Below are 44,370 nucleotides of genomic sequence, written 5' to 3'. Positions count from 1 at the left end.
TTCACGCGCCTGCGAGCTTGCCCCCGGCCCGCAAACGGCCTGATGGTGTGATCTGAGGCCTGATCGACCGAAAACCGTAGAATCGTGAGCGACACCTCATCGCCTGGGCGGGAGAACAAAAAAATAAACCCCAGGGCGCAAAACCAGGGGTTTATCAGCAGTCTGAGCACCCGTTAGTAACGGGTGCTTTTTTTTGGTCTGACCAAACAAAGACTTATTCGTGGTCGCCCATCTGCGATTGCAGGTAGTTTTGCAGACCCACTTTTTCGATCAGCTCCAGCTGTGTACCCAGCCAATCGATGTGCTCTTCGGTATCGTCCAGAATCTTCAAGAACAAATCACGCGACACGTAGTCGCGGGTGGACTCACAGTACTCGATAGCCTCTACCACGGTCTGACGGGCAGCCTGTTCCAGCTTCAGGTCACAGCCCAGCAGTTCAGGCACGTTCTCACCGATCATGATCTTGTGCATGTCCTGCAGGTTGGGCAGGCCGTCCAGCATGAAGATACGTTCGATCAGCATATCGGCGTGCTTCATCTCGCCGATGGACTCGTCATACTCGTGTTTGCCCAGCTTGTTAAAGCCCCAATGGTTCAACATGCGAGCGTGCAAGAAGTATTGATTGATTGCTGTTAGTTCGTTCTTTAGCTGCTTGTTCAGATGCTGAATTACCACTTTATCGCCAAACATGCTGTTCTCCTGTAAATCTGACGGCGCTCCCCCCAAGGAGCCGCCGAGCCCCCACAAATGCTGCTCACGCCACAGATCGCACGCAGGCGCGATGCAGGCAAAAACACAGTGGGGGATGAATGTGACAGGCTACCATGCACGCATGTGCCATGGCTTAAAAAAACAGCTAAACACCCAGAAAGCGTTGCACTTTTGGGTTAGTAACAGGAACAATAACAATCATTCCCACTAGCAATAGCGGAAATGGAAAATCCTGATCAAAAACACGCGCTTAGGCGCGGCAAACAAGACGGCCGAACTCAGGGGCAGGAATCAGGCTGTCGTTGGCAGCGTAATCCACCCGGGCGGTTTCAAGACTGGCAATCATGGTCTGATTGGCATAGCGTCCGCCGGGCAAATAGTCCTGAGCCGTCTCCGCGCAGCAGCCACAGCAAGACGCCACGCCAAGCTGACCTTGCAGGTCTGCCAGGCTGGAAGCGCCGCCACGTACTGCTTCTTGTACTTGACGCTCGGTGATCGCGTTACATATGCAGATAAACATGAGAACTATTATTATCAAGAAACCTGAAAATATCAAGAGTCATTCTCATTAAGAACTACGTTACACCGATATAAGGTCGAGAACGGCTTGCAGCCTGCCTTTGCAGGCTTTGCCGGGAAACGACAGGCGCATCAATTTTGCAACAGGTGGTCCATCAGCAGGCGGGCGGCGGGCGACAAGCTATAGCGGCTGCGCACACACAGCGCCACGCGACGCGACGTCCAGGGCTCCTTGATCACACACATCGCCAGGCCCAGGCTTTGCACATAGGACTGGGCCACAGAGCGCGGCAGCACACCAATTCCCAGGCCCGCTTCAATCATGCGGCATTGAGCGTCGTAGCTGGTTACCTGCACACGGCAACGCCAGGTACGTTCCAGCTCGCTGGCGGCACGTAACAGCAAAAGATTGGGGTGACTGCCGGTGTGCATGCCTACATAGTCAAAATCCAGGGTATCGGCAAAAGGCAGTTCCTTCCGTCCCGCCAAAGGGTGATACGCAGGCACCAGCAGAACCAGCTCGTCCTGACGATAGTCGTAATACTCCACCTCGGCACTGCCTACGCCTCGGATCAGCACACCCAGATCAGCATTATTGTCAGCCACCGCCTGAGCCACTCCGGCGCTGATCCGCTCTTCCAGCGACACGCGCACTTTGGGATGACGCGCCATAAAAGAACTTAAGGCCTGCGGCAAAAACTGCGTGATGGACGACAGGTTGGCCGCAATCCGCACGTGCCCAGTGGCCCCGCCGGCAAAGTCGCGCATCAGCGCGCCCATGGCATCCATATCGTCCAGCAGGCGCTGGGACATGGCCGCCAATGATTTGCCCGCTGCCGTCGGATACACACCCTTGTTGCTGCGCTCGATCAGGGCTGCGCCCAGTTGCTGCTCCAGATCGCTCAGGCGCTTGCTGACCGCGGCAGGCGCAATATGAAACTGCTCGGCCGCCCCCGAGATGGTGCCGCGTTCCAGCACCAATAAAAACAGCCGTAAAGATTTGGGATCGATGTTCATAAGCCAGTATTCCATCCTAGGAAGGGCGGGTCGACAAGCACTCTGCCATCATCAATTGCGATAGCACCATCGCAATTTGACGCTGTACTCACGTCATTAGCGATGACAGACTACGCACATAATACGGAACCTGATTATTTAAGTCAGGAATAGAGAGTGAGGGGAGAAACAAGATGCGCGACAGCGACAATCTGAAAGGGGGCTTTGACGGCACCCTGCCCATGGGGCAACAACCGGCTTTGGTCGTTATCGATTTTCAACGCGGCTTTACCGAGCCTGGCTTGACGCCACTGGCCTCGAACTGCGACAGCCAGATCGAACAAACCAACACCCTGATTCGCGCCATGCGTGGCAAGGGTCGCGTTATTTTCACCATCATCGGCTACGAAGCCCATCTGGCCGACGCCAATCTGTGGCTGACCAAGGCCTCGTCCTTGCGCTGCCTGCTGCGTGGTTCGCCTGCCTGTGAGCTGGACCCGCGGCTGGACTACGACCCCGAACAAGACATCATCCTGTACAAGACCCAGGCTTCCGCCTTTTACGGCACGCCGCTACCCGCCTTGCTGGCCCATCAGGGCTGCGACATGCTGATTGTGGCCGGTGCCACCACCAGCGGTTGCGTGCGTGCCAGCGTGGTGGACAGCCTGCAGTCGGGATTTGCCCCGTTCGTGGCTGAAGATGCGGTGGCTGACCGCTCGGCAGCCCAACACCGCAGCAATCTGATCGATATGGCCAGCAAGTACGCCGAAGTCCTGCCCTCGGCCGACTTGATCGCTCATTTACATACGCTTTAACAGCACACAAAAAAAGAAACCACAGGAGACATCCATGAAAAAAGCCCTGACAGCGGCGCTGACCGCCTGCACCCTGGCGCTGGGCATCTCGCCTGCGCACGCCCAAGAAGTCGAACTGACCTTTTCAACCTACTTGCCACCCGCATACGAATACGCCTGGAAACCCATCGAGAACTTCGTCCAGACCGTAGAAAAAGAAAGCCAGGGCCGTATCAAGATCAATGTGTTCCATTCCGGCCAGCTGTTTGACGGCTACGAGGAACTGCCAGCCCTGTCCCGTGGTGACGTGGACATCGTCAACATGACCAGCACCTACCCCAGCGGTACCGTGCCGGCGCTGAACATCTTTACCCTGCCATTTCTGTTTGACAGCACGGCTCACCTGAAGCGTGCCCTGGATCAAGGTCTGTTCAAGCTGGGTGCCGAGCAGGAACTGCGTGACACCCACGATGCCGTGGTGCTGGGCCTGGCCCCTTGGGACCCGTACGAGTTCTACAGCCGCAAGGCACCGATCAATTCGGCCGCGGACATCAAGGGCAAAGTCTGGGCATCGACCAGCTCCATGGACGCACGCGCCCTGCAACTGCTGGGGGGCTCGCCTACCGGCATGCCATCTTCCGAGCTGTACCTGGCCTTTGACCGTGGCGTGATCGACGCCACCCCACGTCCCTTGCTGACCGGCATTGGCCGCAACCTGTATGAAGTGGCCAAGTACCTGTCCATCGCCAACTTCGGTATCGATGTGTCCGTGCTGACCATCAACCGCAAGAAGTGGGAATCCCTGCCACCTGATCTGCAAGAGATCATCAGCAAGGCCGCCCACCAGCGCGACGAAGAACAGTTTGAGCGCGTGAACGCCTTTGTAGGCCAGGCCCTGCAACGCTACGAGCAAGCCGGTGTGACCATCAACCGTGTTGAGCCCGCTCAACTGGCCGAAATGCGTCAGCAAACCCAAGCCGCCATTGATGAATGGAGCAAGCAGGTTGAGAACGGTCCCGCTTATCTGGAACTGATCGAAAAAACCCGCCAGCCCTGATCACGCGTGACTGCGCGCCGGACCACAAACCGGCGCGCATCCCTCGTGTGGAGACACCATGAATCCACTTATTCATTTTCTGGGCGCATTTGCGCGCGGTAGCAATCGGCTCGCCATTCTGGTGGCCGAAGTTGCACTGGCCGCTCTGATGATTGCCTGCACCTACGGCGTCATTGCACGCTACGTCTTTAATAGCCCCAGCATCTACATCACCGAAGTGTGCGTGTACTTGCTGCTGGTCTGCTCCTGGCTGTCCATCGGCTGGGTTCACCTGGAAAACCGCCACGTCAGTGTTGAAGCCTTCCACATGCGCTTCTCGCCACGCGGCCAGCGCCTGGCCACCTGCATTTCGCAGCTGTGCATCTTGTTCTTCTGCCTGGTGCTGCTGTGGGCCGGTATTTCCGTGGTGGAAACAGCGATTGCCCGTAACTACCGCTCGGCCTCCATGCTGCGTTTCCCCCTGTGGATTGCCTACGGCATGATCCCATTGGGCGGCACCTTGCTGGGCCTGGCTACTCTGCGCCAGCTGTTCATCCCGAACAGTGTGGAATCCAACGACAGCATCAAGGAGTTCTGACATGGATTCCATGCTCATTTTCAGCCTGATGATGGCCTGCTTTGCCATCCTGATGGTTATCGGCACCCCCATTTTTGCCGCACTGGGTGTCGCCAGTATTTCCGGCATTCTGATGAAATCCGGCCTGGGCGGCCTGGACGTCATTCCCGCCACTTTGCACCGAGGCATGGCCAGCTATTCCCTGATCGCCATTCCGCTGTTCATTCTGATGGGTGAGGTCATTGCCCGCACCAGTATTGGCGGCAAGCTGTATCAGCTGTTCTATCTGTGGCTGAACCGCCTGCCCGGTGGTTTAGCTGTAGCCAGTGTGGGCAGCTCGGCCGTTTTCGGTGCCATGAGCGGGGTCAGCGTGGCGGGTGCCGCCACGATTGGTCGCTTTGCCATCCCAGAAATGCTCAAGCGTGGTTACTCGCCCAGCCTGTCTGGCGGCACGATTGCTGCGGCCGGTGCCCTGGCTTTGCTGATTCCACCCAGCATTGGCTTTGTGCTGTATGGCGAAATGGCTGACCAATCCATCGGCAAGCTGTTCATTGGTGCCTTGCTACCCGCCTTAATGGTCACCGTCATGATGGTGATCTATGTCGCTCTGGTTGCGATATTCAAGCCAGAGTCCGCACCGCGCAATTCGGAAGTCGTTACCTGGGCACAGAAACTGGCCGCCCTGAAAGACATCTGGGCCGCTTCCTTGCTGATTTTGCTGGTGCTGGGCACGATCTATCTGGGCATTGCTACTCCAACAGAAGCTGCCGGTATTGGTGCTGCAGGCGCGTTCCTCATTGCCATTGCCTACAAGGAAATGAACTGGCGCACGGCCCTGCAGATTCTGCGTTCCACCGCCGTCACCAGTGGCATGATTTTGCTGATTCTGGCCGCAGCGCTGCTGTTTGGCTACATCATGACCCGCTTGATGATTCCGCAAAAACTGGTGGCCATGATTACGGCATCGTCTCAGCCAGCCTGGGTCATTCTTCTGTTCGTGCTGCTATTTTTGATGGTCTTGGGCATGTTTCTGGATATTGTTTCCCTTATCCTGATCACGACCCCTGTTTTACTGCCAGTCATTGTCACACTGGGCTACGATCCACTATGGTTTGGCATTGTGATGATTATTGCCTGCGAAATGGCCGTCATTACGCCGCCGGTGGGTTTGAACCTGTATGTGATCAAGGGCATTGCTCCGCAAATATCGCTACAGCAGATTACACGGGGTGCTCTGCCATTTGTAGCATTGGAAATTTTGGCAATTGTCATTTTGACCATCTTCCCCGAAATTATTCTTTGGCTACCCAGAACGCTTTAAAAAAACAAAACCCGCTTCATGCGGGTTTTTATTTATTTTCCACCCACGTTTTTTACGATGGCAGCATAATATTTGATTGCTTTTCCACTTCTTTTTTCTATACCAGAATCCATATCTGGAGGAAACAGAAATGGATAAGAACAGCTTTACCGCCCCCCCGCTCAAAGGCATCAAAGTCCTGGAGCTGGGATCACTGATTGCCGGCCCCTATGCCGGTAGCCTGCTGGCCCAATTCGGGGCCGATGTCATCAAGATCGAACCGCCCGGCAAGGGCGACCCGCTGCGCCGCTGGCGGCAGCTGCACAAGGACACTTCCCTGTGGTGGCGCGTGCAAAGCCGCAACAAGCGCTCCATTGCGCTGGATCTGCGCCAGCCCGAAGGCCAGGAAATTGCCCGTGAGCTGGCCCTGCAAAGCGATATCGTCATTGAAAATTTCCGCCCCGGCGTGCTGGAACGCTGGGGCTTGGGCTGGGAAACGCTGCACGCACTGAACCCGCGCCTGATCATGGTGCGCGTCTCCGGCTACGGGCAGGACGGCCCCTATCACCGTCGCCCCGGCTTTGCGGCCATCGCGGAATGTATGGGTGGCCTGCGTTACGGCACCGGCTATCCAGATCGCCCCCCTGTACGAGCCGGTGTCAGCCTGGGCGATACGCTGGCTTCGCTGTACGGCACCATAGGCGCGCTGCTGGCCATGCATCATCTACGCCAGGAAGGCGGACAGGGCCAAATGATTGATGTGGCCTTGTACGAATCTGTCTTCGCCATCATGGAAAGCCTGATTCCCGACTATCAACTGAACGGTCATCAACGCGAACGCACTGGCGCCAGCTTGCCCGGTATCGCCCCCTCCAACACCTATCCCACCGGCGACGGCAAATGGGTGGTGATTGCGGCTAATAGCGATGCCATTTTCATTCGTCTGATGCAGGCCGTGAGCCGGCCCGATCTGGCCAACGATCCGCGCCTGTCCGACAACGCCGGACGCGTGGAACACAGCGCCATGCTGGACCAAACCATTGGCGACTGGACCGGCGCGCGCAGCCTGGAAGATGTGCTGACTGCCCTGGATCAGGCTGAAGTCCCCAGCGGCAGCATCTACACCGCCGCCGACATTCTGGATGACCCGCACTACCAGGCGCGCGGCATGCTGGAGAAACACACACTGGAAGACGGCCAGGAACTGACCATACCCGGCATCGTGCCCAAGCTAAGCCGCAGCCCTGGTGCCACCCAATGGTTGGGGCCAGAGTTGGGCGAACACACAGACAGCATCCTGCAAGAACTGGGCATGAGCCCGGAGCGCTGCCAAGCCCTGCGCGAACAAGGAATCGTCGAATGAGTACCGTATTGATCACCGACGTCACCTTGCGTGACGGCCTGCAAATCGTGCCACGCTGGGTGCCTACGCCGGACAAGCTGCGTATCGCGCAAGCACTGCCTCGATGCGGCGTGCGCAAGATAGAGCTGACGTCCTTTACCTCGCCCAAAGCCATCCCATCCCTGGCGGATGCCGACGAGCTGGCTCGCCTGACCGCGCGCGCCCCCCAAGTCTGCTACACCGCCCTGGTTCCCAATCTGCGCGGTGCACAGCGTGCTTTAGCGGCCAATATGGACGAGCTGAACTTTGTATTTTCGGCCTCTGAAGCGCATAACCAGGCCAATCTGCGCATGAACATTGCGCAGTCGCTGGCCCAACTGGAGCAAGTGCTGGAAGCGGCGGGCAAAACGCCAGTCAACGTGTCCCTGTCCACCGCTTTTGGCTGCCCCTTTACCGGCGCCGTCGCCCCCGCGCACGTGATTGCACTGATGCAGCAAGTGCAACGCATGGGAGCCAGCTCCGTCAGCCTGTGCGATACCACCGGCATGGGTTCGCCCGTGGATGTAGAACGCCTGACTCAGGCTGCCTTGAGCTTATATGGTGAACAAGGCGTCACCGGCCATTTCCATGACACCCGCGGGCTGGCTCTGGCCAATGCCTGGGCCGCATATCGCGAAGGAGGGCGTCGGTTCGACGCAGCCTTGGCCGGTTTGGGCGGTTGCCCTTACGCCCCCGGTGCCAGCGGTAATGCCAGCCTGGAAGATCTGGCCCATATGTTCCAGATCAGCGGTGTGGAAACAGGCTTGAATCTGGAAGCACTCCAGCCCTTAGCCGAAGAAATCGCAGCCCTGACGCAAGAGCCCATTCAAAGTCGCCTGCACAAAGCGGGACCCGCCTACGCCTTGAAGGTATGCCAACCATGAGCACGGCCCGCACCCTTTTTCAAAAGCTCTGGGATGCACATCGCGTTGCGACGGTAGACGATGAGCATGATCTGATCTACATAGACCGCCAGTTGTTGTACGAAGTCACCAGTCCACAAGCCTTCGAGAGCTTGCGCTTGGCCGGACGCCAAGTGCGTCGCCCGGAAACCGCACTGACCACGGTGGACCACAACGTGCCTACTCGCCGCCGCAATCAGCGTCTGGAAGATCCTTTGGCCCAAGCGCAGATCGACCAGATGGAGATCAATAGCCGGGAATTTGGCCTGCGCTATTTTGGGCTGGATGACGAGCGCCAGGGCATCATCCACGTGATCGGACCCGAACAGGGCATGACCTTGCCCGGCTCCAGCATCGTGGCCGGAGATTCCCATACCAGCACGCATGGTGCGTTTGCGGCTTTGGCCTTTGGCATTGGCACCTCCGAGGTGGAGCATGTTCTGGCCACACAATGTCTGGCCGCAAAACGCATGCGCAGCCTGCAAGTAGATGTGCAAGGCGAACTGCCCGCCACCAGCACCGCCAAGGACCTGATCCTGCACATCATTGCCCGCCTGGGCGCGGATGGCGGGCGGGACTGTGCCATCGAATTTACCGGCCCCGCCATCCGCGCCTTGTCCATGGAAGGGCGCATGACCTTGTGCAATATGGCGATCGAAGCGGGGGCCCGTATTGGTCTGGTCGCTGTGGACGACAAGACCCTGGACTATGTGCGCGGCCGCCCCTTGGCACCGAAAGGAGAGGCCTGGGACAAGGCAGAGCAGTACTGGCGCACGCTGATCAGCGATGAGGGCTGCCAATACGATCAGCACTTGCAGATTGACGCCACGCAGGTCGCCCCCACGGTTACCTGGGGCACGTCCCCCGATATGGCGGCAGCCATCGACCAGCTTGTACCTGATCCATTAGCCGCTGCCACGGGCAAACAGGCTGATGCCCAACGCGCCTTGAACTATATGGCTTTGCAGGCCGGCCAGCCGCTGGCAGGCATCACCATAGACCGGGTTTTCATCGGTTCCTGTACCAATGCCCGTATTGAAGACCTGCGCAGCGCCGCTGCCATGATCAAAGGCAAACGTGTAGCCAGCACGGTACTGCAGGCCCTGGTCGTCCCCGGCTCGGGTCTGGTACGTCGTCAGGCCGAGCAGGAAGGCTTGGACCAGATTTTCACGCAAGCCGGTTTTGAATGGCGCGAACCGGGCTGCTCCATGTGTCTGGGCATGAACGAAGACCGTCTGAATCCGGGAGAGCGCTGCGCCTCCACCTCCAACCGCAATTTTGAAGGCAGGCAGGGCGCCTTGGGACGTACACACCTGATGAGCCCCGCCATGGCGGCTGCCGCCGCAATTGCAGGCCATCTTGTCGATATCCGCCACTGGGACGCTGCATGAACACACCTTTTACTTCCGTGCGCTCGCGCCTGATTGCGCTGGACCGCGCCAATGTGGATACCGACGCGATCTTGCCCAAGCAGTACATGACTTCCTTGTCACGCACCGGCTTTGGGCAATATGCCTTCGACAACTGGCGGTACGCGGATATTGGCTACCCCGGCAAGCCACTGGCCGAGCGTAAGCCAATCAACAGTTTCTGCCTGCATCAGCCTCACGCACAAGGCGCCCGCATTCTGCTGGGGCGCGAGAATTTTGGCTGTGGGTCCAGCCGTGAACACGCGGTCTGGGCGCTGAAGGACTTAGGCATTGCGGTGCTGATCGCCCCTTCTTTTGCCGACATCTTCCGCAATAACTGCTTTAAAAACGGCATGTTGCCGATACAGCTGGCTACGGAGCAAATTGATGGCTTATTCACCACCGCCGAGCAAAATCCGTGGGATGAATGGGCGGTCGATCTGGAAGCCTGCATGTTGATCGGTCCCGATCAACACATCCGTTTCCAAGTGGAGCCTGAACGCCGCCACCGCCTGCTGCTGGCGCTGGACGACATCAGCGTGACAGAGCAGAAAATGGATCAGATCCAGGCTTACGAACAGCAACGCCGGGAACAGGAACCCTGGTTATTTAGCTAAGGACGATAGATAAGGGGGGCAGTCGCGGAAGGGAAGTTCCGCCGCTGCTTACCTGCCTCCCGCCCTGGCAGTCGCAGTCGCAGTCGCAGTCGCAGTCGCAGTCGCAGTCGCAGTCGCAGTCGCAGTCGCAGTCGCAGTCGCAGTCGCAGTCGCAGTCGACAAGTATCGAAACACAGCTCAAGCCTGTTCAGGCCACAAATAGAACAATTTCTTGAGCCGCTGCTTTATTAGCCGGGAGCCATCACCGCTCCTTTGCCTACCCCTTGCCAAGCAAACATCGCCTGTTTTGCCAAAACCGCTCCATGGGACGCACTCCCACCGTGGAGTCAGACGCGCTCCAAATTTGCTCAAAAATCCCCCTGAAACCCTGATTCCGGCGCGATTTCGGAGCGAAATCGACTGCATCGTCTCCTTATGCCCTTAAGTTTTTTAAGGTCGTTTTTATATCACAAAGCCACCTAACTGCTTGAACCACCTACAAGCAAATGCTACAAATGAAATATTAATGAGAATCATTTTTATTTCTATTTAATTTATAGATTCATGCGAATTTCTTATCTTGTTGGCCTGAGCCTGCTCAGTGCAGGTAGCAGTTGGGCACAATCCTCCGATGCTCCCCCGGTTACGTCTTTGTCCACCATTGAAGTCAAAGCCAGCGAATACATTGACCTGCCTCCCGCCTATGAAGGCAATCATGTCGCTACCGGCGGCAATCTGGGTTTGCTGGGCAACCGGGATGTCATGAATACTCCCTTTAGCACCATCAACTACACCAGCGACTACATCGAAGATCTGCAAGGTCAGGAACTGCGCATTCTGATCAGCAAGAACGATCCTTCCGTACAGACCCCCGGTGCAGGTGGAACGGGCGGCAAAGACACCATGTATATACGGGGTTTCCGTGCCGGTGACGTGTCTCTAAATGGTTTGCAAGGTTTGACCAGTGGCCGCCGCGTGATGGCCATCGCAGAGCGTTTAGAAATTCTCAAAGGCCCCTCTGCCGTTCTGAACGGCATGAATGCCAGCAATGATGTGGGTGGCTCGATCAACCTGGTGACCAAGCGTGCCACGGACGATCCCATCACCAACGTCACCATGTCCTATATCCAGCCTTCCCAATTCGGGACGCATCTGGATCTGGGCCGTCGTTTCGGGGAATCCAATGAGCTGGGCCTGCGTTTGAACGGCGTGTTCAAGGACGGCGAGGGCGTGGTGGACCACCGTACCAATCGCGACAAGCTGATCTCTCTGGGAGCTGACTATCGTCTGGGTTCCGTCAAACTGTCTGCAGACCTGTACCACCTGGAAGAATACCTTTCGGGCCTGAACCGGGGTGTGCGCCTGGCCAAGGGTCTGGACAAGAACCCCTTGCCCACACCACCCAAAGGCAATGTCTTGCTGGGAGTCCCTTGGGCTGCCGGTCTGACACGTGAAACCACAGCGCTGGTACGGGCAGACTGGGCTGCCAGCGACAAGCTGGCCGTCTACGGCTCGGCAGGTTACAGCAAGTCCGAGATGAGCAACTACAACACCAAGGGCAGCACCTTGCTGAACGAGCAAGGAGACCTGAAACTGGCTGCGACTCGTCGCAACAATACCGGCTACAACCTGGCCGCCAATAGTGGCTTGTTCTACAACTTCGACACCGGCTCCGTGCACCACACCATCAGCGCCGGAGTGGACTGGAACCGCAAGAGCTCGCGCAGCGACAACACCTCCATCAAGGGGTGGTCCGAGACCATCAATATCTACGACCCGGACTACCCGGCTCGCCCTTATGTCCCCATGAATGGGCTAAGTGCGCCTAACGTCAGCTATCTGTACAGTGCCGCGCTGGCCGATACCCTGTCCTTTGCAGACGGCAAATATCAGTTGACACTGGGCCTGCGCCAGCAATGGGTCAGCACCAAGGATAAAAGCGGCAAGAGCGACAACTACAGCAAGAACGCGCTAACCCCCACCATTGCCGGTGTCTGGCAATTGCGTGACGACTGGATGCTGTATGCCAACTACGCCGAGGGTCTGACCCAGGGCATGATTGTGGGCGACGACTACGCTAACGAAGGCCAGATCTTCGCGCCCCAGAAAACACGTCAATACGAAATCGGGATGAAGTACGACAGCGGGGATTACGCGCTGACGGCAGCCCTGTTCGACATCACCCAACCCAACAGCTACGAAAGCAATGAGCGTTTCAACGGCAAACCCAACCTGAGCTACGACGGTCGCCAGCGCAACCGGGGTGTGGAAGTGCAGGTGTTCGGCCAGATTGCCGAGAACTGGCGTCTGACCGGCGGCATCGCGTATCTGGACCCGAAAATCCGCAAGGCCAGCAACCCGGATACTGAAGGGCGCAGCGCCGTAGGCCTGTCCCGCTGGGTCGCCAAGGCCGGGATTGAATGGGATACGCCTTTTGTTCAGGGCCTGACCTTGAATGCCAACCTGCACACCCAGTCCAAGCAATATGCCGACGCCAGCAACAGCTACTACATGCCAGGGGTGACCACTTATGACCTGGGCATGCGCTACAAGACGCGCTTTGCCGGCAAGGAGGTGACCTTGCGCGCCAGCCTGGAAAACGTGGGCAATAAAGCGTATTGGGTCGTGCCTTTGAGCAATGGCCAAGGCTCACCACGTACCTTCCTGGCTTCGGCCACCATGAAATTCTAAGCAGACCAGCGACACCTCTGTCATCCAGTTCTCCGTCTGGCTGGCAGAGTCTAACTCCGCTTTTGCAGGGCCTGTTCATGCGTGTATGCAGGCCCTGTTTTTTTATTGTTTTAAAGCTCTGGCCAGCCAGGACGGTGGGCCGCCGGGCCCACCAAGCATCTTTGAGCTGCTATGACATGTAGTTCCTAAACCCCGGCCGCCGCCCGCATCTTGCGTTGTGAAGCCGGTGCCAAACCTTCCGCCTCCCGGTACTTCGCCACCGTACGGCGCGCCAAGGTCAGGCCCTGGGCCTGCAGGAGATCGGTAATCTGCTGATCCGACAAAGGTTTGGTCGGCGACTCGTCACGAATCATTTGCGCGATCTGCGCCCGTACCGAAGCCGCCGACATATCGGCTTTCCCATCGGCACTGGCCAAGGCTACGGTAAAGAACTGCTTAAGCTCCATCACCCCATGCGGCGTCTGCATGTACTTTTGCCGCGTGGCGCGGGAAATCGTAGACTCATGCAAGTCCAGCTCGGCCGCCAAATCGGCCAATTGCATGGGTTTCAGCGCCGACACACCCTGCGTAAAGAAGTCCTGCTGCATCTGCACAATGGCTTGGGCCACCCGCAAAATCGTCACGAAACGGCTGTTAACGCTGCGCAGCAAGCCAGTGGCTTTTTGGCGCTCTGCCAGCAAGGCGGGGTGCGCTTCAATTTCATAATCATGCAGGTTGACCAGTTGCAGGCGCGGCACAGCCAAGGGATTCAAGGCCGCCTGCCAGCTATCCTTGCCACGGATCAACAACACGTCCGGCACCACATAGGCCGAGACGTTCTGTGTCCAGGCACGCCCCGGTTTGGGGTCCAGTTTCAAGACCAGATGATGGGCCCGTTCCACCAGTTCAGCCGGATAATGGCCCGCACAGCGCTGACGCAGCTGACTGGGCGAGGCCAGAATGCCGACATGCTCGCGCACCAGATAGCGGGCGCAATCGAGCAAAGCAGGTTCCAAGTGCTGGGCCTGTTGCATCAGCTGCAAGCCCAGGCACTCGGCCAGGTCCCGCGCACCGACACCGGCCGGGTCCAGAGACTGCACCTGTGCAAGGGCGCAGCGCAAATCACTTTCATCAATATCCAGCTCGTCGGGCAGGCAGTCCAGCACCTCTTCCAGCGAGACGGGCAGGTAGCCGTTATCGTCCAGCTCATCGATCAATAACTGGGCCAAAGCGCGGTCACGGTCGCTCAAACGCAACAGTCCCAGCTGCTCGCTTAAATAAGCAGCCAGGTCCTGGGCAACGGCCGATTCGGGAGTCCAGTCAGGGTCGTCCGAATCCCCCTGATGCTTGGGAAACTCCAGGCTCGCCCACGAGGATTCCGCCTCGCCCGAAGCGGCTTCGGGCAATGGCTCGGCGGCGACATCCGTCTGCACGTCCAGACGTTCCAGCAAGGGGTTATCCAGCAAAGCCTGAGCCAATTCCTGCTCCAGCTCGGCCCCCGATAGCTGCAACACTTTAATAGACTGTTGCAATTGCGGCGTCAAAACCAGCGTTTGCTGCTGGCGTAAATCTAGTGACTGACGCGTAAGCATAGGTACAATCGTTTCCATGAAAACTGACAACGCCCAGACACCCACCGCCAACGATAGTCAGGCTCTGCGCAGCACACTGTTCAAGCTGTGCGCCACGGCCACTATTATCTGCACCGTAGTCACTATCGTGGTAGCCATTATCTGGTGGGACCTGCTCAACCGTCTTATCAGCTTTGGGCGTGGCCTGGATTACTCCGGCCTGCAGGCCTTGAGCATTCAAAACCTGGCGCTGATCAAACAATACAACCCGTTTTTCTGGTGGACGGTAGTGGGCGTCATAACCCTCATTATTGCCTATCTTTTGTATGGCTTCGTACAAGGGGTCATGCGACGCAACCAGCAACGCATTATCGACGAGTCCACCGTGGCTCAACTGGCCCGATCGCTCAGTCGTCCGGCCCGTGAAGTAATTCTGTGGTGCTGGCCCGACCAGCGCAGCCCGTTGACTGTGGGCGATTTACAACGAGCCCATAGCGAGTTGCGCGCCGGACGCTTTGGCAAAATGGAACTGGCCGAGCAACAAAGCCGCCTGCTGCGAGCCGACTACGAACGCCACGAACCACAAGCGTAAAGCTTGCCTTCCTGTTTTTTTTGTGTTTGACTAACGGTCATGACTCACGCACGCCAATCCTCCTACGCCTGCCAAGGTTTCAGCCCCGCCGCTGAAGCAGCCTTGTCGCGTTCCGTGCGTGAAGGCCGTTCTTCGGCCCCTGCCTCCAGCCTATCCCAGCTGCTACTACTAGCGTCCGGTTGCCGGGCCTAGTGTCCCGTGGCAGTTCGGCAGCCAATACTCAGCCACATCTACGTCATTTGTGCCGCCACCGGCCTACGTAAATGCTGCAATCGCTGGTGACGGCAAGAAGTAATCAACACTTTTTGTCCGACAGGTATCCCCATGGCAATGCTGAAAAACCCCTCTCAAAAGTATCGTCCTTTTGTCGCCTTTGATCGCGACTTCGCTGAACGCACCTGGCCTTCCAAGCGCATTACCAAAGCGCCCATCTGGATGAGCACGGACTTGCGTGACGGCAATCAGTCCCTGATCGAGCCCATGAACGTGGCTCGCAAACTGCGCTTTTTCGAGCAACTCGTCAAAATCGGTTTCAAGGAAATCGAGGTCGGTTTCCCATCCGCATCGCAGACCGACTTCGATTTCGTTCGCAAGCTGATCGACGAAAACCGCATTCCTGAAGACGTCACCATCATCGTCCTGACACAGTCGCGTGAAGACCTGATCAAGCGCACGGCTGAAGCGGCTGCCGGTGCCAAACGCGCCATCATTCACTTGTACAACGCTTGTGCCCCCGCCTTTCGCAAGATTGTTTTCAACTTGAGCAAGGACGAGATCAAGGAAATTGCCTTGACCGGTACACGCCTGGTCAAGAACGAAGTGGCCAAGTATCCGCAAACCCAATGGGGTTACGAATACTCGCCCGAAGTGTTCAGCACTACCGAGCCCGAATTTGCTCTGGAGGTGTGCAACGCCGTCGTGAAAGCCTGGGGTCCAGCCGCTGACGAACGTGTCATCCTGAACTTGCCCGCCACCATTGAGGCCACCACGCCCAATATGTACGCCGACCAGATCGAATGGATGCACAACAATCTGGAACAGCGCAACAACGTCACCTTGAGCGTGCACCCGCACAACGACCGTGGCACTGCGGTCGCTGCCGCTGAACTGGCTGTGATGGCTGGCGCGGACCGCATCGAAGGCTGCTTGTTCGGTAGCGGCGAGCGCACCGGCAACGTTTGCCTGGTGACCTTGGCCCTGAACTTGTACACCCAAGGCGTGGACCCTGAACTGGACTTCTCGGACATCGACGAAGTGCGTCGCACCGCCGAGTACTGCAACCAGTTGCCCGTGCATCCCCGTCACCCTTACGCGGGCGATCTGGTCTTTACCGCCTTCTCCGGCTCCCACCAGGACGCCATCAAGAAAGGCCTGGCTCAGCAAAAATCCGACGAACTGTGGGAAGTCCCTTACTTGCCTATCGACCCGGCCGACCTGGGCCGCAGCTACGATGCGGTGATCCGCGTCAACAGCCAGTCGGGCAAGGGCGGTGTGTCCTACTTGCTGGAACAAGAGCACGGCCTGGTCTTGCCACGCCGCATGCAAATCGAATTCAGCCGCGCCATTCAGCGCGTGACCGATTCTTCCGGCAAGGAAGTGACGCCTGCAGACGTATACGGTATTTTCGAATCCGAGTACCTGAACTGCAAAAAGCACTACAAGCTGCTCAAGCACAACATCATCAGCCAGCCTCACGCCGACAGCGGCCAGCAATTCACGATTGAAGTGGATGTGGAGCACGACGGCCAGGTTCGCACCTTGAAGGGTTCGGGCGAAGGCGCGATCTCTGCCTTTGTGAATGCCCTGGATCTGTCCATCAAGATCATGGACTACAACGAGCACGCCATTGGTTCCGGTGCTGAAACCCGCGCTGCCGCTTACGTGGAAATGCGTATCGGTGACAGCCCATCGGGCTTTGGTGTGGGCATCCACGCTGACATCGTGACTTCTTCCTTCCTGGCGATCTTGAGCGCGGTCAACCGCCACACCATCGCTCAGCAAGAAGCTGAAACCACAACGGCTTAATACCGTCTTCATACCGCGACTTGGGTGGTGATCCCACCCAAGCGCCCGCCCGGCTCACCCTAGCCGCGCCTGACCCGCTTTCGCAGCCCGGCTTATCGTCGTTCTGCCTGCAACCCGCCCACAAGGCGGGTTTTTCGTGGGCACAACATGGCGGCTCGTATCAAAACGCTGTAAGCCCTTGAGGGCTGAACCTGCGTATTGTGTAACCGGGTACAGGCCTGACCGACAGCCCTGCAAGCCCTAAATATTCAAAAAGACCTAAAAAAACCGGCCCCACAGAGCCGGTTTTCTATTGCCTTGTACCTGATCAGTACGTAACAGCCAGGCCTGGCAAATCCACGGTGACCTGCATGGAGCCCACCGCTTGCAAGCAGTGGCGTGCAAATTCCTGGGCGCGCTCATCATCTTGCGACAGCATCGTGTAACCCAGGGCATCGGCCACGCCCATAATCTTGTCCAGCAACAGCACTTTGCCGCTGGCCCGCAGGGGTTCACAGCCCAGCTCTTGCCAGGTGCGATCAAACCAGTCACGCGATTGCTTGCCGCTGTCCGGATCAATGGTTTGTATAGGAGTGACCAGCTCTATGTGCTGGCGAGGACTAAAGATCACAAGCACCATAGCGCTCATAGACGATCTCCGAAAAAAAATAGATCAACTTTGGAGCTTAAGCAAAGATGGCCTGCCAAATTGTCGGCAGGCCGACATTCCAGGGACTACCAGGAGCTATCTGCCGGTTCCCACATCACCGGCACGCCGGTGTTATTCGCCTGGCGCAACATATCCAGCAACGGGTAGGCGCGTTGGCTGAAGCTCACGGCCTGCGACATCGGGTGTTCCTTTTCATCGTCTTCGTCCTCGTGGGGCGAATGCTTGTTTTCCCGGTCCTGCCCGATCGCTCGCTCAATATTGCCAATAGCTTCGGACAGTTGCTCTGCCGTGAACACGCCACGCTCGGGCAAACCATCAGGATAGGAACGCCCCGCGGCCCGGAGAATAGGCATGGCATGTTCAGAGAACATCAGAACATCGGCGGCGGCTTTGCTTTTAAAGACGACTAGCATACGGTTTCTCCTTATGGATCTTTGTGTTTCCGATTCGACTTTCAGGATACACACCCCTGCAAGATAGCAGGATTTTCCCCGTCTTGGAGAGTCCTTCATGCCTGCCGCGTTTCTACCATGGTTAATCTTGCTCTTGACCACCTTGCCGTCCCTGGTCTGGTCACAAAGCTCGCTTGAATGCCCATTGCCTCCATCTTCCACCCGCTGCGCACCAGCGGCCGCCTTGGGAGAACAGGCCGAGCCCGCAACGGATATGGCTTTGCTCAATCCAGTGGATTTGCTCAGCGGACAAAAATACCAAAGCGATACAGACCTGCCGCTAAGCCAGGCCTGGCCTTTGCTGCAATTGCAGCGCCATTGGAATGGGCAGGGGCGAAACCCCACACCGACACTTGGGCAAACTGGCTGGGCCTTGAATTACGACCTGCAATTGCGGCAGCAAGGCCATGCCTTGTTCATGCCGGATGGAAGGCAAACGCGCTTGTACCCACCTGCACAGCGGCAAAGTTCGGGCTGGTTCTGGCAAGGGCCGAATGGTTTGATTCTGCGGTTTGATGAGCAGGGCTGGTTAATCCATGTGCGTATATCTACTCAGCAGTGGCTGGATATAGAACGTTTTGCAGGTACGCATCCACAGGCGTATGCGGTTAACACTGTCCGTAATCATTTGGGCCAAGCGCTGGTGTTTGACTGGAAAAGCCAAACGCAAAAGACGGTGTCGCTACCAGGGCTGGAACAGAGCAAAGAACCAGGACAAAACCAAACTCAAATTCAGGCTTCAGGACAGGTTCTATCCCAAACTAAAACCAGTTCCCTGACCCATGTCACAAGGGCGGTAAGGGCAGCGGGAACGGCCGCAGTAGCAGTAGCAGCAGCGACGACGGAGGCAACTACGGCTACGGCTACGGCTACGGCTACGGCTACGGCTACGGCTACGGCTACGGCTACGGCTACGGCTACGGCTACGGCTACGGCTACGGCTACGGCTATCAATATTAAAACCCCGGCCGGGCCGTTTCGCTTGCTTCTGGAACAGCAGGATCAACAAATCTGGCTGGCCAGCGTCAGCCGTCCGGACGGCATGCAACGCCTCTATCATCCAGCCCCCGCAGCTTGGTCGCACCGTTTGGGTGGCAGCAGCCTGCAAGCACCGGGGCAAGCCCCTCAGCCAGTCCAACAATGGGAGTACGACGCCCAAGGCCGAGTCAATAGGTTGATCTCCCACGCCTTCAAGCAAGACTGGACAGCACGCTATGAGCCAGGTCTGAGCGAATGGTCCATAGGTACGGAGCGACATCGCTTCCATTACCGAGACTATCAAGGCCTGCAGCGGCTACAAAAACTGGAAAGCCGCTTGTGTAGGGACTGCCCGGTCCACAGCACGGAATGGCAATATGACCCGCAAGGGCGCTGGTTGCAGGCCGGACCTTGGACAGCGCAACGCCGGGCAAATGGAACGCTCTCTCGACTGGAGAAAAGGCAGGGCGGCTGGGGAGCATTACGTTTGGAGCTGGATGAAAAAGGGCGCTTGCAAAGCTGGGCAACCAGCCAGCATGGAAGCGAAACACGGCGCTGGAACCCGAATGGCAAACTGACGTACCTCGAATATGCCGAAGGAGGCGCGCTCCAAATTCAATACGACCAACAGGGACGCCTGAGCAGTCTTGAACATCAGCAAGGTCAGGACACTGAACGCAGTGAGCTGGACTGGCTCGGGCCTGGCGCGCTGCGTATTCGTCATCCCACAGAAACGCAATGGCTCAAATTGCGGGCCGGTTTACTACAAGAGCGCCGCTTGGAACGCCGCCATAGTCCCGGCCAACGCTGGACCGAGCGCTTTGAGTACGACGAGCAGCGCAAGCTGACGCGGCACACCCTGCCGGAAGGTGGCCAGCTACGCTATCACTGGGACAAAAGCGGACGATTGCTGTCTCTGGAGTGGATCAAGAAAACCGGGCAAAGCCAGACCGTGATCCACGCACAAGAGGTGGGCTATGCCTGGGGCAATGGCCTTCAACTGATCAGCCATGCGAACAGCACCGGGCAAGCGGTGGATTTGATGCTTTTGCAGCCGGATGGCAAACCTGCCTGGACACAAGCCCGCCGTCTGGATGCCCAAGGCAGGGTGCTGGAGGATCGTCATGAATACCCGCTACTACAGCAAACCCGTCATTGGCTCTTGCACTACGACGCCCAAAGCCGGCTCATCGCTTTCCGCCAGGACCAGACAGAACCCGAACAGTGGCTGGCCTGGAGCCACAACGGTGGCCTTGCTGCACGCCACCCGAAGCCAGCCGCCTCCATTCAGCGTTCTCCCTACGGCACGGCGAAAGCCGTCGGAAACCTGAATCTGGACTACGGCCCCAACCGTCGCTTGAAGCGTGTGCAAACAGCAAGCTCCACATTGGTCGAATACCGGCACGATGCCTTTGGCCAACGCATCTGGCGCAAGCAAGGCAATCAGGAGCGTGCCTTCTTCTTTCACGGCCAGCAATTAATGGCTGAACTGGATTTACCAGCCACACCCGGCCAGCTCATCTCCCGGCGCTATCTATATGCCGGGCTGACACCAATAGGCATGATTGTTTATCAGCCAGACGGACAAGGGCAGTTGTACTACCTTCATAGTGATTTGATGGGTGCTGTGCGGCTGATTAGCGATCAGCAAACCCAGCCGGTTTGGGCCGCCGATCTGAACCCTTTCGGACAGGCCGAGCCTCTGCTTGAAACCCTGGAGTTCAATCTACGCCTGCCGGGCCAGTATGCAGAGTCCGCTACCGGCTGGCACGACAATCTCTTGCGTACCTATCTACCCGATCACGGGCAGTATCTGGAAGCGGACCCGCTGGGGCCCTGGCCACAAACCCAGGCGGTGGGTTACGCGCAGCAACAGCCTCTGCGCCATATTGATCCCACCGGCCTGCTCCTGTTCGCCTTTGATGGCACACGACAGGCTCCTATTACCAATAGCAATGTGTGGAAACTGTCGCAGTTGTATCAGGATGGAGCGGTGCATTACGCCGCAGGGCCGGGGGATCCAGTCACCCTGAACTGGGATGCACTAACTGCTTGGCGAGCGGGGCAGATTCTGGAGTCGCAATGGAACAATTTTCTGAATCGCATGCAGGAACAAGGCCCGGCTCCTAGCGCTGTACCCGTGGACTTGCTGGGTTTTTCTCGGGGAGCGGCACTGGCACGAGACTTTTCCAATCGAATTCTGGACCACGTGCAGCAGGGCTGGTTTGTGCTGAATGATCCGCAGCGCGGCGCCATCCGTGCCTGCATCACGCCCCGCTTTTTAGGGCTGTTCGACACCGTGGCCCAGTTCGGGCTGGGAGGCGGCAGCAACTCCCAATACCGCCTGGGTGTGTCTGACGCCTGGAGCTGGGTTGCTCATGCCGTCGCCATGCATGAACACCGCGCCTACTTCCCTTTAAGCGCCCTGGCAGAGGCCATGAACACCGTGGAAATGCCTTTTATCGGCGCGCACAGCCAAATTGGCGGCGGTGTGCTGCCGGATGAAAACGAAGAAACCATCAGCGATCTGGATAAGGTAGCGCTGGCCTGGATGCATTGGCAGGCCAGGGCGACGGGCCTGACGCTGGCGGAACTGGCGCACACAGACCTTAGCGTCCTTCACCCTGTATTACTGGACATGCGCCTGCCTGGGCTGCGACTGACGAAAGGCAGTTTGCGGGGTGTGGACTATCACGGAGCGGGTCGAAACCTGATGTATCAGGACCTGCATCCACGTCTGGGGCAGGCTACCCAACAATCCATTGAAACCGTGATCAAACGCCATAACAGCTGGCGCATCCGTCCCGGAAATCAAGTGGGTTGGGTAGACATGGACGCTTACGATACGTGGTTACATAACCACCTGGGATGGGAGCGCCAGGCTTCTTGAAAAGAATTTGGCGTCAAATCACGCTATCATGTGGGGCTATCCGGCGGGCCAATGTCGCGCCTTCCATCTGGGGCGTGTTCCACACGCCGCAGTTGTCTTTCTACCAATCCAGACCTTTCCTATGCTTGCTGAGCAACAATCTCAATTAATCGCCTGCCTCCAGGCTGCCGTCCGTGCCATCTTGCCCCAGGCTGAACCCAACATCACGCTGGAGCGCCCCAAAGTGGCTGCGCACGGTGATGCTGCCTGCAATATTGCCATGCAACTGGCCAAACCAGCCGGTCGCAACCCGCGCGAGCTGGCTCAGCAAATCGTCGATACCCTCCTGGCCGATCCGAACGCCGCCGCTTTGCTGGCAGGCGCGGAAATTGCCGGTCCGGGCTTTATCAACTTTCGTCTGTCCACCGCCACGCACCAGGCTGTCCTGAAGACTATTGCTGAACAGGGCGATAACTTCGGTCACCTTGCTCCTACCCAGGAAAAACTGATGGTGGAGTTCGTGTCGGCCAACCCGACCGGCCCCTTGCACGTGGGCCACGCCCGCCAAGCCGCGCTGGGCGACTCGCTGTGCCGCGTATTCAGCTCCCAAGGCTACGACGTAACCCGCGAGTTCTACTACAACGACGCCGGTAACCAGATCGACAACCTGACCACCAGCGTGCATGCCCGTGCCCGTGGCATCGAGCCCGACAGCGAGCAATTCCCTGCTGACGGCTACAAAGGCGACTACATTCTGGACATCGCCCGCGACTACCAGGCCGGCGCAACCGTTCAGGCTGCCGATGGCGCTTCCGTCACCGCCAGTGGTGATCTGGACAATCTGGAAGACATTCGCCGCTTTGCCGTGGCCTATCTGCGCCGCGAGCAGGATCTGGACTTGCAAGCCTTCGGCCTGAAGTTCGACAACTTCTACCTGGAAAGCTCGCTGTACACCTCCGGCAAGGTTGAAAAAACCGTGCAGGCCCTGATCGACGCCGGTCACACCTACGAGCTGGACGGCGCGTTGTGGCTGCGCACCACGGAACTGGGCACAGGCGACGACAAAGACCGCGTAATGCGCAAATCCGAAGGCGGTTACACCTACTTCGTGCCGGATGTGGCCTACCACGTGGCCAAATGGGAGCGCGGTTTCCACCACGCCATCAATATTCAAGGCTCCGACCACCACGGCACCATCGCCCGTGTACGCGCTGGCCTGCAAGGTCTGGGTCTGGGTATTCCCAAGGAATTTCCGGCCTACATCCTGCACAAGATGGTCAAAGTCATGCGCAATGGCCAGGAAGTGAAAATCTCCAAGCGTGCAGGCAGCTACGTCACCTTGCGTGACCTGATCGAATGGGTAGGCCAGGACGCCGTGCGCTTTTTCCTGATCCAGCGCCGTGCCGACTCCGAATTCGTATTCGATATCGATCTGGCCCTGTCCAAGAGCGAAGAAAACCCGGTTTACTACATCCAGTACGCCCATGCCCGTATCAACTCCGTGTTGAACCAGTCGGCAGAACTGCTGGATCAGGTTCCTCAGGCCGACATCACGCCTTTGACCGCCCCCACCGAAATCGCCCTGCTGCAACGCCTGTCCGAATACCCCAATGTGCTGGCCCAATCCGCTCGCGAATTGGCTCCTCACCACATTGCCTTCTGGCTGCGCGACTGCGCGGCGGACTTCCACTCCTGGTACAACGCCGAGCGCGTGTCGGTAGACGACACCACCTTGCGTCTGGCCCGTCTGCGTCTGGCCCAGGCCTGCGCCCAAGTCATTCGCAATGGTCTGAACCTGCTGGGTGTGTCCGCACCCGAACGTATGTAAACCCATAGGCAGATATGGCAAGAGCACGTAAAAAATCCAGTAGTTCCGGCGGTACGTATACCGGCATTCTGATTGGCCTGATTCTGGGTCTGGGCGCGGCGGTCGCCGTTGCCCTGTTTGTCACCAAAGTGCCCATGCCCTTTGTGGACAAGGCCAGCCGGGACAAACCTACCGTTGCCTTGCCTGAAGGGCGAGACTTGCTGGACCCGAACCGGGACCTGTATGGCAGCTCCAGTGGACAAACTCCTCCGCCGGGCGACACCATTCCCGGTTTGACCTTGCCCCCCGTGAATTTGCCCAGCATCCCGTCCAAGCCTGCTGCACCGGACGCCTTGGGTGATCTGATCGCCACCTTGCCCGCCATGGGCACGGAACCAGCTCGCCAGCCAGAGACCCGCAATACCGCTCCTGCGGTAACGCCTCCGGCCACAACGCCTGCCGCTCCAAGCACCCCGGCACCGGCCACCAGCAAACCCGCCACACCAGCTCCGGCTGCGCCCCCGGCGGCGACCAAGCCAGCCACCACCTCCACCCCCTACTACCTGCAAGCAGGCGCATTTCGCAACAATGCGGACGCCGAAGCCATGAAGGCCCGCTTGTTGATGCTAGGCTTTGACGCTTCAGTGCAAAGTGCACAGGTCAATGGCAGCACGGTGAACCGGGTACGCATGGGCCCCTTCAAGGGCATAGACGAAATGAACCGGGCACGCAGCCGTCTGGCCGAGGAAAAAATTGATACTTCGGTGGTCCGGCCCTAAGCAATTTGTGCCAAAGGCAGCCCCAAGGTGAACTTTTCCGCCATTGCACAGGTCATAGACCTCATCTTCCCCATTAAGGAAATTGATTCATGAAGCTGAACGCATTGTTTGTACGATCCCTGGTCGGTGCCAGTCTCTTGGCTGGTGCGACCTTGTTGCCCGCCACCAGCGCGCTGGCTCAACAAGCCGACCAAGGCTACGTTACCCTGCCTGCGGCTCAGCCCTCGGACAGCGTCGGTAAAACCGAAGTGCTGGAGTTCTTCTCCTACAGCTGCCCACACTGCGCCATCCTGGAACCCAAGGTCGAAGCCTGGTCCAAGACCCTGCCAGACAACGTCGTACTGCGCCGTGTGCCTGTTGCCTTCAATGCCGGCATGACTGATCTGCAAAAGCTGTACTACACCCTGGAAGCCATGGACCGTCTGGACCTGCATCCCAAGGTGTTTGAAGCCATCCACCAGAAACGTGAGCGCATTTTTGATGCCAAGACCATCACGGCCTGGGCAGCCGCGCAAGGCGTAGACAAGGCTCGCTTCGAGCAGACCTTCAACTCCTTTGGTGTGCAGACCAAGGCCAATAAAGCCAACGAACTGTCCAACACCTACCAGATTCAGGGCACACCTAGTCTGGCAGTAGGCGGCAAGTTTGTGACTTCCCCTGCACTGGCCAATGGTTACGACGAAAGCATCACCAAAGCTCAAGAGCTGGTGAAGATGGTCACTAATCGCTAATTAGCGATCTGGCTGAGCCATACCGCCAAGGGCCCTCAAGACTGGTTTTGTTCCGGTTTTGAGGGTCCTTGGTGTTTCTATATCTGTGATCTATTAGCTGCCGGTAACTCGTAAGTAATTCGATAACAGCGGCTTACAAGAAGGTACGGGATTCCAACGTCATTGCAAGTCTGGGCCATTTATTAAAGCCAGGGTACGTCCCTGGCTGGAGCAGTCAGTGAAAGGCCTAAGCCTGCGCCGCCGTCTCAAAAGCCTGCGTCAGGTCAGCGCACAAGTCTTTGGTCGATTCCAAACCGATATGCAGGCGCACCAGACTGTCTTGGCTGTCCTGCCAGTAGCTATGACCACTTAGAAACGCCGTATCCACCAACTGCACCAGGCTTTCAAAACCACCCCAGGAAAAGCCGATACCAAACAGGGTCAGGGCATCTACGAATGCGCGTGCCTGCGCCTTGTTCAGTCGTAGCTGCACCGACAACATGCCGTTAGAGCCGGTGCAGTCACGTTGCCACAAAGCATGGCCAGGATCTTGTGGCCAAGCGGGATGATAGATACGGGTAACTTCAGGGCGACTATCCAGAAATTGGCACACGGCCAGCGCATTGGCGGCGCTTTCACGCATACGAATAGGCAGGGTACGCACACCGCGTAATGCCAACCAGGCGTCATCGGCACTGATGGAAAAACCCAGCGCATAGTGGTTGTCGTGCAGGCGTTTGTTGATGGCTGGATCTGCGGACATGACAGCACCCAACATCAAGTCGGAGTGGCCTGCCACATACTTGGTCCCAGCCACGATGGACACGTCAAAACCCAATTCCAAGGGACGGTAGATATAGCCCGAGCCCCAGGTGTTGTCAGTAACCAGCAGCAAATCGTGCTTGCGGCCAAACTCCGCCAAGGCGGGCATATCCAGCATCTGCATCAACAAGGAGCCGGGTGACTCCACGTACACCATGCGGGTATTGTCCTGCAGATGACGGGCCATTTCCTCGGGGGTCGGTGCGCAGAACGTGGCCTGTATGCCCATGCGGCGCAACACGGTCTTTTCCAGATAACGTACCGGACCATAAGCGCTGTCAGCAATCAGCACGTGATCGCCAGAATCCAGCAATGCCAGCAAACCTAAAGTAATCGCTGCCATGCCCGACGGTGCCAGCAAAGCCTGGGTGGCAGACTCCAGCTGACAGAACACCTGCTCCAGCGCAGCGTGGGTATCCATGCCCGACCGACCGTAGGTAACCGAGCGTTTTTCAGGATCTGCCTTGTCCGCCTGGGCACGATCCAAAGCGTCCAGATTGCGAAAGCGCACCGTGCTGGTGCGCATGATGGGCACGGCCACCGGCGCCGCATCCGTATGCGGATCGAACGGGGCCAGACCAGTGTGTTGCAGGGCGGTGTCCAGGGCGAGATCAGAGCTCATAGTGTTGGCAGGCGGTAGCAAGAAAAGCTCTACGCTACCACAGGCGAGCGGGCCCGGTCGCCTCCGCCAACAGTCGCTATATTGCCCCTTCTTATTAAGAGGCGCCCCAGTGTTTAAATGCGCTGGAAACGGTAAACCCCATCCTCGCCCATCTCACGACGCAAACGATCATCGAAATACAAGGCGTGCAGGTGAGCAATGGCCTCACCCATGGCAAAGGTCATCTGATGCGAGTCCAGCTTGCGATGAAACAGCACGGGCAGAATATCGGCAGCGGTACAGGGCTGGCCACAGGCTTCCAGCACTTCTTCCAGACGCTCGGCGTGATGCTCTTGCTGCTGACGAATGCGCTCGTGCATGCCACGGAAAGGCTTGCCATGCGAAGGCAGCACCAAGGTGTCCGGGGCTAGATCCTGATAGGACAGCAGGGAGTTCAAATACAAAGGCAAAGGATTCGCAAAGGGCTCGGTATCGAACACGCTGATATTGGTGGAGATACGCGGCAAAAGCATATCACCGGAGATCAGCACCTTCAGTTCTTCACAATACAGGGACATATGCTCGGGAGCATGGCCGTAGCCCACGATCAAACGCCAGGGGCGTCCGGCAATCATCACACGCTGACCATCCATCAAGCGCACAAAACGCTCGGGCACCGAAGGCACCATCGAAGGGTAGTAATCCCCACGGCTGCGAATCTGCTCACGGGCTTTCTCGTCTTGCAGGCCATGACGGACAAAATGCGCTTCTGCCGCCACGCCATTCGGGCCACCGGCTTCCGCGCCAGTCTGGCGTCCACCTGTCCCCGACCACAGCCTGGCGGTCGCGTAGTCCGTCATGCTGATCCACAAGGGGGCATTCCAGCGCTGGCACAACCAGTCCGCCAAACCGACATGATCCGGGTGCATGTGAGTAACGATTACGCGCAGCACGGGCAAGCCTTCCAACTCGCTCTGGAAAACCTGTTCCCACAGCTCGCGCACTTCGGGACGGGCGACGCCACAGTCCACAATGGTCCAGCCCTCGCGCCCCTCGATTTGGTCGCGCAATAGCCACAAATTGATGTGATCCAGCGCAAAAGGCAAAGGCATACGCAGCCAACGCACCCCCGGCGCGACTTCCAGGCTGCCACCCGCTGGGGGCAGGGTATCTGCCCAGGGATAATTCAATTTTTGTTCGTTAGGATTCATGCTCGCTCCAATGAATGGCTCTTGTAGGGCGTAAGGGCTGTCCATACTAAAAGGCCCTAGTTCCCTCTCTAGCTCTATGGCATGATAGTTTACGTTTACGTAAATCACACTAAAAATGACAACGACAACCTGGACAATATCGGATCTGGCGCACGAGTTTGGCATCACGCCTCGTACCCTGCGCTTCTATGAAGACCAAGGGATCTTGAGCCCGCTGCGCCAAGGTACACAGCGCATTTATCAGCCCCGCGATCGTGCCCGCCTGAAGCTGGCCCTGCGTGGCAAGCGCCTAGGGCTGCAGTTATCGGAGATTCTGCGGCTGATCAATATGTATGAATCCCCGATGGACACGGCTTCCCAGCTTAAGCACTATCAGGAGGTATTGAACGAGCATCGCCTGCGCCTGGAGCGCCAGCGGCAGGACCTGGATCAGACCTTGCAGGAAATTCAGGACCAGCTCGACATCTGTCACACCATGAGCGAACAGTTGAAGTTGGAGTCCCGATAAGGGAAAACCCATATATATGACGTTTACGTAAACGTAATATAAATACAATTCCACAACCCATTTATTTCCACGGAGTGTCTCATGAGCCTGCCCGGCCTGAATTTCGATCTTGGCTCCGACCTGGACATGCTGCGCGACGCTGTCGCCGACTTCTCCCAGGCCGAAATTGCCCCTTTAGCGGCTCAACTGGATCACGATGACCAGTTCCCCATGCACTTGTGGAAGAAGTTCGGTGAGATGGGTTTGCTGGGCATGACCGTCAGCGAAGAATACGGTGGTGCGAACCTGGGCTATCTGGCCCACATGATCGCAATGGAAGAAATCTCCCGTGCCAGCGCCTCGGTGGCTCTGTCCTACGGTGCGCACTCCAACCTCTGTGTGAACCAGATCAACCGCAACGGTACGGAAGCCCAGAAGCAGAAATACCTGCCCAAGCTGATCAGCGGCGAGCATATCGGTGCTCTGGCCATGAGTGAGCCCGGTGCCGGTTCGGACGTGGTCAGCATGAAGCTGCGCGCCGACAAAAAGGGCGATCGCTACGTGCTGAACGGCTCCAAAATGTGGATTACCAACGGCCCGGACGCTGACACCCTGGTGGTGTACGCCAAAACGGACCCGCAAGCCGGCGCACGCGGCATTACCGCCTTCCTGATCGAAAAGGATTTTGTCGGTTTCTCCGTTGCCCAAAAGCTGGACAAGCTGGGTATGCGCGGCAGCCACACAGGCGAGCTGGTGTTCCAGGACTGTGAAGTGCCTGAAGAAAACGTGCTGGGCCAACTCAATGGTGGCGTCAAAGTGCTGATGTCCGGCCTGGACTACGAACGCGCCGTGCTGGCCGGTGGTCCGCTGGGCATCATGCAAGCCGTCATGGACGTGGTGATTCCTTACATCCACGATCGCAAGCAGTTCGGCCAGGCCATTGGCGAATTCCAGCTGATTCAAGGCAAGGTGGCCGATATGTACACCACCCTGCAAGCCAGCCGCGCCCTGTGCTATGCCGTGGGCAAGAATCTGGATCGTCTGGGTGCAGGCCACGTGCGTTCCGTGCGTAAAGACTGCGCGGCCGCGATCCTGTACAGCGCTGAAAAAGCCACCTGGATGGCCGGTGAAGGCATCCAGATTCTGGGCGGCAACGGCTACATCAACGAATTCCCCACAGGCCGCCTGTGGCGCGATGCCAAGCTGTACGAAATCGGCGCGGGCACCAGCGAAATCCGCCGCATGCTGATCGGCCGCGAACTGTTCGCCGAAACCGCCTAAAAAGGCAAAGGCATGTCCAACCCTGATTTTGGCGAAACCACCGTCATCACCCCGGTTCAAAAACCGGGGATGACGGCTATCCAGGTGGCTCAGGCCATGCTGGATGGTTTCAATCGCCACTACGCGCTGTTTCGCTATAGTGCCCAGCGCGCCAAGTCTTTGTACGAATCGGGCGACTGGCATGGTATTCAGCAGCTCTCGCGCGAACGTATCGAGTACTACGCGACACGGGTGCGCGAATGCGCGGCCATGCTTAGCCAGAATCTGCGTTTGCATCAGCCCACGCCTTCCGATCCGGCCCATCTGGACGAGGCCCAGCAGCAGTTGTGGTTGCAAGCCAAGGCGGAGTTTGTGCGTTTGCTGTCGGGCCACCGTCAGCCGGAATGTGCCGAGACTTTCTTCAACTCCGTCTCCTGCCGTGTGCTGCATCGGCACTATTTTCGCAACGAATTTATTTTCGTGCGTCCAGCTGTTGCCACGGATTATCTGGACGGCGCGCTGCCTTCGTATCGGGTCTATTACCCCACCGAAGAAGGTCTGGCAACCAGCCTGACCAATATGCTGGCCGACTTCGGTCTGGCCGCCCCCTTTGCCGACCTGCCGCGCGATGTGCGCACATTGGCCCGCATGGCGGTGCGTCAGCTATGCCGCCGCCTGCCACGTGGCTATGGCTCGCGCATTGGCTCGGACTGCCAGATTCAGGTGCTGAACTCCCTGTTCTTTCGTAACAAGGGTGCCTATGTGGTGGGCCGCCTGATCAATCAGGGTGAAGTGCTGCCGTTTTCGATTGCCATTTTGCATCGCCCATCAGGACATTTGTATATAGACGCCTTGCTGCACACCACGGACGACCTGTCCACGCTGTTCAGCTTTACACGCGCCTATTTCCTGGTCGATATGGAAGCACCGTCGGCCTATGTGGACTTCCTGTCCAGCCTGCTGCCCCGCAAGCCCAAGGCCGAGCTGTACACTGCCATCGGCCTGCAAAAGCAGGGCAAGACCCTGTTCTACCGCGACTTTCTGCACCACTTGTCGCACTCGCACGATCACTTTGATCTGGCTCCCGGTATTGCCGGTATGGTGATGACGGTATTCACCCTGCCGTCCTACCCCTATGTGTTCAAGCTGATCCGCGACCGGATTCAAAAGCAGGGCATGGACCACGCCACGGTGCGCAGCAAATACCAGCTGGTTAAAAAACATGATCGTGTCGGGCGCATGGCCGACACCTGGGACTACGCTCAGGTTGCCTTGCCCAAGGCACGCTTTTCCGAAGCCTTGCTGGAAGAACTTCGCCGCGAAGTGCCCAGCCTGCTGGAAGAGTCCGAGGACACCATCTTGCTGCGCCACGTCTACATTGAACGGCGCATGACCCCGCTGAACCTGTATCTGAACAAAGCCAGCGACCCCGCCCTGAATGCCGCCGTGGAGCAATACGGCAAGGCAATCCGGGAACTGGCCGCCGCCGACATCTTCCCCGGCGATATGTTGTTCAAGAACTTTGGTGTGACCCGTCTGGGCCGCGTTGTCTTCTATGACTACGACGAAATCCAGCACATGCGCGAGATGAACTTTCGCGCTATTCCGCCTGCACCAAATGAAGAAGCCGAAATGGCCAGCGAACCCTGGTACCCCATCGGCCCGAACGATGTATTTCCCGAAGAATTCGGCTACTTTCTATTGACCGACCCTCGCATTCGCAAAGCCTTCATGGCCCACCATGCAGAACTGCTGGAGCCTGAATGGTGGACTCAGTGCCGCTTGCGAGTGACGCAAGGTCGGATCGAAAATATTTTTCCGTATAACAAAGATCGGCAGCTGCACGAGTTTGCCAAACGCGCGCCGGTCTCCTCTTTGCAACCAGGAGTCTTTCATGACTAATTCCGTTGTCATCGTCTCGATCGCCCGCACCCCTATGGGCGGCATGATGGGTAGCCTGTCCGATCTGGCCGCCCACGAACTGGGCGCGGTCGCCATCAAGGCGGCCATGGAGCGCTCGGGCATTCAGGCCGACAAGGTCGACGAAGTGATCATGGGTAACGTGCTGCAAGCCGGTCAGGGCCAGGCCCCTGCACGTCAGGCTGCCTTGGGCGCCGGTCTGCCCCAGGGTGTAGCTTGCACCACCATTCACAAGGTTTGCGGTTCCGGTCTGAAAGCCGCCATGTTTGCCCACGACCTGCTCAAGGCAGGCAGCGTGGACGTGGTGGTGGCCGGCGGTCAGGAAAGCATGAGCAATGCTCCCTACCTGCTGCTGAAAGGCCGCGAAGGCTACCGCTACGGTCACTCCACCGTGTATGACCACATGGCCATGGACGGCCTGGAAGATGCCTACAGCCGTGGCACCGCCATGGGTGTATTTGCCGAAGATTGCGCCAGCAAATACGAGTTCAGCCGCGAAGAGCAAGATGCTTACGCGCTGGAGTCGCTGCGCCGCGCTCGCCAAGCCAGCGATGACGGCAGCTTTGAATGGGAAATTGCGCCAGTCACCATCGCTGGCCGCAAGGGTGATGTCGTTGTGGCCAAGGACGAAGCCCCCACCAAAGCCATGCCCGAGAAGATCCCCACGCTGCGTCCCGCTTTCAAGAAAGACGGCACGATTACCGCTGCCAACGCCTCGTCCATTTCGGACGGTGCCGCCGCCATGGTGATCACCACCGAAGAGAAAGCCAAGGAACTGGGCGCAACTCCACTGGCCCGCATTGTGGCTCACACCCAGCACGCGCAAGAACCGGCCTGGTTCACGACCGCTCCAGTCGCTGCTATCCAGAAACTGCTGGATAAAACCGGTTGGAGCGTGGCTGACGTTGACCTGTTCGAGATCAACGAAGCCTTCGCCGTGGTGACCATGGCTGCCATGAAAGAGCTGAACATCCCGCACGACAAGGTCAATATCCATGGTGGCGCAACTGCCCTGGGTCACCCCATCGGTGCATCGGGTGCTCGCCTTCTCGCAACCTTGATCGGCGCACTGCGCAAGACCGGTGGCAAGCGCGGTATTGCCTCGCTGTGCATTGGCGGTGGCGAAGCTGTCGCCCTGGCCGTCGAGCTGGTCTAAAGCAAGCTCATCAGCCGGGCTGCGGCCCGGCTGATTTTATGGGCTTTTCTCTGTTCTCTTTCCAGGCACGCCATGTCAGTTATTGAATCCCGCATCAATCCGCGTTCCCAAGACTTTCAGGACAACGCCTCGATCATGCAGGCCCTGATCCTTGATCTGCGCCAAAAGCTACAGAAAACCGCCTTGGGTGGGTCCGAATCCTCCCGGCAACGCCATGTGGGTCGCGGCAAGCTGCTGCCCCGCGAGCGCGTCGAACGTCTGCTTGATCCCGGTACGCCTTTCCTGGAGCTTTCGCCTTTGGCTGCCCAGGATGTCTATAACAACGAGTCTCCGGGCGCAGGCATCATCACCGGCATTGGCCGCATTGCAGGCATTGAATGCGTGGTGGTCTGCAACGACGCTACAGTCAAGGGCGGTACTTACTATCCGCTGACGGTGAAGAAGCATTTGCGTGCCCAGGAAATTGCCCAACAGAACAATCTGCCATGCGTGTACCTGGTGGACTCGGGCGGGGCCAACCTGCCCAACCAGGAAGACGTGTTCCCGGATCGTGACCACTTTGGCCGCATCTTCTACAACCAGGCCAATATGTCGGCCCAGGGCATTGCCCAGATTGCTGTCGTGATGGGTTCGTGTACCGCTGGCGGTGCCTACGTTCCAGCCATGAGTGATGAATCCATCATCGTGCGCGACCAGGGCACCATCTTCCTGGGTGGCCCTCCACTGGTCAAAGCCGCAACCGGTGAAGAAGTCAGCGCCGAAGACTTGGGCGGTGGCGATGTACACACCCGTCTGTCCGGCGTAGCCGACCATCTGGCCGAAAACGATCTTCATGCGCTGGAGCTGGCGCGCCGCTGCGTAGGTCGCCTGAACCGTGAGAAGAAACTGCCTTGGCCGCTGAAAGAAGTTCGCGAGCCACGCTACGACCCGCAAGAGCTGAACGGCATCATCCCTGCCGACACCCGCAAACCCTACGATGTGCGCGAAGTCATCGCCCGCATTGTGGATGACTCGGATTTTGATGAATTCAAGGCCCGCTTTGGCACCACGCTGGTGACCGGCTTCGCCCATATCCACGGCATGCCTGTAGGCATCATTGCCAACAACGGCATTCTGTTCTCCGAAGCGGCCCAGAAGGGTGCCCACTTCATCGAACTGTGCTGCCAGCGCAAGACACCTCTGGTGTTCCTGCAGAACATCACCGGCTTCATGGTGGGCCGCAAGTACGAAAACGAAGGGATTGCCCGTCATGGTGCCAAGCTGGTCACCGCTGTTTCTACGGCAGCTGTACCCAAGTTCACCGTGATTCTGGGCGGCTCCTTTGGTGCCGGTAACTACGGTATGTGTGGCCGAGCCTTCAGCCCGCGCCTGCTGTTTCTCTGGCCCAATGCCCGCATCTCGGTCATGGGTGGTGAGCAGGCAGCCAGCGTGCTGGCTACCGTGCGCCGTGATGGCCTGGAAGCTCGTGGCCAAAGCTGGAGCGCCGAGGAAGAAGAAGCCTTCAAGGCCCCCATCCGCGAACAATACGAACATGAAGGCCACCCCTACTACGCCACTGCGCGTCTGTGGGATGACGGCATCATCCAGCCTTCGGACACCCGGCGCGTTCTGGCCCTGGGCCTGTCCGCCGCCTTGAACGCCCCTATTGAAGACACCCGCTTTGGCGTGTTCCGCATGTAAGACAAGGAGACACTGTGTTTCAGACCCTGCTGATAGCCAATCGCGGTGAAATTGCCTGCCGGGTGGCCGCCACTGCCCGCAGCCTGGGGCTGCGTACCGTTGCGGTTTACTCCGACGCGGACGCCGACGCCCAGCACGTACGTGCTTGTGATCAAGCCGTGCGCATCGGTGGCCCCGAGCCACGCGACAGTTACCTGAAGATCGATGCCATTCTGGAAGCCGCCCGTGCCACTGGCGCGAATGCCATCCATCCCGGCTACGGCTTTCTGTCCGAGAACGAGCACTTTGCTCGCGCTTGTGAAGAAGCCGGCATTATTTTTGTAGGCCCGCCCGCTCAAGCCATTGCGGCCATGGGCAGCAAGTCCGCCGCCAAATCCCTGATGGAAAAAGCCGGTGTGCCTCTGGTGCCCGGTTACCACGGCGACAACCAGGACCCCGACTTCCTGCACCAGCAAGCCGACAACATCGGCTACCCCGTGCTGATCAAAGCCAGCGCCGGTGGTGGCGGCAAGGGCATGCGCATTGTGGAAGAGTCCGGCGCGTTCCTGGAAGCCTTGCGCTCTTGCCAGCGCGAAGCTGCCAGCAGCTTTAGTGACGACCGCGTGCTGATCGAGCGCTACATCACCAAGCCACGCCACATCGAAATCCAGGTCTTTGGTGACCAGCACGGTGGGTACGTGTACTTGTTCGAACGCGATTGTTCGGTACAGCGCCGTCACCAGAAAGTGATTGAAGAAGCTCCCGCCCCCGGCATGACGCCCGAGCGTCGCCAGGCCATGGGTGAAGCGGCCATTGCAGCGGCACGCGCCGTGAACTATGTGGGTGCAGGCACGGTGGAGTTCATTGCCGAGCAGGACGGGCGTTTCTACTTCATGGAAATGAATACCCGCCTGCAAGTGGAGCACCCCGTCACCGAGCTGATTACGGACCACGATCTGGTGGAATGGCAGCTGCGTGTGGCCGATGGCCAGCCTTTGCCTGCCAAGCAGGAAGAGCTGAGCATCAATGGTCACGCCATTGAGGTTCGCATTTACGCAGAAAACCCCGATAAGGACTTCCTGCCCTCCATCGGTACACTGCGCAGCTTGCAGTACCCCGCCCATGCGTCCTTCACCTCCGGTGATGTGCGTATCGACAGCGGCGTGCGTGAAGGCAGCGTCATCAGTCCCTTCTACGATCCCATGATTGCCAAGGTCATCACCCATGGTGCTGATCGTGAACAGGCCCGTCGTCGCCTGATTCGCACGCTGGCCGATACTCAAGTGGCCGGTGTACACACCAACAAGACCTTCCTGCAACGTCTGCTGGGCGATGAAGCCTTTGCCCAGGCCGATCTGGATACGGGTCTGATCCCACGTCGTCACGATGCGCTGTTCCCCAGCAATCAGGACGTTCCAGCTTCTGTGCTGGCCTTCGCCGCCTGCGCCGTGCTGACTCATCAGGGTATGAGCGGGCAAGCCCCCAACTCCGACCCGTGGGCGGTACATGACGCCTGGCGTTTGAGCGGGGACTACGATCAGAAAGTGGCCTTGCAACTGGGTGAAGAAGCCCACGAAGTGCTGCTGCAACGTCGTGACAACCAGTGGCAGATCACGCTGGGCGAAACCCAACACGCGCTGCGCTGGCAAGCCGAGGCAAGGGCTGGTCTGGCCAACACCCTGACCTTGCGTCTGTGGCTGGATCAGGTCGAGTACCGCGCCCAGGTGCTGCAAGATGGCGACCATCTGCAAGTTGCCCAGGCTGGTTCAGACTGGACCCTGGCCGTGGTCGACACCTTGGCCAGTGCCGGCACCAACAGCCAGGAAGCCCACGGAGGCCGCCTGACCGCTCCCATGCCGGGCAAGATCATTGCCTTGAATGTGGGCGCAGGTGACAGCGTCAAACAGGGCGATGTGCTGCTGGTCATGGAAGCCATGAAAATGGAACACTCCATTCAGGCACCGGCAGACGGCACCGTGGCCGAGCTGTTCTTTGCGGTGGGCGATCAAGTGCCTGAAGGAGCAGAACTGGTCACCATGGAGAGCTGAAACTCCTCCCTTCCAGCCCGTGTAAAACGCATTGCCGGGCTGGAAAAATAGGCGTAAAGTCGCACTAACAAGAGCCCCCGTCCAGGGGCTCTTGCCGTTAAGAACGACTCATGACCGCCCAGCCTCTTACCCCCTACTGTGGTCGCTTTGCGCCTAGTCCCAGTGGTCCCTTGCACGAGGGTTCGCTGGTGGCCGCTATGGCCAGCTACCTGGATGCACGTGCCCAGAACGGGCGCTGGTTACTACGCATTGAAGATATAGACACGCCACGCGTGGTCACAGGGGCTGACCAGATCATCATGCAGCAGTTGCAAGGCCTGGGCATGCATTGGGATGGCGAGGTGATTTGGCAAAGCCAGCGGCTGGCACGCTACCAGGAAGTGTTTGGTGGCCTGCGCGAGCGAGATCTGGTCTACGGCTGCACCTGCACCCGTCAGGAAATTCTGGCGGCTTCCATGCCGGTTGCCCCGGATTCGCATGAATATCCCTATGCAGGCACCTGCCGCCACGGCATCCCGGCAGACCGTACCATCCGTGCATGGCGGCTACGTGTCCCGGAAGGGGTGGAACACTTCACCGATCGCTGGGCCGGGCCGCAGCGACAGGACGTAGCCAAAGAAGTCGGGGACTACATCCTTAAACGGGCCGACAAGCTCTGGGCTTACCAGTTTGTCGTGGTCATTGATGATGCGGACAGCCGGATCACTGATGTTGTACGCGGCGCAGACTTGCTCAGCTCCACAGCCCGCCAGCGCGTACTGCAAAAAGTCCTGGGCCTGCCTGTCCCGCGCACGTTGCACGTGCCGCTGGCCTGTGATGAGCAAGGCCGCAAGCTCTCCAAACAGAATCATGCCCCGGCCTTTGACCTGGACCATCCTCTGGAGACGCTACAACGGGTCTGGACCTTTCTGGGTTTTGCTCCCGTGGCTGCGAACACCCTGGACGGGTTCTGGAGCCAGGCCATCAGTGCGTGGGCGCAGCGCTTCCCGCTGCCTGCGAAGCCAAGCCCGAACAACTGAGCCACGAGCCGAGGCTAGATGCGGATGCGGATGCGGATGCGGATGCGGATGCCACCTAGGGTTTCAAATAAACGACAGTTTCTGCCCCAACAATCGATTTATGTTTCAATCATAAAGACGCCCTGCCGCAAAGGGCGTCTGCCAGAGCAGACCCAGGCAAAAAGCAGTCTGGATGCGCAAGGCAAGACCCATCCATCCCCTGAACACCCCATTTGCCCCCTACCGCAAATCAGCGTAAAGTTTGGTCACTGGTTACCGAAATCACGCAGTTTTTTTAATCACTTAGGACGGCAACCTTATACCCATGTTTGATATCCTGGTTTATCTATTCGAGACGTATTACAACCCCCAGTCCTGTCCCAAGGCGGAGGTTCTGGCCCACAAGCTGGCGGCTATTGGCTTTGAAGACGAGGACATCAACGACGCACTGGGCTGGTTACATGCACTGGGCGAGACCTCGCAGCAGTGCCAGCCTACGGCTCAACTCAGTCCCAACAGTCAGCGTATTTTTTCTGAGCACGAACAACATGTGCTGGGCGCTGATGCCATGGGTTTCATCACCTTTTTGCAAAATTCCGGCGCTCTTACCGCCCACCTGCGCGAAATCCTGATTGAAAGCGCCATGACGGTGGACGAAAGCCCGGTCTCGTTGGACAAAATAAAAATTGTCGCCCTGATGGTTTTGTGGAGCCACGAAGCCGAAATCGATCACCTGATCTTTGAAGAGCTGCTCAGCGACGACTCCACCCGTCAGTCCCACTAAGCTGATACACAGGAACCTATTTTTGTTCAAGAAACGGCCCCGATAAAGAGGGTCCTTCAACACAAAAAACCAAGGCTCGAATCCGACACTTCATCGGATTCGGGCCTTTTTGATGGGTCTTGCTGCTGACAGGCTCTTGCTTGGCCGCCTCTAGAGAAACAAGCCCCAGATACGAAAAAGCCGGATTGTCTTTATTAGAGGCAATCCGGCTACAGGCTATTGAGCGCAGTGGATCAAGCTCAGGCTTACTTGATTTCCTTTCTATCCTTGTCCAGCATCGCGCGCAGCAGGCTTTGGCCACCCTCGACCACTGCAAACTCGCCATAACGGGCTGCATCGAAGCGATCTGCCGAGCCTTCAGCGAAGAACCAGGCATCGGTACCCGGCGTCCAGTTACTGCGGTGACGACGCATACGCAAGCGCATCACATCAGCGGGTTCCGCCACAGGGCCTTCTTCGCTCCACAGACGCTCCTGGCCGTCCTGTTCCAGATAGACACCCTTGAGCTGCGCCACCTTGTTCTCATCCAGCTGCACCGCCACAACCACCCACTGCTGAGCGTCCATCTGGGCAAGCGCGTCCTTGGGCAAGCCCCAGGACAGGGCAGACAGGTTCTGCGACAGGGCAAAGTTCAAGGACATATAGTCGCCCTGCATCAGCGAACGGGGATCCACCGGAGCCAGCTCCAGCAAGACCGTCTGACCATCGCTCAAGATACGTTCTTTTTGCACGATGGCCACGTTGGCCACACCCAGCACAAGCACGGTCCCCAGCAGAACGCTGGCAACAATACCCTTAGGCGTCTCCTGCGGCGCTGCTAACGCCGCTTTCTTCTTGCGGCTCAACTGACCCAAATAGGCAAAGACCAGACATCCCACTCCGGTTGCCAGCAACAGTTCGGCCTTGTCCAGCAAGCTGATATTCAGGATGTAATACAGACGCCAGAGGCAGAACAGGCCCATTGCCACGGCCACCGCCAACAAGCTGAGATAACGCCAGGCATAAGCCACCAGAATCCAGCTCAAGGCCAGGGCCACTGGCGGATAGGGTGTCCAGACCGCGCACAAAGCGGCCATCCCCAGCAAGGCAATGCCATAAACCAGGGGCTGGTCACGCCAGCCACGCCAATAAAACGCCAGTATCGCCAAAGGAGCCATGGCCAGCAGAAAGCCAGCTACGGTCAGGTACGGCCGCGACTCGTCCCAGAAGGGCATGGAATAAAACAGCGTGCCCGCCGAAACAAGATGAATCTGGGAAGCGAGCAGCAAGGACCAGAACAAGGGCAGCCAGAAATGCGGCTTGCGCTCACCACGCAGATAAAAATGCCCCAGCAACAAGGCGGCAAAAAACATGAATGCCGCGGGCATTTCCAGCACCCAATAAGGCATCATGGTCCAGCGATCAAACAAGCGCTCGATCACCAGAAACTCGATCGCGGCCAGTGCCCAAATCACCAGCAACATGCGCAATACGAACTGGCCTTTGGCAAGTCTGTACAGCAAGGTGCTGATCACGACGGCTATCATGGCGCTGGCCTCAGGTGGCCAGGGGTAGCGCATGTCCACAAGCGGCGCGCTCAGCAAGAGCAGCGCACACGCAACCCAGCCGCCGACCAGATCCCGGCTGGGTACTGTGTGAGCCTTGCCAAACAGCACGGGGGACACCAGAGCCATGATGCCACCCAGTACACCTAGCGCTTCCAGACTCAAATCCAGAGAAACAGCCAAGTACAGCAGAATAATCAGCGGTAACAGCAGGTAGAGGAACAGCTTGATCACGCGCAGATACCAGGGGTGATGCTCGTCACTATCCTGAGCGTCAGCTTGAACGCTAGCCTGTGCGTGGGCCAGAGTCTCTGCTGTTGAGGCGGCAGGACTTGTTGCCATTGCTGCGTTCACTGGTGCTTGAGTTGCTGCCGCTTCGCCACCATGAGTCCGTCGCCAATGGACGACCTGTTGCTGCAGGAAGCGCAGCAAGCCCAGGCCCAGGCCCACAATCACCACCACGATCAGCAGAAACGCATCGCTTGCATACTCAATAATCAGCATGCTCAAGGAGCCATACGCACCGAACGAGGCCAAGGACATGATCAGCAAATCCGGGCGGCGGTAGTGATAAATACCGTACAGCACCAGGAACAGGACCAGTCCCAGCAGGAAGTTGCCTTCCATGACCTGGGCACCGATGAAAAAACCCACCGCAATTGCTGCCACACGCGGCACGATGCGCCACGGGTCATGACGCGCACGCCAGATGGTTTCGGCGGCCAGCAACAACAGCGCATTGACTGCCAAAGCTAGCAAGGTCTGCGAGGTGTAACTGCGCCCGAACCAGCCCAAGCGGGCAACATCAATCCACAAGTACAAGGCGGTATTGATCAGTACCAGCCACAGCACCGACAGAAAGACACTGCGCACTGTGAATACCCAAGGTATGATCAGCACAGTCCACAATGCGAAAAGCTGCCAAGGGTCTGCGCCAGTCTGATAAGTCTGGCCAATCAGCGCCAGCAAACCGCCCGTGGCCACGGCGGCCAGGCCGGTCAAAGCAGCAGGCACTCCCAGGTCATGACCCCAGCCACCGGAACGTCGGCGAAACAGCAAGGCCAGCCCTGCAGAAACCAGCACGGCGCCTTGAGCCAGGGCAAATTTGGCTACGTGCCCCCAGTTTTCCCAATTGGCCGCAATCCAGGTCACCAGACCACTAGCGAGCAGCAAAACGGCCAAACCCCAGGCCAGTTTTGTCAGAAACACTCGCCAGTCTGTGGGCCATACGTTAGTCTTGTCAGGTCTCATAACTTGCATAGAGGGATAAGCACCTCGTATCATTTCGCGCATTGCAGCGCAGTTGCTGTCACTGGAATCATATGGATAAAACACTAATCATTGCCGAGAAACCTTCAGTCGCCGTAGATATCTCGCGGGCATTGGGCGGTTTCACTCGAGAAGGTGATTATTTCGAAAGCGATCGCTATGTGCTGGCCTCCAGCATCGGCCATCTGCTGGGCCTGGTGGCCCCTAATGATCCGGTCCGCGGCAAGTGGAGCTTCACACATCTACCTGTTATTCCCCCTCAGTTTGAGCTCAACCCGACTGACAAGAAATCGACTGAGCGCTTGAAACTGCTGGTCAAGCTGATCAAACGAAAAGATGTCACCGCTGTGATTAATGCCTGTGACGCGGGGCGCGAGGGTGAGCTGATTTTTCGCTACATTATGCAGTACGCTGGAGCGAAAAAACCGGTGCAAAGGCTTTGGTTACGTTCGATGACACAATCGGCGATCCGTGAAGCATTTGAAAACCTGCGCGACGATGAAGACATGAAACCGCTGGAAGCGGCGGCCCGTTCGCGCGCTGAAGCGGACTGGCTGGTGGGCATTAATGGCACGCGTGCCATGACGGCTTTCAATAGCAAGGATGGCGGTTTTTTCAAGACCCCCGTGGGCCGTGTGCAAACCCCCACGCTGGCTATCGTGAACGAGCGCGAGAACCGCATTCGCCAGTTCGTGTCGCGCGATTACTGGGAAGTACATGCGGACTTTATTGCCGCTGCAGGCCTGTACACCGGCCGCTGGTTCGATCCCAAGTTCGTCAAAGACGAGCATGACCCCGAGAAAAAAGACTCGCGTCTGTGGTCCCTGACGGCGGCCCAAACCATTGTGGCCGCGTGCCGCGAGCAACCCGGCGTAGTCACCGAGGAATCCAAGCCCAGCACGCAGATGTCGCCCGCCTTGTTTGATTTGACCTCGCTGCAACGCGAAGCCAACTCGCGCTTCGGCTTCTCTGCCAAGACCACCTTGTCCTTGGCGCAGACGCTATACGAACGCCACAAGGCGCTGACTTACCCCCGTACCGATTCGCGCTATCTGCCTGAAGACTATATAAGTACGGTGCAAGAAACCATGCGTGCGCTGGCTGACAGCGGCACGCCTGCCAGCGCTTCGGTGCAACCGTTTGCGCAGGAAGTGGTCGAGCAGAAATGGGTCAAGCCCAACCGTCGGATTTTCGACAACAAGAAGGTTTCGGATCACTTTGCCATCATCCCCACCTTGCAGGTGCCTCGGGAGCTGAGCGATGCCGAACACAAGATTTACGAGCTGATCAGCCGTCGCTTCCTGGCCGTGTTCTTCCCGGCTGCGGAATTCCGCGTCACCACGCGTATTACGCAGGTGTCCGGTCACCACTTCAAGACGGAAGGCAAAGTGCTGGTCAAACCGGGCTGGCTGGCTATTTACGGCCGCGATGCCCAAGGTGAAGATGCGTCCCTGGTGCCGGTTGCTGACGGCGAGAAGGTTCGCACTGAAGACGTGAACACCAAGGCCCTGGCTACCAAGCCACCTGCACGCTTTACGGAAGCGACCCTGCTGTCGGCCATGGAAAGCGCCGGCAAGCTGGTAGATGATGAAGCCTTGCGCGAAGCCATGTCCGAGCGCGGTCTGGGTACGCCAGCCACTCGTGCTGCCATTATTGAAGGTCTGCTGAACGAAGCCTACTTGCGTCGTGAAGGCCGCGAGCTGGTGCCTAGCGCCAAGGCACGTCAACTGATGACTTTATTGTCCGGTCTGGGCGTGAGCGAACTGACTTCGCCCGAACTGACTGGCGAGTGGGAGCACCAGCTCAAGCAGATCGAGCAACGTCAGCTGGATCGGGACGTGTTCATGCGTGAAATCGCGCAGATGACGCAAGTTATCGTCAAGCGCGCGAAAGAATATGAGCGCGACACGGTTCCGGGTGATTACGCGACCTTGCAGACGCCATGCCCTAAATGTGGTGGCGTGGTCAAAGAAAATTACCGTCGTTATGCCTGCACGGCTTGCGATTTCTCTATCGGCAAGCACCCCGGTGGTCGCACCTTTGAGCTGCCTGAAGTTGAAGAGCTGTTGGCCAAGAAAGAACTGGGCCCACTGCCTGGTTTCATCAGCAAGATGGGTCGTCCCTTTGCGGCACTTTTACGCATTACCGACGAGTACAAGCTGGAGTTCGACTTCGGCCAGAACGACGACGATGATGACGAAGCCCTGGATTTCAGCGGCCAGACCCCGGTCGGCCCCTGCCCCAAGTGCCAGTCTCCCGTCTTTGAGCACGGCTTGCGTTACTTGTGCGAGAAGTCCGTTGGCCCGTCCAAGAGCTGCGATTTCCGTAGCGGCAAGGTGATTCTGCAGCAGGAAATTACCCGCGAACAGATGGCCAAGCTGTTGGGCGAAGGCAAGACAGACCTGCTGGATGGTTTCGTGTCCTCGCGTACCAACCGCAAGTTCAAGGCCTTCCTGGTGCGTCAGGCAGACGGCAAGATCGGCTTTGAGTTCGAGCCGCGTCCAGAGAAGCCAGGTCGCAAAACAGCCGCCAAGAAAACGGCCACTAAAGCAGCGGCTAAAAAGACAGCAGTGAAGAAGACGGCGGCCAAGAAGACGGCAGCTAAAAAAACAGCTGCTAAAAAGACGGCCAGCAAGGCGGAGTAAAAAGCTCGGCTTGGTTGGAAGAAATGGCCTCCCTTTTTTGGGGGGCCTTTTTTTTATGGGTAGTCGTGTAGGGCTTGCAGGCTGGGGAAGAGAGTCTCTGTGAAAACGCCATTCAGGGACCGGGTTTGGGTCTCCGGGCTGAGCACTTGCCGGTGCTACGCACCGGTTCCCTTGTCGAGCACAGGCTCCGGGCGCGCCCTGAACTCGCCCGGTGGTTTGTCCCCCGGACAAACCACAAACGCCGGGCTCAAACAGCAGGGCGCTTGCATCCCGGATCCCGCACTCGCCTGCGGCAAGTACTCTGAACCGCCCCGAGACCCAAACCCGGTCCCTGAACGGCTCACAATAGTTCTTTGCCCAGAAGCTGTAAGGCTTCTTACCCTTAAGACCTCAATTCCACCCAAATACTTATGTATGCCCCTGGACATGACATAAAGAAACGACCGAAACATAGGCTGCTAACCAAACATAAGCATCGAAAAGTAAACAACAACAACAACAACAACAACAACAACAACAACAACAACAACACATAGTGCATAGCACACAGCACCCTGCACGCAGCCACAGCCACAGCCAATGCAAACCCAACCGAAACAGTGTTGCAAGGCCGAGGTATTAAAACGGTGTGAAGGCTCGAGG

The 44,370-nt window shown here is 58.0% G+C and carries 35 protein-coding genes; 25 read left to right on the top strand and 10 right to left on the bottom strand.

Going from position 1 to position 44,370, the window contains the following annotated elements; translation table 11 throughout:
* Positions 1 to 214: 214 nt before the first annotated feature.
* The 3 genes from bfr to KOE80_RS18055 form a co-directional block, all read right to left on the bottom strand.
* Positions 215 to 691: a bacterioferritin gene (gene bfr / locus KOE80_RS18065; RefSeq protein WP_009460252.1), complete on the bottom strand. Its 477-nt coding sequence runs from the start codon at positions 689 to 691 to the stop codon at positions 215 to 217.
* A gap of 271 nt (positions 692 to 962) precedes the next feature.
* A complete protein-coding gene (locus tag KOE80_RS18060) occupies positions 963 to 1,232 on the bottom strand; it encodes a (2Fe-2S)-binding protein (protein ID WP_009460253.1) in 270 nt (89 codons plus the stop codon).
* Positions 1,233 to 1,363: 131 nt separating this feature from the next.
* Entirely contained in the window at positions 1,364 to 2,248 is an 885-nt protein-coding gene (locus tag KOE80_RS18055) for a LysR family transcriptional regulator (RefSeq protein ID WP_226349660.1), read from the bottom strand.
* Between the two features lie 173 nt (positions 2,249 to 2,421).
* Between KOE80_RS18055 and KOE80_RS18050 the strand changes: the two genes are divergently transcribed.
* From KOE80_RS18050 to KOE80_RS18010, 9 genes are all read left to right on the top strand, one after another.
* A complete protein-coding gene (locus KOE80_RS18050; protein WP_026483844.1) occupies positions 2,422 to 3,042 on the top strand; it encodes an isochorismatase family protein in 621 nt (206 codons plus the stop codon).
* A 34-nt stretch (positions 3,043 to 3,076) separates the two neighbouring features.
* Positions 3,077 to 4,078 (top strand): TRAP transporter substrate-binding protein, encoded by a 1,002-nt coding sequence (locus tag KOE80_RS18045; protein WP_042484740.1) that lies wholly within the window; start codon positions 3,077 to 3,079, stop codon positions 4,076 to 4,078.
* Between the two features lie 58 nt (positions 4,079 to 4,136).
* Entirely contained in the window at positions 4,137 to 4,655 is a 519-nt protein-coding gene (locus tag KOE80_RS18040; RefSeq protein ID WP_026483845.1) for a TRAP transporter small permease, read from the top strand.
* A gap of 1 nt (position 4,656) precedes the next feature.
* Entirely contained in the window at positions 4,657 to 5,955 is a 1,299-nt protein-coding gene (locus tag KOE80_RS18035; RefSeq protein WP_081251448.1) for a TRAP transporter large permease, read from the top strand.
* Between the two features lie 130 nt (positions 5,956 to 6,085).
* Positions 6,086 to 7,297 (top strand): CaiB/BaiF CoA transferase family protein, encoded by a 1,212-nt coding sequence (locus KOE80_RS18030; protein WP_226349659.1) that lies wholly within the window; start codon positions 6,086 to 6,088, stop codon positions 7,295 to 7,297.
* Positions 7,294 to 8,199, top strand: coding sequence for a hydroxymethylglutaryl-CoA lyase (locus KOE80_RS18025; RefSeq protein ID WP_226349658.1), 906 nt, complete (start codon positions 7,294 to 7,296; stop codon positions 8,197 to 8,199). The genes KOE80_RS18030 and KOE80_RS18025 overlap by 4 nt, the downstream gene beginning before the upstream one ends.
* A complete protein-coding gene (leuC, locus tag KOE80_RS18020; protein WP_226349657.1) occupies positions 8,196 to 9,608 on the top strand; it encodes a 3-isopropylmalate dehydratase large subunit in 1,413 nt (470 codons plus the stop codon). Before KOE80_RS18025 ends, leuC begins: the two co-directional genes overlap by 4 nt.
* Positions 9,605 to 10,243, top strand: coding sequence for a 3-isopropylmalate dehydratase small subunit (gene leuD / locus KOE80_RS18015; protein WP_226349656.1), 639 nt, complete (start codon positions 9,605 to 9,607; stop codon positions 10,241 to 10,243). Before leuC ends, leuD begins: the two co-directional genes overlap by 4 nt.
* Positions 10,244 to 10,786: 543 nt before the next feature.
* Positions 10,787 to 12,913 (top strand): TonB-dependent receptor, encoded by a 2,127-nt coding sequence (locus tag KOE80_RS18010; protein ID WP_226349655.1) that lies wholly within the window; start codon positions 10,787 to 10,789, stop codon positions 12,911 to 12,913.
* Between the two features lie 185 nt (positions 12,914 to 13,098).
* Here the strand turns inward: KOE80_RS18010 and rpoN are convergent, their stop codons facing one another.
* Entirely contained in the window at positions 13,099 to 14,484 is a 1,386-nt protein-coding gene (gene rpoN / locus KOE80_RS18005) for an RNA polymerase factor sigma-54 (RefSeq protein ID WP_226349654.1), read from the bottom strand.
* A gap of 16 nt (positions 14,485 to 14,500) precedes the next feature.
* Between rpoN and KOE80_RS18000 the strand changes: the two genes are divergently transcribed.
* The 3 genes from KOE80_RS18000 (at position 14,501) to leuA (ending at position 17,080) form a co-directional block, all read left to right on the top strand.
* The gene (locus KOE80_RS18000) at positions 14,501 to 15,055 is read left to right on the top strand and encodes a hypothetical protein (protein ID WP_042484759.1); all 555 of its coding nucleotides are present in this window, start codon (positions 14,501 to 14,503) and stop codon (positions 15,053 to 15,055) included.
* A gap of 39 nt (positions 15,056 to 15,094) precedes the next feature.
* Positions 15,095 to 15,247, top strand: a complete 153-nt coding sequence (locus tag KOE80_RS17995; RefSeq protein WP_153228734.1) for a hypothetical protein — start codon at positions 15,095 to 15,097, stop codon at positions 15,245 to 15,247.
* A 138-nt stretch (positions 15,248 to 15,385) separates the two neighbouring features.
* Positions 15,386 to 17,080 (top strand): 2-isopropylmalate synthase, encoded by a 1,695-nt coding sequence (leuA, locus tag KOE80_RS17990; RefSeq protein ID WP_226349662.1) that lies wholly within the window; start codon positions 15,386 to 15,388, stop codon positions 17,078 to 17,080.
* A gap of 307 nt (positions 17,081 to 17,387) precedes the next feature.
* Here leuA and KOE80_RS17985 read toward each other — a convergent pair whose 3' ends face one another.
* A complete protein-coding gene (locus KOE80_RS17985; RefSeq protein ID WP_042484764.1) occupies positions 17,388 to 17,708 on the bottom strand; it encodes a hypothetical protein in 321 nt (106 codons plus the stop codon).
* 86 nt (positions 17,709 to 17,794) lie between these two features.
* Positions 17,795 to 18,142, bottom strand: coding sequence for a DUF1840 domain-containing protein (locus KOE80_RS17980; RefSeq protein ID WP_026483854.1), 348 nt, complete (start codon positions 18,140 to 18,142; stop codon positions 17,795 to 17,797).
* A 97-nt stretch (positions 18,143 to 18,239) separates the two neighbouring features.
* On the opposite strand from KOE80_RS17980, the gene KOE80_RS17975 reads away from it, so the two are divergent.
* The 4 genes from KOE80_RS17975 to KOE80_RS17960 all read left to right on the top strand — a co-directional run bounded on the left by KOE80_RS17975 (position 18,240) and on the right by KOE80_RS17960 (position 25,345).
* Entirely contained in the window at positions 18,240 to 22,049 is a 3,810-nt protein-coding gene (locus tag KOE80_RS17975) for a phospholipase effector Tle1 domain-containing protein (protein ID WP_226349653.1), read from the top strand.
* A 121-nt stretch (positions 22,050 to 22,170) separates the two neighbouring features.
* Positions 22,171 to 23,856, top strand: coding sequence for an arginine--tRNA ligase (argS, locus tag KOE80_RS17970; protein WP_026483856.1), 1,686 nt, complete (start codon positions 22,171 to 22,173; stop codon positions 23,854 to 23,856).
* Between the two features lie 14 nt (positions 23,857 to 23,870).
* Positions 23,871 to 24,614 (top strand): SPOR domain-containing protein, encoded by a 744-nt coding sequence (locus KOE80_RS17965; RefSeq protein WP_021447119.1) that lies wholly within the window; start codon positions 23,871 to 23,873, stop codon positions 24,612 to 24,614.
* 89 nt (positions 24,615 to 24,703) lie between these two features.
* Complete coding sequence (locus tag KOE80_RS17960; RefSeq protein WP_009463582.1) at positions 24,704 to 25,345, top strand: thiol:disulfide interchange protein DsbA/DsbL; 642 nt, start codon at positions 24,704 to 24,706, stop codon at positions 25,343 to 25,345.
* A 226-nt stretch (positions 25,346 to 25,571) separates the two neighbouring features.
* Here KOE80_RS17960 and metC read toward each other — a convergent pair whose 3' ends face one another.
* Positions 25,572 to 26,768, bottom strand: coding sequence for a cystathionine beta-lyase (metC, locus tag KOE80_RS17955; RefSeq protein ID WP_226349652.1), 1,197 nt, complete (start codon positions 26,766 to 26,768; stop codon positions 25,572 to 25,574).
* 113 nt (positions 26,769 to 26,881) lie between these two features.
* A complete protein-coding gene (locus KOE80_RS17950; RefSeq protein WP_226349651.1) occupies positions 26,882 to 27,958 on the bottom strand; it encodes an MBL fold metallo-hydrolase in 1,077 nt (358 codons plus the stop codon).
* A 115-nt stretch (positions 27,959 to 28,073) separates the two neighbouring features.
* Here KOE80_RS17950 and KOE80_RS17945 point away from each other — a divergent pair, with 115 nt between their 5' ends.
* From KOE80_RS17945 to KOE80_RS17910, 8 genes are all read left to right on the top strand, one after another.
* Positions 28,074 to 28,466 carry a MerR family transcriptional regulator gene (locus tag KOE80_RS17945; RefSeq protein ID WP_009463587.1) on the top strand — a complete coding sequence of 131 codons (393 nt, stop codon included), beginning with the start codon at positions 28,074 to 28,076 and terminating at the stop codon, positions 28,464 to 28,466.
* 81 nt (positions 28,467 to 28,547) lie between these two features.
* On the top strand, positions 28,548 to 29,726 hold the full coding sequence (locus tag KOE80_RS17940) for an isovaleryl-CoA dehydrogenase (protein ID WP_035269273.1): 1,179 nt from the start codon (positions 28,548 to 28,550) through the stop codon (positions 29,724 to 29,726).
* 69 nt (positions 29,727 to 29,795) lie between these two features.
* Positions 29,796 to 31,607, top strand: coding sequence for a bifunctional isocitrate dehydrogenase kinase/phosphatase (gene aceK, locus KOE80_RS17935; RefSeq protein WP_226349661.1), 1,812 nt, complete (start codon positions 29,796 to 29,798; stop codon positions 31,605 to 31,607).
* Positions 31,600 to 32,781, top strand: coding sequence for an acetyl-CoA C-acyltransferase (locus KOE80_RS17930; RefSeq protein WP_035269274.1), 1,182 nt, complete (start codon positions 31,600 to 31,602; stop codon positions 32,779 to 32,781). The genes aceK and KOE80_RS17930 overlap by 8 nt, the downstream gene beginning before the upstream one ends.
* Before the next feature lie 72 nt (positions 32,782 to 32,853).
* Positions 32,854 to 34,461, top strand: a complete 1,608-nt coding sequence (locus KOE80_RS17925) for a carboxyl transferase domain-containing protein (protein ID WP_042484787.1) — start codon at positions 32,854 to 32,856, stop codon at positions 34,459 to 34,461.
* A 14-nt stretch (positions 34,462 to 34,475) separates the two neighbouring features.
* On the top strand, positions 34,476 to 36,488 hold the full coding sequence (locus KOE80_RS17920; RefSeq protein WP_226349650.1) for an acetyl/propionyl/methylcrotonyl-CoA carboxylase subunit alpha: 2,013 nt from the start codon (positions 34,476 to 34,478) through the stop codon (positions 36,486 to 36,488).
* Between the two features lie 110 nt (positions 36,489 to 36,598).
* Positions 36,599 to 37,507 (top strand): tRNA glutamyl-Q(34) synthetase GluQRS, encoded by a 909-nt coding sequence (gluQRS, locus tag KOE80_RS17915; RefSeq protein WP_083055213.1) that lies wholly within the window; start codon positions 36,599 to 36,601, stop codon positions 37,505 to 37,507.
* A gap of 304 nt (positions 37,508 to 37,811) precedes the next feature.
* Positions 37,812 to 38,270 carry a DUF494 family protein gene (locus KOE80_RS17910; RefSeq protein ID WP_009463598.1) on the top strand — a complete coding sequence of 153 codons (459 nt, stop codon included), beginning with the start codon at positions 37,812 to 37,814 and terminating at the stop codon, positions 38,268 to 38,270.
* Positions 38,271 to 38,515: 245 nt separating this feature from the next.
* Here the strand turns inward: KOE80_RS17910 and KOE80_RS17905 are convergent, their stop codons facing one another.
* Complete coding sequence (locus KOE80_RS17905) at positions 38,516 to 41,023, bottom strand: GDYXXLXY domain-containing protein (RefSeq protein ID WP_226349649.1); 2,508 nt, start codon at positions 41,021 to 41,023, stop codon at positions 38,516 to 38,518.
* Positions 41,024 to 41,136: 113 nt separating this feature from the next.
* Here KOE80_RS17905 and KOE80_RS17900 point away from each other — a divergent pair, with 113 nt between their 5' ends.
* Positions 41,137 to 43,728 carry a DNA topoisomerase III gene (locus KOE80_RS17900; RefSeq protein ID WP_083055210.1) on the top strand — a complete coding sequence of 864 codons (2,592 nt, stop codon included), beginning with the start codon at positions 41,137 to 41,139 and terminating at the stop codon, positions 43,726 to 43,728.
* A 458-nt stretch (positions 43,729 to 44,186) separates the two neighbouring features.
* Here the strand turns inward: KOE80_RS17900 and KOE80_RS17895 are convergent.
* The coding region (locus tag KOE80_RS17895; protein WP_226349648.1) for a hypothetical protein at positions 44,187 to 44,370 on the bottom strand (184 nt) is incomplete at its 5' end.

Origin of the sequence: Alcaligenes sp. 13f (genome assembly GCF_020496585.1) — a bacterium.
Classification (GTDB): domain Bacteria; phylum Pseudomonadota; class Gammaproteobacteria; order Burkholderiales; family Burkholderiaceae_B; genus Alcaligenes; species Alcaligenes phenolicus.
Note: the sequence above shows the minus strand (reverse complement) of the source record. Positions and strands in the feature narration are given on the sequence as shown.

Coding starts and splice junctions, on each gene's coding strand:
- bfr (WP_009460252.1), bottom strand. CDS start 691: ATGTTTGGCGATAAAGTGGTAATTCAGCATCTGAACAAGCAGCTAAAG.
- KOE80_RS18060 (WP_009460253.1), bottom strand. CDS start 1,232: ATGTTTATCTGCATATGTAACGCGATCACCGAGCGTCAAGTACAAGAA.
- KOE80_RS18055 (WP_226349660.1), bottom strand. CDS start 2,248: ATGAACATCGATCCCAAATCTTTACGGCTGTTTTTATTGGTGCTGGAA.
- KOE80_RS18050 (WP_026483844.1), top strand. CDS start 2,422: ATGCGCGACAGCGACAATCTGAAAGGGGGCTTTGACGGCACCCTGCCC.
- KOE80_RS18045 (WP_042484740.1), top strand. CDS start 3,077: ATGAAAAAAGCCCTGACAGCGGCGCTGACCGCCTGCACCCTGGCGCTG.
- KOE80_RS18040 (WP_026483845.1), top strand. CDS start 4,137: ATGAATCCACTTATTCATTTTCTGGGCGCATTTGCGCGCGGTAGCAAT.
- KOE80_RS18035 (WP_081251448.1), top strand. CDS start 4,657: ATGGATTCCATGCTCATTTTCAGCCTGATGATGGCCTGCTTTGCCATC.
- KOE80_RS18030 (WP_226349659.1), top strand. CDS start 6,086: ATGGATAAGAACAGCTTTACCGCCCCCCCGCTCAAAGGCATCAAAGTC.
- KOE80_RS18025 (WP_226349658.1), top strand. CDS start 7,294: ATGAGTACCGTATTGATCACCGACGTCACCTTGCGTGACGGCCTGCAA.
- leuC (WP_226349657.1), top strand. CDS start 8,196: ATGAGCACGGCCCGCACCCTTTTTCAAAAGCTCTGGGATGCACATCGC.
- leuD (WP_226349656.1), top strand. CDS start 9,605: ATGAACACACCTTTTACTTCCGTGCGCTCGCGCCTGATTGCGCTGGAC.
- KOE80_RS18010 (WP_226349655.1), top strand. CDS start 10,787: ATGCGAATTTCTTATCTTGTTGGCCTGAGCCTGCTCAGTGCAGGTAGC.
- rpoN (WP_226349654.1), bottom strand. CDS start 14,484: ATGCTTACGCGTCAGTCACTAGATTTACGCCAGCAGCAAACGCTGGTT.
- KOE80_RS18000 (WP_042484759.1), top strand. CDS start 14,501: ATGAAAACTGACAACGCCCAGACACCCACCGCCAACGATAGTCAGGCT.
- KOE80_RS17995 (WP_153228734.1), top strand. CDS start 15,095: ATGACTCACGCACGCCAATCCTCCTACGCCTGCCAAGGTTTCAGCCCC.
- leuA (WP_226349662.1), top strand. CDS start 15,386: ATGCTGAAAAACCCCTCTCAAAAGTATCGTCCTTTTGTCGCCTTTGAT.
- KOE80_RS17985 (WP_042484764.1), bottom strand. CDS start 17,708: ATGAGCGCTATGGTGCTTGTGATCTTTAGTCCTCGCCAGCACATAGAG.
- KOE80_RS17980 (WP_026483854.1), bottom strand. CDS start 18,142: ATGCTAGTCGTCTTTAAAAGCAAAGCCGCCGCCGATGTTCTGATGTTC.
- KOE80_RS17975 (WP_226349653.1), top strand. CDS start 18,240: ATGCCTGCCGCGTTTCTACCATGGTTAATCTTGCTCTTGACCACCTTG.
- argS (WP_026483856.1), top strand. CDS start 22,171: ATGCTTGCTGAGCAACAATCTCAATTAATCGCCTGCCTCCAGGCTGCC.
- KOE80_RS17965 (WP_021447119.1), top strand. CDS start 23,871: ATGGCAAGAGCACGTAAAAAATCCAGTAGTTCCGGCGGTACGTATACC.
- KOE80_RS17960 (WP_009463582.1), top strand. CDS start 24,704: ATGAAGCTGAACGCATTGTTTGTACGATCCCTGGTCGGTGCCAGTCTC.
- metC (WP_226349652.1), bottom strand. CDS start 26,768: ATGAGCTCTGATCTCGCCCTGGACACCGCCCTGCAACACACTGGTCTG.
- KOE80_RS17950 (WP_226349651.1), bottom strand. CDS start 27,958: ATGAATCCTAACGAACAAAAATTGAATTATCCCTGGGCAGATACCCTG.
- KOE80_RS17945 (WP_009463587.1), top strand. CDS start 28,074: ATGACAACGACAACCTGGACAATATCGGATCTGGCGCACGAGTTTGGC.
- KOE80_RS17940 (WP_035269273.1), top strand. CDS start 28,548: ATGAGCCTGCCCGGCCTGAATTTCGATCTTGGCTCCGACCTGGACATG.
- aceK (WP_226349661.1), top strand. CDS start 29,796: ATGACGGCTATCCAGGTGGCTCAGGCCATGCTGGATGGTTTCAATCGC.
- KOE80_RS17930 (WP_035269274.1), top strand. CDS start 31,600: ATGACTAATTCCGTTGTCATCGTCTCGATCGCCCGCACCCCTATGGGC.
- KOE80_RS17925 (WP_042484787.1), top strand. CDS start 32,854: ATGTCAGTTATTGAATCCCGCATCAATCCGCGTTCCCAAGACTTTCAG.
- gluQRS (WP_083055213.1), top strand. CDS start 36,599: ATGACCGCCCAGCCTCTTACCCCCTACTGTGGTCGCTTTGCGCCTAGT.
- KOE80_RS17910 (WP_009463598.1), top strand. CDS start 37,812: ATGTTTGATATCCTGGTTTATCTATTCGAGACGTATTACAACCCCCAG.
- KOE80_RS17900 (WP_083055210.1), top strand. CDS start 41,137: ATGGATAAAACACTAATCATTGCCGAGAAACCTTCAGTCGCCGTAGAT.